At 72.9% G+C, this 57,671-nt stretch carries 10 protein-coding genes (2 of these 10 only partly in view); 4 read left to right on the top strand and 6 right to left on the bottom strand.

The annotated features are described in order from the left end of the window. The 4 genes from ccrA to AB0O76_RS26085 form a co-directional block, all read left to right on the top strand. A protein-coding gene (gene ccrA / locus AB0O76_RS26100; RefSeq protein ID WP_365495879.1) for a crotonyl-CoA carboxylase/reductase crosses the window boundary here: on the top strand, nucleotides 1–710 show its 3' portion. It extends 634 nt beyond the left edge of the window; only the last 710 of its 1,344 coding nucleotides appear in the window; the start codon falls outside the window, past its left edge; its stop codon occupies nucleotides 708–710. An 80-nt stretch (nucleotides 711–790) separates the two neighbouring features. Beyond that, on the top strand, nucleotides 791–2,554 hold the full coding sequence (locus AB0O76_RS26095) for a 3-hydroxyacyl-CoA dehydrogenase NAD-binding domain-containing protein (RefSeq protein WP_365495877.1): 1,764 nt from the start codon (nucleotides 791–793) through the stop codon (nucleotides 2,552–2,554). A gap of 197 nt (nucleotides 2,555–2,751) precedes the next feature. Beyond that, nucleotides 2,752–3,288, top strand: coding sequence for a transcriptional regulator (locus AB0O76_RS26090; protein ID WP_365495875.1), 537 nt, complete (start codon nucleotides 2,752–2,754; stop codon nucleotides 3,286–3,288). Next, nucleotides 3,281–4,822, top strand: a complete 1,542-nt coding sequence (locus AB0O76_RS26085; RefSeq protein WP_365495873.1) for a DHA2 family efflux MFS transporter permease subunit — start codon at nucleotides 3,281–3,283, stop codon at nucleotides 4,820–4,822. The genes AB0O76_RS26090 and AB0O76_RS26085 overlap by 8 nt, the downstream gene beginning before the upstream one ends. A gap of 117 nt (nucleotides 4,823–4,939) precedes the next feature. Here the strand turns inward: AB0O76_RS26085 and AB0O76_RS26080 are convergent, their stop codons facing one another. The 6 genes from AB0O76_RS26080 to AB0O76_RS26055 all read right to left on the bottom strand — a co-directional run. Beyond that, entirely contained in the window at nucleotides 4,940–5,413 is a 474-nt protein-coding gene (locus AB0O76_RS26080; protein WP_365495871.1) for a hypothetical protein, read from the bottom strand. Nucleotides 5,414–5,504: 91 nt separating this feature from the next. Continuing rightward, nucleotides 5,505–13,070 carry a type I polyketide synthase gene (locus tag AB0O76_RS26075; protein WP_365495870.1) on the bottom strand — a complete coding sequence of 2,522 codons (7,566 nt, stop codon included), beginning with the start codon at nucleotides 13,068–13,070 and terminating at the stop codon, nucleotides 5,505–5,507. Continuing rightward, nucleotides 13,067–19,558, bottom strand: a complete 6,492-nt coding sequence (locus tag AB0O76_RS26070) for a type I polyketide synthase (RefSeq protein WP_365495868.1) — start codon at nucleotides 19,556–19,558, stop codon at nucleotides 13,067–13,069. The genes AB0O76_RS26075 and AB0O76_RS26070 overlap by 4 nt, the downstream gene beginning before the upstream one ends. Before the next feature lie 117 nt (nucleotides 19,559–19,675). Continuing rightward, complete coding sequence (locus tag AB0O76_RS26065) at nucleotides 19,676–35,041, bottom strand: type I polyketide synthase (protein WP_365495866.1); 15,366 nt, start codon at nucleotides 35,039–35,041, stop codon at nucleotides 19,676–19,678. Beyond that, nucleotides 35,041–45,663: an SDR family NAD(P)-dependent oxidoreductase gene (locus tag AB0O76_RS26060; protein ID WP_365495864.1), complete on the bottom strand. Its 10,623-nt coding sequence runs from the start codon at nucleotides 45,661–45,663 to the stop codon at nucleotides 35,041–35,043. Before AB0O76_RS26060 ends, AB0O76_RS26065 begins: the two co-directional genes overlap by 1 nt. Further along, nucleotides 45,660–57,671: the 3' portion of a type I polyketide synthase gene (locus tag AB0O76_RS26055; RefSeq protein ID WP_365495862.1), read on the bottom strand. The gene runs 2,073 nt beyond the window's last position; only the last 12,012 of its 14,085 coding nucleotides appear in the window; its start codon lies off the right edge, out of view — the gene reads right to left on this strand; the stop codon is at nucleotides 45,660–45,662. The genes AB0O76_RS26060 and AB0O76_RS26055 overlap by 4 nt, the downstream gene beginning before the upstream one ends.

Raw genomic sequence — 57,671 nt, 5'->3', positions numbered from 1 at the left:
GACAGTTGGTGTCGAGGAACGGCGCCGGCATGAAGCAGGGCGACAACGTCCTCATCTGGGGTGCGAGCGGTGGACTCGGCTCGTACGCCACCCAGTTCGCGCTCGCCGGCGGCGCCAACCCCATCTGTGTCGTGTCTTCGCCCCAGAAGGCCGACATCTGCCGGGCCATGGGCGCCGAGGCGATCATCGACCGCAACGCCGAGGGCTACAAGTTCTGGAAGGACGAGCACGAGCAGGACCCGCGCGAGTGGAAGCGGTTCGGCAAGCGCATCCGTGAACTCACCGGCGGCGAGGACGTCGACATCGTCTTCGAGCACCCGGGCCGTGAGACCTTCGGCGCCTCCGTCTACGTCACGCGCAAGGGCGGCACGATCGTCACCTGCGCCTCCACGTCCGGCTACAACCACGAGTACGACAACCGCTACCTGTGGATGTCCCTGAAGAAGATCGTCGGCTCGCACTTCGCCAACTACCGCGAAGCCTGGGAGGCCAACCGCCTCATCACCAAGGGCAAGATCCACCCCACGCTCTCCAAGGTGTACTCCCTCGAAGAGACCGGCCAGGCCGCCCGCGACGTGCACCGCAACGCCCACCAGGGCAAGGTCGGCGTCCTCGCGCTCGCGCCCCAGGAGGGCCTTGGCGTGCGCGACCCGGAGATGCGGGCCAAGCACATCGATGCCATCAACCGCTTCCGGGATGCCGGGAATTGAACCCGGCGCATTCATCGACCAGCTCCCGCGGCCACCCCGGCGGGTGTCCACGAGCACACACTCAGGGTAAGGAAAACGACATGGAGCAGGAGGCGCACCCCCCGGTCGTCGGGGTGGCCGGTCTGGGCAGTGTGGGGGAACCCTTGCTGCGCATGCTGCACAGCAGCGGATACGAGGTCATCGGGATCGATTCCGATTTCGATGTGCTGACCCGAGTCAACGAGAGGCTGGAAGCGGCCAGGTCGGCCGAGCCCGCGGTCCGCCCCGCCGACGATTTCACGCTGAGCAACGATGTCGCTCTGCTGGGCAGAGCGGACGTGGTCGTGGAGGCGGCACCCGAGAACCTCGCCGTCAAGAAGCGGCTGCTGCGGGAGATCGATGCCGTCTGCAAACCGAGCACGGTGATGGTCACCACCACGTCGAGCCTGCCGCTCACCCACCTGGCGGTCGCCTCCAGCCGGTCGGCCCAGACACTTGGACTGCGCCTGCTGGCACCACCCCGGCCGGGTGGCTCCGTAGAAGTGGTCCGGACTGCGATGAGCAGTGCTGCCGCCGTGAGGGCACTCGACGAACTATTGGCGGGCCTGGGCCTTGAGCGGACGGCATTCGGCACGCGTCCAGCGGCCGGTGCCACCGAGCTCGTCCACGCGTTCCTCAATCGCGCCGTGACTCTGCTGGACTTCGGATACGCCGATCCGGACAGCATCGACACCGCCCTGCGGCTGGGCTGCGGCCTGCCCGCCGGCCCATTCGAGATGTTGGACCGCATCGGTTGGGAGACCGTCAGGTCGTCGCTGCAGGAACTGCACGCACAAACGGGCGACGAGGCGTTCCGTCCAGCCGCCCTGCTGGAGAAGTCGGCGGGCACCGCCTCCGGCGGCCGGGCCACCGGCAGGGGTTTCCACTCCTACGACGAGTTCGGTGCGCGCATCGTTCCCACACCGCGCAGCAGTGACGGTGACGGGCTGAACGGCGCCCAGCACATCAGGCGTGTGGGCGTTCTGGGTTCAGGCACCATGGCCTGCGGCATCGCCGAAGTTGCCGTGACGGCCGGCCTCCCCACGGTGCTCGTGGCACGGAGCCGGGCGAAAGCCGACCGCGCGCGGGAAGTCGTGGCGGAGTCACTCGTCAGGGCGGTGCGGAAGGGCAGGACCAGTCCGGCTCAGAAGGACGCAGCGCTCAGCCTGCTGCGGAGCGAGCAGGACCTGGCGGCATTCGGCGACTGCGATCTGGTGGTCGAGGCCGTCGCGGAGGAGGCCGGCCTCAAGCGGTCCGTTTTTGCCGAGCTCGGGCAGGTGTGCCCGCAGCGGGCGCTGCTGGCGACCACCACATCCAGCCTGTCCGTGGCGGATTGCGCCGGTTCCTCCGGCCGCGCCTCCCAGGTCCTGGGGCTCCACTTCTTCAACCCCGCGCCGATGATGAAGCTGGTGGAGCTCGTGCGAACACCGGCAACGAGTGAGCAGACCATGGCGACAGCCCGCGCGTTGTGCGCACGGCTGAACAAAACGGCCATCGTCTGCCACGACCGCACCGGCTTCATCGTCAACTATCTGCTCTTCCCGTATCTCGCCGACGCGATCCGGCTGCTGGACCGCCCGCACGCCGATATTGACGAGATCGACGAGATCGACGCGGCGATGGAGCTGGGACATGGTTTCCCGATGGGCCCGTTCCGGCTGCTCGACGCCATCGGCCTGGACGTCTCACTCGCCATCATGAAGCGCTTGCACAAGGAGTTCGTGACGCCCGACTTCGCTGCGCCGCCGCTGCTGCAGAGTCTGGTGGCAGACGGTTGTCTGGGGCGCAAGTCCGGAAAGGGCTTCCGGCCCGTTGTCCCACGCTGACTTGCAGCGGACGCCATGGCGCGGCGATCCGGTGACGCCTCGGGCGAAGTCTCGGTCCAACGTAAGCGTCGACACGGGTAGCCAAACCTGGTTTCAGTCGTTACAGTAACTACTGAAACTTACAGAACAGAGCACGCTCTACAGAAGTAGCTAGGGCTCAGCAGCAGTCTGTCCTGTGCACAGAAGGTGAGATGGCGATGGCGTCGACGCCCGAGGACAACACCGAGGACGCCCATGCCTCCGACGTCGAGACGTGGGTGGAGCAGGTCGCCACCTACTTCATGCAGCAGTCCGGCTGGCCCCCGATCATGGGCCGGGCCCTGGCCTGGCTCATGATCGGCGATCCGCCGGAGCAGAACGCGGCGCAGATCGCGGCCGGCATCCATGCCAGCCGGGCCTCGCTCACCGGCACGCTGCGCCTGCTCAGTGAGGCCCGGATGGTGCAGGCCGTGACCCGCAGCGGAGACCGTGCCACGTACTACCGCCTCGCCCCGGACGCCTGGGCCACGATGGTCCGACGACGCCTGGAGGGCATCGCGTCGTTCGTCGACATCACCGAGAACGGACTGGCCCTCTTCCCAGAGGGGGCCGAGAACGCCGACCGCCTCCGTGAGGCGAACCAGGTCTTCGCGTGGCTCAACAGCGAGGCAGAACCCATGTTGAAGCGCTGGATCGCGGACCGGGACGCTCCAACCGACAAACACCGCAACGTAAGGGGCGAAGAACGTGGCTAAGGACTCGCGCCGCTGGTGGGCACTGGCGGCTATCGGGATGAGCCTGCTGACCGTCAGCGTCGACGCCACGGTGCTCAACGTGGCACTGCCGACCCTCGGCACCGACCTGCAGGCGTCCACCCGCGACCTGCAGTGGTTCGCCGACGCCTTCACGCTTGCCATGGCCGCTCTGCTCCTGCCCGCTGGACTGCTCGGTGACCGGTTCGGCCGCAAGCGGCTACTGCTCGCTGCGCTGGCCTTATTCGGCGGCGCGTCCGTATGGTGCGCCTACTCCGACTCGTCGGGCATGCTGATCACCGCGCGCGCGGTGCTCGGCATCAGCGCGGCCTTCCTGGTGCCCATGTGCACCTCCGTCCTCCTCGACGTCTTCGAGAGCAAGGAAGAGCGCGCCAAGGCGATCGGCGTCATCGCCGTCTCCCAGTCACTCGGACTCCCGCTCGGCCCGATCATCGGCGGCGCCCTGCTCAATCACTTCTGGTGGGGCTCGGTCTTCCTGATCAACGTCCCCTTGATCGCCCTCGCCTTCATCGCGGTGGCGTTCCTGGTGCCCGACTCCCGTGGTACACAAGGCAGTTCCATCGACTTCTTCGGTGTCCTGCTCTCCACGCTCGGCCTGGTGGGCATCGTCTACGGAGCGATCGAGGCCGGCGAAACCAGCTGGGGCGACGCCGCGGCACTGGTCCCGCTGCTCGGCGGCGCAGCACTTCTCGTACTGTTCGTGCTGTGGGAAATGCGGATCACCCGGACTGGGAACCCGCTGATCGACCTGTCCCTGTTCCGACTGAGCGGCTTCGTGTGGGGCTCGATCCTCGGCACCGTCGTCAGCTTCGCGATGTTCGGCCTGCTGTTCGCATTGCCCCAGTACTTCCAGGCGCTCAACGGCACCGACGCGCTCGGCACCGGGCTGCGGCTGCTGCCGCTCATCGGCGGCGTCCTGGTGAGCGCCGCGGTGGTCAACAAGCTCGCTCCGGAGGCGGCCCCACGCGCGGTGCCGGCACTCGGCTTCCTACTCGTCGCGGGCGGCCTGTTCCTGGGCACCCGTACCGAGCTCTCCTCCGGTTACGGCTACGTGTCGGTCTGGCTGGTCCTGGTCGGCCTCGGTCTCGGCCTCGCCATGACCCGCACCATGGCGGCCTCCGTCAACGCGCTGTCCCAGGAATCGTCGGGCGTCGGTTCCGCACTGGTCTCAGCGCTGCGGCAGGTCGGCGGTACCGTCGGCGTGGCCGTGCTGGGTACGGTCGCCAACTCGACGTACCGCTCGAACCTGAAGCTGCCCGACGTACCGCCGGAGGCGGACGAACTGGCCCGGCGCAGCGTCTCGGGCGGCCTGCGCGTGGGCGAGACGATGCAGAGCCCGCAGATCGTGCACGCAGTGCAGGACTCCTTCATGACCGCGATGCACGCCCTGCTAGGGGTGTGCGGCGCGATTGCGGTGGTGGCCGCCCTGCTCGCCCTGCTCTTCATGCCCAAGCGGTCCCAGGCCAAGGCCGAGACCCCGGAAAGCGATGCCGCCGTCCCGCTCTCCGCCCCCTGAACCGAACCGGATCCGCCACCCCCGCCGGATCCGGTTCGCCCTGGCCCCGGTGGTGCGTCTTTCACCAAAGACGCACCACCGGGGCCTCTCGCGTCCGGGCGCAGGGTGGCACGACGGTCACGGCGAGGGCGATGAAGCCTCCTTGGAGCGGATCCTGGGCCCCGCGCATCCAACACCCGAACGTGACGTGATGCGCAGGATGTACACGCCGGAGAAGGACCGGTCCGAGCCGGGAATCACGGCGGTCCGTCCCGCCCGCGAGGGCGAGACGGACCCGGGGGCTCTTTCCGCAATGGCTGCGCCAGCGCATCGAGTCGGTGGAGCCGGCCCCTCAAGGACCGGCTTGGCGTGAAGGTCCACGGCGGCCTTGTCCTCGATCAGGTGGACCTGCAGGTGCGCGGGCACCTCCTTGTCCATGCGGATCAGGAACTTCTTGAACTCCGCCGCCCGGTGCCGGCGGTGCAGGGCACTGATGACCTCGCCGGTGGCGACGTCGAACGCGGCGGACAGGCCGCTGTGGTCCGCCATCGACTTCCGCGACCAGTGGGTGGCTTTCTTCGGGATCTCCTCCAAACCTCCGGCCCCGCGCACGCCAGCACGGTTCGCGCTGGTGGGAGCGGGGCCGGAGGTCAGTGGCCGGCGGTGCGGGGCGGCCCCCAGGGGGCCCGTGCCGCGGGTCGCCTCACACCGTGATGTCCGTCATGCCCCAGAACACCAGAATCTCGCGGATCTTGCCGTCGCCGCCCATACGGATGACGTCGACGCACGGGATCTCCATGCGGGCGCCCTCACCCGTGTCGAGCTGGTTGAGGCGGCCCACCAGCGGCACCGCGACTCGGGATCCGTCCTGGGCGGCCACGATGGTGCCGACCTCGATCTCGGACTTGGCCCTGATGACCGAGGCGATGTACTCCCTGACCTCCTCGATGCCGACCCGCGGCGCGCTGCCGACCGGGTCCTCCATCCGGATGTCCGGCGCGAACATCTCGACCGCACCCTCCAGATCTCCCGCGTTGAGCCGGCGGAAGTACTCCTCGACGACCGCCTTGCGGTCAGCCTCGTCGAGCAGTTCCTCCCCTTCGAGAGCAGCCCAGTTGCCGGCGTTGCGGCCTTCCAGGGTCTCGCCGAGCAGGGCCACCGGGTTGGCGTTGAGCCAGTAGGTATCCCGCCGGAACGCGTACGTGGGCAGGTCCACGACCCGGCCTTCGGCACCGGCGCCGACCAGCGCCTCGCGCCAGGCGACCGGCACGCCGGTCACGTGCAACCCGGCCAGCAGGCACAGGAGTTGCTCGGCCGCCGCCCGGCCGTCCTGTTCCAGCGCGACGTCCAGCCGGACGAGGGCGGTGGCACCGGCCGGCGTGGGCAGCTGCCGGGACAGCGGCTGCGCCGCCTGCCAGTGCGCCGGGTCGAGCACGGCGTCGACGGTGAGGGTCTCCCCGGTGTCCGCGCGCACCAGCGGCGCCGAACCGGGCCGCGGCGCCACGTTCTTGACCGTACGGCGGAACAGGTCCTCGGCCTCGGCCCGCAGCGAAGCCGGCTCCAGGAGCCGGGCCGCCGCGACGACCAGGCCCGCCGCGTCCGGCAGCAGCAGGGCACCGGCCACGTACGCGGCCGCGACCTCGCCGAGACCATGCCCGGCGACCGCATCGGGCGTCACACCCATGCCCTGCACCAGCCGGGCGAGGGCCACCTCATGCGCGAAGGCCACCGCCGCCGCGAGGGTCGTGTCCGCGGGGCACTCAGCCGCGAGTGCCGCCGGGTGCGCCGGGGTGTGGAGGTGGGCGTCCAGGTGGGCGCACACCTCGTCGAGAGCGTCCGCGAAGAGCGGGAACCGCTCGTACAGCTCGCGTACGCCGGGCTGAATGCCACCCGCGCACACGAACGCGGTGCCGCCCCCGGCCGCCGCTTCGGCCTGCACACCCTGTTCGAGCGGCTCACCGTTCTCCAGCGCGGCCAGTCCGGTGAGCAGTTCGTCCCGGCCGGAGGCGAACAGCGCCGCCCGGTGGGCGAACGCGGTACGCGTGGTGGCCAGCGACCAGGCGAGGTCGCGGAGTTCGGTCGCGGGCCGGCCGGCCACCGATTCCCGCAGCCGCCGCGCCTGCTCCCGCAGGTCCTCGGCGCTCCGTGAGGGCACCAGGAACGGCAGGACGGCGGGGCCTTCGCCACCCTCCTGCGCGGCGGGGCGCTCCGCGGGCGGCTCCTGTTCGAGGATGAGGTGGACCTTGGTGCCGCTGGCTCCGAACGAGGAGACTCCGGCGCGGCGCGGCCGCCCCGTCTCGGGCCACGGCGTGTCCTCGGCGAGCAGCGCGACTCCGCCCTCGGACCAGTCGACCCGCGTGCTGGGCGTGTCGGTGAACAACGTCTTCGGCAGCACCCCGTGCCGCATCGAGAGGACCGTCTTGATCACACCGACCAGGCCGGAAGCCGCCTGCGAGTGGCCGAAGTTGGACTTCACCGTGCCGAGCCACAGCGGCCGGTCCGCGGGCCGGTTCCTGCCGTACGTGGCGAGCAGGGCCTGCGCCTCGATCGGGTCGCCGAGCGGGGTACCGGTACCGTGCCCCTCGACGGCGTCGATCTCGTCGGCCGTGAGCCCGGCACCGGCCAGCGCCTGGCGGATCACCTTCTGCTGGGACGGGCCGTTGGGGGCCATGCCGTTGCTCTCACCGTTGTGGTTCACGGCCGAGCCGCGGATCACAGCCAGCACCTCGTGCCCTTGGCGGCGCGCGTCGGACAGCCGCTCCACCATCAGCACCGCGGCGCCCTCGCCCCAGCCGGTGCCGTCGGCGTCCTCGGAGAACGGCTTGCACCGGCCGTCGGGAGCCATCCCGCCGAGGTCGGGTACGGCCAGCGGGCTGGACAGCACGGTCGCGCCGCCGACCAGCGCGGCCGAGCACTCGCCACGGGCGAGCGCCTGGCAGGCCAGGTGCAGGGCGACGCCGGACGAGGAGCAGCCGGTGTCGACAGTGAACGTCGGCCCCTCAAGACCCATCAGGTACGCGACGCGGCCCGAGGCGAAGGTCGGCACCATGCCGATGCCCAGGTACGGCTTGACGTCCTCGGTGATGCGGTTCGAACCGGCCCAGTACGGCTGGAAGAACGTACCGACGTAGACGCCGGTGTCGGTGCCGCGCAGAGTCTGCGGGTCCACTCCGGCGTGTTCCACGGCCTCCCAGGACAGCTGGAGCAGCAGCCGGTGCTGCGGGTCCATGGCCACTGCCTCGGCATCGGAGATACCGAAGAACTGCGGGTCGAACTCGGTGGCACCGGCCAAGAACCCGCCCCGGGTCAGCCAGCGACCGCCCGGCATGTCGATGCCCATCTCGGTGAGCTTCTCGACGGCGTCCCAGCCGCGGTCCTCCGGCAGCGTGCCGACGACGTCGAGACCGTCGGCAACGACCCGCCACAGGTCCTCCGGCGATTCGACGCCGCCCGGCAGGCGGCAGCTCATGCCGACGATGGCGATCGGGTCGTCCTCGACGAGGGCGAGCGGTGCGACCGTGTCCTCGCCGACCTCACTGACCTCGGTGCCGACCAGGTCGACGAGCAGCCGGCGGGCCAGCGCGATCGGGGTCGGATGGTCGAAGACGAGGGAGGCGGGCAGTTTGAGCCCGGTCGCCTCGCCGAGCCGGTTGCGCAGTTCCACCGAGGTGATGGAGTTGAAGCCGAGCTCCTGGAACTTCCGTTCGTGGTCGACGGCGTCCGCGGAGTCGTACCCGACGACGGCCGCCGCCTGGGCGCGGACCAGGTCGAGCAGGACCCGCTGCTGTTCCACCGTCGACATGCCGGCCAGGCGCCCGGCCAGTTCGGAGACCGAGCCATCCTCGGTGGACCGGCCACCGGCCGCCTCGGCGGCGGACGGGCGGCGCAGCTCGGGCAGTTCGGTCAGCAGCGCGCTCGGCCGGTTCGCGGTGAAGACGGCAGCGAACCGCTGCCAGTCCATGTCGGTGACCGACAGGAAGGTCATGTCCCGCTCCAGTGCCTGCTGCAACGCCGCGACGGCGAGCACCGGCTCCATCGGCAGCAGACCGGTCCGACGCAGGGCGTCCTCCACACCCTTGTCCGAGGCCAGGCCGTCGCCGGCCCACATGCCCCACGCCACCGACAGTGCCTTTCGGCCGCGGGCGCGCCGCCGCTCGGCCAGCGCGTCCAGGTGTGCGTTGGCCGCCGCGTACGGGCCCTGGCCCGCGCCGCCCCAGACGCCGGCGTTGGAGGAGAACAGGACGAACGCGTCCAGATCCTCGTCGGCCAGCAGCTCGTCCAGCGCCTCGGCGCCGCCCGCCTTCGCGGCGAGCGTCTCGGCCAGATCGTCGGCCGATGCGTCGGCGAGCGTCACGAACGGGCCGGGCACACCGGCTGTGTGGACCACCGCGGTCAGCGGTGAACCGTCGGCCCGGAGCCCGTCCAGGAGCCCGGCGAGCGCCTCCCGGTCGGCCACGTCGCAGGCGGCGACGGTCACGCGGACGCCCGACTGCTCCAGCTCGGCGCGCAGTTCGGCCGCGCCCGGCGCGTCAGGCCCCCGGCGGCTGGTCAGCACGAGGTGCTCCGCACCCTGCCCGGCCAGCCACCGCGCCACATGCCCGCCCAGACCGCCGGTACCACCGGTGACGAGCACGGTCCCCCGCACCTGCCACTGGCCGGCCGGCGTCTCCGCCAGCGGCGCACGGACCAGCCGCCGCACGAACACGCCCGACGAGCGCAGCGCCAGCTGGTCCTCCTCGCCACCGGCGGCGAGGATGCCGCACAGGCGGCCGGCCGCCCGGGTGTCCGGGCCGGCCGGCAGGTCGACCAGACCTCCCCAGCGGGTCGGCTGCTCCAGCGCCGCGACCCGGCCGAAGCCCCAGACCTGAGCCTGCGCCGCGTTCTGCGCGCGGTCGGCACCGCTCACGCCGACCGCGCCGCGGGTCGCGCACCACAGCCTGCCCTTGACGTCGGCGTCACCGACCGCCTGCAACAGGGTGAGTACGGCTGCGGCGCCGCGGGTCAGCACCGGGTTGCCGCCGAGCGGCGCTTCGTCCAGGGCGAGCAGGGACAGCACGCCGGCCAAGGCGCCCTCGGAGGCCAGGCGCTGTGCCCAGGCCGCGCGATCGGGGGCCGCGGTGTCCAGGGCCACCGTGCGGACATCGGCGCCGGCGGCGACGAGTGCCTGGGCCGCCGCATCGACCCAGGCATCCCGCGGCCCGTCCGCGGGGTGCACGACCAGCCACGTACCGCCGGCGAGCGCGTCGGCGGAGGGTGTGGAGACGCCCAGCGGGTGCCACGCGACCCGGTACCGCCAGGCGTCGACGGTGTTCTCCTTGCGCCGCTCGCGCCGCCAGGCCGACAGGGCCGGCAGCAGCGCCCCGAGGGAGGCACGGACGTCGGCACCGGCACCGGTCTGCAGGGTGTCGGCGAGCCCGTCGAGGTCCTCGCGCTCGACCGCCTCCCAGAAGGCCGCGGTGGCCTCGTCGTGGGTGTCATCGCCAGGCCGCACGGGCGGTTCGGTCGTCAGCCACAGCCGCTTGCTCTGGAAGGCGTACGTAGGCAGATCGACCGGGCGGCCGCCGGCCAGCAGCCCGGCCCAGTCGACGTCGACGCCCTGGGTGTACACCTCCGCGGCCGAGGTCAGGAACCGGTCCCAGCCGCCTTCGCCGCGCCGCAGCGAACCGACGGCCGTGCCGGGCACGCCGCTGTCCTCGATGGTCTCCAGGAGGCCGTTGACCAGGACGGGATGCGCACTGGACTCCGCAAACACGCTGTAGCCCTGCTCGAGCAGCGACCGTGTGGCCGACTCGAACTCGACCGGCCGGCGCAGATTACGGAACCAGTACTCCGCGTCCAGGCCCGCCGTGTCCTGCCAGTCCCCCGTCACCGTCGAGAAGAACGGCACCGCGGAAGTCCGCGGGCGGATCGCGGCCAGGACCTCCGCCAACTCCTCCCGGATCCGGTCGACATGGGCGCAGTGCGAGGCGTACGACACCGGCACCTGCCGGATGCGCACCTCCAACTCCTCGGCAGCCCCGACCAGTTCGTCCAACGCATCCGCGTCGCCGGACACCACCGTCGATTCGGGACCGTTGACCGCCGCGACCGACAGCCGGTCCCCGTACGGCTCGAGAATCTCCTCGGTGCGCGCCCGCGACGCCGCCACCGAGGCCATCCCGCCCTGCTCCTGCAACGCCACCAGGGCCCGGGCACGCAGCGCCACCACGCGCGCCGCGTCCTCCAGCGAGAGACCGCCGGCTACGCACGCGGCAGCGATCTCGCCCTGGGAGTGCCCGATGACCGCGGCCGGGACCACGCCGACCGAGCGCCACGTCTCGGCCAGCGACACCATCACCGCCCACAGCACAGGCTGCACCACGTCGACCCGTTCCAGGAGCGGTGCGGTCGCCTCGCCGCCGGTCAGGACCTCGATCAACGACCAGTCCACATGCGGGGCCAGTGCCTGCTCGCACTCGGCGATCCGGCGGGCGAACGCGGGCGACGCCGCCAGCAGGCCCTCGGCCATGCCGACCCACTGCGAGCCCTGCCCTGGGAACACCAGCACAGCGCGCACTCCGCCGCGGGCCACGCCGCGCACCACACCGGTGGTGGTCTCCCCGGCGGCCAGCGCGGCGAGCCTGCCCTGCAGTGTCTGCGCCGTGCCGTCCTCGGCGACGACCACCGCGCGGTGCTCCAGCGCGGACCGGGTCGTCACCAGCGAGTGGCCCACGTCGACGGGGTCCGCCTCCGGCCGGTCGACCACGTACGCGGCAAGACGCGCCGCCTGCCCGCGCAGCGCCTCGGCGCTGCGCCCCGACAACACCCACGGCACCGCTCCGCCCTCGGGCGCCTCGGCGGTGCGCTCGGGCTCGGGCTTGGACTCGGGGGCCTGCTCCAGGATGGCGTGGGCGTTGGTGCCGCTGATCCCGAAGGACGAGACACCGATCCGGCGCGGGCGTCCCTCCTCGGGCCAGTCGCGCTGCTGCGTGAGCAGCCCGACGGCGCCCGCGGACCAGTCGATGTGCGGAGACCGCTCCTCCGCGTGCAGCGTCTTCGGCAGGATGCCGTGCCGCATCGCCATCACCGCCTTGATGACACTGGCGACGCCGGCCGCGGCCTGCGGGTGGGCGATGTTCGACTTGATGGAGCCGAGCCACAGCGGCTTGTCCGCGTCCCGCCCCTTGCCGTACGTGGCCTGCAGGGCCTGCGCCTCGATCGGGTCGCCCAGCGGGGTGCCGGTGCCGTGCGCCTCGACCGCGTCCACGTCCTGCGGCTTGAGCCGGGCGTTGGCGAGCGCGGCGCGGATGACGCGCTGCTGGGAGGGGCCGTTGGGGGCGGTGAGGCCGTTGCTGGCGCCATCCTGGTTGATCGCGGAGCCACGCAGCACGGCGAGCACCTGCCGGCCGTTGCGGCGCGCGTCGGACAGCCGTTCCAGAAGGACCAGGCCGACGCCCTCGCCCCAGCCCGTACCGTCGGCGGACGCGGAGAACGCCTTGCAGCGGCCGTCCGGGGACAAGCCGCGCTGGCGACTGAACCCGACGAAGGTGCCGGGGTTGGGCAGTACGGCGACACCGCCGGCAAAGGCGAGGTTGCACTCGCCCTGCCGCAGCGACTGGGCGGCCATGTGCAGCGCGACCAGGGACGACGAGCACGCCGTGTCCACCGTCACTGCGGGCCCCTCGAAGCCGTAGGTGAAGGCGATGCGGCCGCTGAAGACGCTGGAGGCGCTGCCGGTCATGGCGTGGCTCTCGACGCCGCCCGGCACCTCGGGTGCGCCCATGGCGTAGTGCCGGGAGATGTAGTCGGTGCCGACGCCGCCGGTGAAGACGCCGACGGGCTTACCGCGCAGCGAATCGGGGGCGATGCGGGCCCGCTCCAGGAGCTCCCAGGAGGTTTCCATCAGGACGCGCTGCTGCGGGTCCATGGCCAGTGCCTCGTGCGGGGAGATGCCGAAGACCTCGGCGTCGAAGTCTCCCGCGTCGTAAAGGAAGGCCCCCTCGCGGACGTACGTCTTGCCCTGCGCGTCGGGGTCCGGGTCGTAGAGGGCCTCAAGGTCCCAGCCGCGGTCGTCGGGGAGCCGGCCGACGGCGTCTCGGCCGTCGAGCACCAACTGCCACAGGTCCTCGGGGGTTCTGACCCCGCCCGGGTAGCGGCAGGCCATGCTGACGATGGCGATGGGCTCCCGGGATGCCTCGGACATTTCCCGGTTCTGCTTGCGCAGGCGCTCGTTCTCCGTGAGTGACGCGCGCAGCGCCTCGACCACCTTGTCCGCGGATGCGCTGCTCATTCTGCGTACGTCCCTTCGGTGTCATTCGGTGTGTCGCTGTCGGTGGCGTCGCCGAGGGCTGCGCGGACGAGGTCGTCCACGTTCATCTCGGCGATGGACGCTCCCTCCGGCTCGTCCGTGTGCTCCGTCGTGCCGTCGCCGGAGCCGTCATCGGTGGCGAGGCGGAGCAGAGCGTCGAGGACGCCGGCCTCGCGGATGCGGGCCAGCGGCACGGAGGTGATGGACCGCCAGATCTCGGCGTCGGTCAGGGAGCCCGCGGCGGCCACGGCCTCGGTGACGCCGTCCGGTGCCACCTCGGCGAGGATGTGCTGCGCCAGGGCCCCGGGGGTCGGGTAGTCGAAGACCAGGGAGGCAGGCAGCCGCAGGCCGGTCGCGCCGTTGAGCCGGTTGCGCAGCTCGACGGCGGTGAGGGAGTCGATGCCCATCTCCTGGAAGGACCGGGTCGGATCGACGCCCGCGGACGAGGAGTGGCCGAGGACCGCCGCCAGGTCACCGCGGACCAGCTCCACCACCAGCCGTTCGTGCTCGGTCGCGGGCACCCCGCTCAGCCGCTGGGCCAGGGTCGGTCCCTCGCTCTGCCCAGGACCGGCCGCGGCCCTGCGGGCGGGCGCCCGCACCAGGCGGCTCAGCAGCGGTGGCAGGGTGCCGTCGGCCGCCTGCTTGCGCAGCACCGACCGTTCAAGACGGGCCGGTACGAGCAGCGGCTGATCCTCCAGGATCGCCGCGTCGAGGAGTTCGAGACCCTGCTCGTTGGTGAGCGGTACCAGGCCGCCACGGGAGATACGGGCCCGGTCCTCACCGCCGAGCTGCCCGGTCATGCCGCTCGCCTCGGCCCAGAGGCCCCAGGCCAGCGAGACCGCCGGCAGACCCTCGGCCCGGCAGCGGTGCGCGAAGGCGTCCAGGAAGGCGTTGGCGGCGGCGTAGTTGCCCTGCCCGGGGCTCCCGAGGACACCGGACGCGGAGGAGAACAGGACGAAGCCCGCCAGGTCGAGGTCGCGGGTCGCCGCCCGCAGGTTGACCGCGGCGTCGACCTTGGCGCGGAACACGGTGTCGATGCGCTCCGGGGTGAGCGACGCCAGCACGCCGTCGTCGACCACGCCCGCGGTGTGCACCACGCCGGTCAGCGGGTGCGCCTCGGGCAGGCCGGCCACCAGGGACCGCACCGCCTCGGCGTCGGCGAGGTCGCAGGCGGTGACCGTGACGTCGGCGCCCGCGGCGGTGAGTTCCTCGCGCAGTGCGGCGGCGCCCGGTGCGTCGGCGCCACGCCGACTGACCAGCACCAGGTGGCGCACCCCGCGCGCGGTCACCAGGTGACGGGCGGTCAGCGCGCCGAGGGTGCCGGTGCCGCCGGTGACGAGGACGGTGCCCTCCGGGTCCCAGACCGGGGGCATGGTGAGCACGATCTTGCCGGTGTGCCGGGCCTGGCTGATGTGCCGAAAGGCGTCCGGCCCGTGGCGTACGTCCCAGGTGCTGATCGGGAGATGGTGCAGTACTCCGTCCCGGAACAGCCCGATGACGGTGCCCAGGATCTCCTGGAACCGGTCGAGCCCGGCGTCGATCAGATCGAAGAACCGGTACCCGACGCCCCGGTGCTGCTCGGCGACGCGGTCGGCGTCCCGCAGGTCGGCCTTGCCCATCTCGATGAACCGGCCGCCGCGCGGCAGCAGCCGCAGTGAGGCGTCGACGAACTCGCCGGCCAGGCTGTTGAGGACGACGTCCACACCGCGGCCGCCGGTCGCCTCCCCGAACGCCTGCTCGAAGTCCGTGGTACGCGAGGAGGCGATGTGGTCATCTTCCAGGCCGCCGGCGCGCAGGGTGTCCCACTTGCCGGGGCTTGCGGTGCCGAACACCTCGGCGCCCAGGTGCCGGGCCAACTGCACGGCGGCCATGCCGACACCGCCTGCGGCCGAGTGCACCAGCACCGTCTCGCCCGCCTTCAGGCCGGCCAGGTCCATCAGGCCGTAGTACGCGGTGGCGAAGGCCACCGGCACCGAAGCGGCCTGCTCGAAGCTCCACTCGTCGGGGAAGCGCACGACGGAGCGGCTGTCCGCCACCACCGTCGGACCGAACGCCTCCGAGAGGATGCCCGTCACCCGGTCCCCGGCCCGCAGACCGGTCACCTCGGCGCCGACCTCGGTGACCACACCGGCGCCCTCACCGCCCATGGACGCCCGGCCCGGGTACATGCCCAACGCGATCAGTACGTCACGGAAGTTGACGCCCGCCGCCCGCACCGAGATGCGTACCTCCAGCGGACCGAGCGCGTCCTCGGCCCGGGTGGCCGGGAGCAGGGCGAGGTTGTCCAGCGTGCCGGGAGTGGTGACGTCCATCCGCCACGCGGCACCGGCGGGCGGCACCAGCGCGCCGCGGGCGTCGGAGCGCACCAGGCGCGGAGCCAGCGGTTGGTCGGCGCGGACGGCGAGCTGCATCTCGCCGGTGGCCAGGGCAGTGGGCAGGACCGCGGCGAGGTCGGCGCCGGGTTCCAGGTCGAGCAGCAGGAAACGGCCCGGATTCTCGGACTGGGCGACCCGGCCCAGGCCCCACACAGCGGCCTGGGCCGGATCGCCCACGTCGGCACCGGCGTTTCCGACCGCGGCGCGCGTGACGACGGCCAGCCGGCTGTCGGCGAACCGTTCCCCCTCCAGCCAGGTCCGCAACGCCGTCAGCACCTCACCGGTCCGCGCCCGCGCGGCGCCCGGCAGGTCGTCCCCGGCGCCGTCCGCAGCGCACTCGAGGACCACGAACTCCGGTACAGGCGCGCCCTCCAGCTCGGCGAGGCCCTGCGCACCGAGGACGGTCCACCGGTCGGCGGACACCGGTGTGCTCTGCGCCACCACCGGCACCCAATCGAGCCGGAGCGGCTTCTCCTTCTCCTCCGCGCTGACCCGCTCCAGCTGCTCCGGGGTCATCTCCGGGATCAGCAGCCGCTCCACCCGGGCCACCGGCGCGCCCGTCGAGTCGGCCAGGTCGAAGGTGACCGCGTCCGGACCTGACGATGTCACCCGCACCCGCACGGAGGCGGCGCCGGCCGCGTACACGGAGACACCGCTCCACGCGAACGGCAGCCGCATCGAGCCGCCGCTGTCGAAGAACGAGCCGACCCCGGCGGACTGCAGGCAGGCGTCGAGCAGCGCGGGGTGCAGCGTGAACTCGGCGGCCGCGGCCCGCTCCTCGTCCGGCAGTGCCACCTCGGCGAAGATCTCCTCGCCCCGCGTCCAGGCGGCCTTGAGGCCCCGGAACGAAGGGCCGTAGTTGTAGCCGAGGCGCTGGTACGCGGCGTAGAACCCGTCGACGTCCAGGTCGAGTTGTTGCGCGCCCGGCGGTGGCCAGGCCGTCAGGTCGGCCTCGGGTTGCGCCGCGTCGGCGCTCAGCGCGCCGCTCACGGCCCGGACCCACTCCTCGTGGGGCCCTGACTGCGAGTGCACCGTCAGCGGCCGCCAGCCGGCCTCGTCCTCGGCGCCCACCCGGATCTGCAGGGTCACGCTTCCCTCGCGGGGGATCATCACCGGTATTTCCAGGGTCAGTTCCTCGACCCGGTCGCAGCCGATCTCGTGCCCGGCGCGTAGCGCCATCTCGACCAGGCCGGCGCCGGGCAGCAGCACCGTCCCGCCGATCTCGTGCCCGGCCAGCCACGGGTGGGTGCGCAGGCTCAGCCGTGTGGTGAGCACCACGCCCTGCCCGTCAGCGAGCGGCACGGCGGCGCCGAGCAGCGGGTGCTCGGGGTCCCCGAGGCCGAGGGCCGCCGCATCGGCGGCCGTGGCGCCGTCCCCGTCCAGCCAGTACCGCTGCCGCTGGAAGGCGTATGTCGGCAGGTCCACCTGCCGGGCACCCGGCAGGAGGGCCGCCCAGTCGAGCGGGGAGCCGTGCGCGTAGGCACGCAGTACGCCACTGGCCAGTGCGTCGACCTCGTCGCGGTCCTTGCGGACCAGCGCGACAGCGATGCTCTCACCGGGCACCTCGTCGAGGGTGTCCTGCGCCATGGCGGTCAGCACCCCGGCAGGGCCCAGCTCCAGGTAGGCGGTGACGCCCTGCGCTGCCAGTGTCCGCACCCCGTCGGCGAACCGGACGGCCTCACGCACATGCCGCACCCAGTACTCGGGGGTACTCAACTCCCCCGTCTCGTCCAGCAGTCCGGTCGTGTCACACACCATCGGAATACGCGGCAACGCATACGTGACCGATTCAGCCACCTCACGGAACTCCGCCAGCATCGGCTCCATCAACGGCGAATGGAAAGCATGACTGACCACAAGCCTCTTCGAACGCCGACCCTCGAACCGGGCCAACACCCCATCCACCGCAGCCTGTTCACCCGACAGAACCACCGAGCCAGGGCCATTCACCGCAGCGACAGAAACCCGGTCCTCAAACCCCTCCAGGGCCTCGCGAACCTCAGCCTCCACCGCTTCGACCGCCACCATCACGCCACCCGCGGGCAACGCCTGCATCAACCGGCCACGCGCAGACACCAACCGGGCGGCATCCGCCAACGAAAACACCCCGGCCACATGCGCCGCAGCAATCTCCCCCACCGAATGCCCCAGCAAAAAGTCCGCCCGGACACCCCAGCTCTCCACCAGCCGGAACAACGCCACCTCAAACGCAAACAACGCACCCTGCGTAAAGCGCGTCTGCGCCAACAACTCCTCATCCTCAAAGACAGCCGGGTCCAGCTCCAGCTCCCCGCACACCTCGCTCAACGCCTGCGCGAACACGGGGAACGCGGCAGCCAACCCACGCCCCATCCCCACACGCTGCGCACCCTGCCCCGAAAACAAAAACGCCGTCCGGGCACTACCACGAGCCACACCGCGCTGGACCTCGGCCGCCGTGGCGCCGTCCGTCTCCCCCGCCAGGGCCCGCAGGCCCGCAAGGAGTTCGTCCCGGTCCCGCCCGGCGAGGACGGCTCGGTACGGCAGTGCGGAGCGCGTGGTGCCGAGCGAGAACCCCACGTCGAGCGGGTCGAGTTCGGGCCGGGCGTCCAGGTGGTCGGCAAGGCGGGCCGCCTGTGCTGCCATACCGGCGGCGCTGCGTGACGACAGCGTCCACGGGACCAGTCCCCCGGCCACGGGCGCGGGGGCGGTGGCCTCCTCGGCCTGCTCCGGGGCCGGTGCCTCCTCGATGATCACGTGGGCGTTGGTGCCGCTCACGCCGAAAGCGGAGATGCCGGCCCGCCGGGGGCGCTCGGTCTCCGGCCAGGGACGGGCCTCGGTCAGAAGCTGGACGGAACCCACGGACCAGTCGACGTTGGTCGACGGCTGGTCCACATGCAGCGTCGGGGGCAGCAGGTTGTGCTGGAGCGCGAGCACGACCTTGATGACGCCGGCGATGCCCGCCGTGGACTGGGTGTGCGCGATGTTCGACTTGACCGAGCCGAGCCACAGCGGGCGGCCGGCCTCGCGTCCCTGTCCGTACGTGGCGAGCAGCGCCTGCGCCTCGATCGGATCGCCGAGCGAAGTACCGGTGCCGTGCGCCTCCACCGCGTCCACGTCCTGCGCGGACACCCGCGCATCGGCGAGAGCCGCGCGGATCACCCGCTGCTGGGACGGACCGTTGGGAGCGGTCAGGCCGCTGCTGGCGCCGTCCTGGTTGACCGCGGAGCCACGCAGCACCGCGAGTACGCGGTGTCCGTTGCGGCGTGCGTCGGACAGCTTCTCCAGGACGAGCACACCGGCGCCCTCGCCCCAGCCGGTGCCGTCCGCACTGTCGGAGAACGGCTTGCAGCGCCCGTCGGGGGCCAGGCCCCGCTGCCGGCTGAAGCCGATGAACGGGTACGGACTGACCAGCACCGACACACCGCCGGCCAGGGCCAGTGAGCACTCGCCGTTGCGCAGCGACTGGGCCGCCAGGTGCAGGGCGACGAGCGACGAGGAGCACGCTGTGTCGACCGTCAAAGCCGGGCCCTCAAGGCCGAGGGTGTAGGCGATGCGCCCGGACAGCACGCTCGAGGACCCGCCGGTGATGGCGTACCCCTCGGCGCTGTCCGGGACCTGGCGGCCGGAGATGTAACCGGAGGTGGCGGCGCCCGCGAAGACCCCGACGTCACTTCCGTGCAGCGAGGTCGGGTCGATGCCGGCCCGCTCGATCGCCTCCCAGGACGTCTCGAGCAGCAGCCGCTGCTGGGGGTCCATGGTCAGCGCCTCGCGGGGCGATATCCCGAACAGGTCGGCGTCGAAGTCGGCGGCGTCGCGGACGAACGCCCCCTCCTTCGCGTACGACTTGCCGGTGGCGTCCGGGTCCGGGTCGTACATGTCCGGGTCCCAGCCGCGGTCGTCGGGGAACTCCCCGACAGCGTCCTGTCCTTGGGACAGCAGCCGCCAGAAGTCCTCCGGCGAGGCGACACCACCGGGCAGCCGGCAGCCGAGGCCGACGACGGCGACGGGCTCCCGGGACCGGGACTCTGCCGCCTTCAGGCGCTGCTTGGTGTCCGACAGGTCCGCGGTGACGCGCTTGAGGTACTCACGAAGCCGTTCCTCGACACCAGCCATATGACTTTCTCTCCAACCCGTGAGTGGTGCGTGTTCCATAGCGTGTTCCAGAGCGTGGGGTGTCCGGTGCACGGGCCGACGTGTCCGGCCCGTGCACCCACAGCAGTCAGAGGCACGTCATTCGAGCCCGAGCTGCTGGTCGATCAGGGCGAACATCTCGTCGTCCGAGGCCGCGTCCAGCGCGTCCCGGTCGATCGCGGCGTCGCCGTCCGCGGTGGCGTCCTGCCCCTCGACCTTGCGGAGCAGTTCCCGCAGTTGTCCGGCGACCAGGTCGCGCTCGCCGCCGGCCAGTGGCCGGACCAGTACGGCCGTCTCCATCTGCTGGATGCGTTCCAGGACGGAGCTGTCCTCGGCGGGGCCCGCCGGAGCCAGCTGGGTACACAGCTGACGGGCGAGGGCAGCCGCGTTGGCATGGTCGAAGATCGCCGACGGCGGCAGTCTCAGACCGGTCACCGTGTTGATCCGGTTGCGCAGTTCGACCGCGCTGAGCGAGGTGAAGCCCAGATCGGTGAACCCGCGCTGCGGGTCGATCTCGCCGAGCCCCGCGTACCCGAGGATCGCGGCCGCCTCGGCCCGCACCAGGTCCACCAGGATCCGGTGCTGTTCCGGCGGCTGCACCGCTGCGAGGCGGGCGACCAGTGCGGAGCGCGAGCTGTCCTGCTCGCCGGCCCTGGTGCCGTCATCGGCTTCCTGCGCCGGCGCGAGTTCCGCGAGCAGGGGGCTCGGCCGGGCGACGCTGAAGACGGAGGTGAAGTGCTCCCAGTCGGTGTCGGTGACCGACAGGAAGGTCTCGTCCCGGTCGATCGCCTGGTGCAGCGCCGAGATGGCGAGGGCGGGTTCCATCGGCCGCAGACCGCGCATGCTGAGCTGTTCGCCGATGTCCTCCGTACGGGCCAGGCCGTCGCCGGCCCACATCCCCCAGGCCACCGAGGTGGCCGGAAGGCCGGCCGCCCGACGCCGCTCGGCCAGCGCGTCCAGGTGCGCGTTCGCCGCGGCGTACGCGCCCTGGCCGGCGCCGCCCCAGACGCCCGCGTTGGAGGAGAACAGGACGAACGCGTCCAGTTCCTCGCCCGCGAGCAGCTCGTGCAGCGCCTCGGCGCCACCGACCTTCGCGGCCAGCGTCTCCGCCAGATCGTCGACAGACGCCTCGGCCAGGGGCAGGAAACGGCCGGGCACGCCGGCGGTGTGCACCACGGAACGGACTGCGGAGCCCTCGGCCTTGAGCCCGTCGAGCAGTGCGGCGACGGCGTCGCGGTCACCGACGTCGCAGGCGGCGATGGTGACCCGGGCGCCCAACTGCTCAAGTTCCTCCCGTAGTTCGCCGGCCCCCGGGGCATTGGGCCCGCGGCGGCTGGTCAGCACGAGGTGCTCGGCGCCCTGCCCGGCCAGCCAGCGCGCCACATGCCCGCCGAGGCCGCCCGTGCCGCCGGTGACGAGCACGGTCCCGCGCGCCCGCCACTCCCGTACCGCCGCGGACTGCGCCAGCGGCGCGGGCGCCAGCCGCCGTACGAACACGCCCGAGGACCTGAGCGCCGACTGGTCCTCCTCGCCACCGCCCGCCAGCAGGCCGGGCAGCCGCTCGGCCGTCCGGCCAGTCACCGCGGCCGGCAGGTCGACCAGGCCGCCCCACAGGTCGGGCTGTTCCAGTGCGGCCACCATGCCGAGGCCCCACACCTGTGCCTGTACCGGGCTCTGCGCGCGGTCCACCGAGCTGACGGACACGGCGCCCTGCGTGGCGCACCACACCCGGGCCCCGAGGTCCGCATCGGCCACGGCCTGCAGCATCGTCAGGGTGCCGAGCACGCCGGCCGTCACCGTGGACGACCGGCCGTGCACCCGCGCCTCGTCCAGGGCGAGCAGCGACAGCACGCCGGACGCCGCGGGCGAGGCCGACTTCAGGCGCGCGGCCCACGTCTCGCGCTCCGGGTTCGCGGTGTCCAGGAGTACCTGATGCACCTCGGCCCCGGCGGCGGTCAGCGCGTCGGCGGCGGCCTTCGCCCATGGGTGGTCCCGCAGCGTCTCGGGTACCGCGACGATCCAACTGCCCATCGCCGCAGCCGGCCTGTCCTGCGGGGCGGGCCGCCACACGATGCGGTACCGCCAGGAGTCGACGGTCTGCTCCTCGCGGCGCTGCCGCCGCCATGAGGACAGCGCGGGCATCAGCGTTTCCAGCGACCCGCGTACGTCGCCGTCGGTGCCTGGCTGCAGGGTGGCGGCGAGTTCCTCCAGGTCCTCCCGCTCGACAGCCTCCCAGAACCGGCTGTCGACGGCGTCCGGCGACCCCGTTCCGGCCGTCTGCTCCGCGACGGCACGCTCCAGCCAGTAGCGCTTGTGCTGGAAGGCGTACGTGGGGAGTTCGACCGTGCGGCCACCCGCCAGGAGGCCGGCCCAGTCGACGTCCACGCCTTGCGTGTACACCTCGGCGACCGAGGTGAGGAACCGGTCCCAGCCACCCTCGTCCCGCCGCAGCGAACCGACGGCGCCACCGGCCCGGTCGGTGTCCTCGATGGTCTCGAGCAGACCGTTCACCAGAACCGGACGCGCGCTCGACTCGACAAACACGCTGTAGCCCTGGTCGAGCAGCGACCGTGTGGCGGCCTCGAACTCGACCGGTCGGCGCAGGTTGCGGAACCAGTACTCGGCGTCGAGTTCGGTGGTGTCCTGCCAGTCGCCGGACACCGTGGAGAAGAACGGCACCGCCGACGCCACCGGCCGGATCGGGGCCAAGGAATCGAGCACCTCGTCGCGAATCCGATCGACGTGGGCGCAGTGCGAGGCGTACGACACCGGAACCTGCCGGATCCGCACCCCCAACCCGTCCGAGGCGGCGATCAGTTCGGCCAACGCGTCGGCGTCACCCGACACCACGGTCGACTCCGGCCCGTTCACCGCCGCCACCGAAAGACGCTCGCCGTACGCCGCGATCAGCTCCTCCGTACGGGTCCGCGAGGCGGACACCGACGCCATGCCGCCGCGCCCCTGCAGCCCGACCAGGGCCCGCGCCCGCAGGGCGACCACGCGCGCCGCGTCGTCCAGGGACAGCGCACCCGCCACCGCGGCGGCCGCGATCTCACCCTGCGAGTGCCCGAGGACCGCGGCCGGAACCACGCCCACCGAGCGCCATGCCTCGGCCAGCGACACCATCACCGCCCACAGCGCCGGCTGCACCACGTCCACCTGGTCGAGGAGTTCGGCGGTCTCCTCGCCGCCGGTGAGCAGCTCCGTGAGCGACCAGTCGATGAACGGGGACAGCGCGGCCTCGCACTCGGCGATCCGGGCGGCGAACGCCTCGGACGCCTCAAGCAGCCCCTTGGCCATGCCCACCCATTGCGAGCCCTGCCCGGGGAAGACCAGCACCGTGCGCACCCCGGACCGCGCCGTTCCGCGCACCAGGCCCGCGGCGGGCTCCCCTGACGCCAGCGCGGCGAGCCCGCCGCGCAGCGACTCCAGGCCGCCGTCGGCGGAGAGCACGACCGCCCGGTGCTCCAGCGCCGAACGCGAAGCCACCAGAGAGCGACCGACGTCGAGGGGGTCCGCTTCCGGGCCCTGCGCGACGAAGTCGGCGAGCCGTGCCGCCTGGCCACGCAGGGCCTCGGCGCTGCGCCCGGACAGCACCCACGGCACCACGCCGCCCGCGGGCGTACCGCCGGTGCGCTCCGGCTCCGGGGTCCGGGCCGTGTCGTCCGGTGCCTGCTCCACGATCACGTGCGCGTTGGTACCGCTGATGCCGAACGAGGAGACCCCGGCCCGGCGCGGACGCCCGGTCTCGGGCCACTCACGCGAATCCGTGAGCAACTCCACCGCCCCCGAGGACCAGTCCACGTGCGGAGAACGCTCCTCGGCGTGCAGCGTCTTGGGCAGCACCCCGTGGCGCAGCGCCATCACCATCTTGATCACACCGGCCACGCCGGCCGCCGCCTGCGTATGCGCGATGTTCGACTTCACCGAACCCAGCCACAACGGCCGGTCCTTCTCGCGGCCCTGCCCGTACGTGGCCAGCAGCGCCTGCGCCTCGATCGGATCACCGAGCGAAGTACCCGTACCGTGCGCCTCCACCACGTCCACGTCCAGCGGAGTCAGCCGGGCAGCGGCCAGGGCCGCCTCGATGACCCGCTCCTGGGACGGGCCGTTGGGCGCCGTCAGGCCGCTGCTCGCGCCGTCCTGGTTGACGGCCGAACCCCGTATCACCGCAAGGATGTTGTGGCCGTTGCGGCGCGCGTCGGAGAGGCGCTCAAGGACCAGGAGGCCGGCGCCCTCGGCGAAGCCAAAGCCGTCCGCGTCGGCCGAGAATGCCTTGCATCGGCCGTCGCGGGCAAGACCGCGCTGACGGCTGAACTCGACCATCTCCTGCGGTCCGGCCATCACGGTGACACCGCCCGCGAGCGCCAGTGTGCTGTCGCCGTTGCGCAGCGACTGGGCGGCCAGGTGCAGGGCGACCAGGGACGAGGAGCACGCCGTGTCCACCGTCACCGCCGGACCCTCCAGGCCGAAGGTGTAGGCGATCCGGCCGGAGACCACGCTGCCGGTGCTGCCGGTGACCGCGTACCCCTCCAGGCCCTCGGGCAGTACACCGCCCTGAAGGTAGTCGGTGCCCATGTAGCCCGCGAACACGCCGACGCGGCTGCCGCGCAGCGACTCGGGCGCAAGCCCTGCCCGCTCGAACGCCTCCCAGGAGGACTCGAGCAGCAGCCGCTGCTGCGGGTCCATCGCCAGCGCCTCGCGCGGGGAGATGCCGAAGAGTTCGGCGTCGAAGTCGCCCGCGTCGTAGAGGAACGCTCCCTCCTTGACATAGCTGCGGCCCGCGGCCTCCGGGTCGGGGTCGTAGAGGCCCTCCAGGTCCCAGCCGCGGTCGGCCGGGAGTTCGCTGACCGCGTCCTGTCCCTCGCTGACCAGGCGCCACAGCTCCTCCGGGGAGGCAACTCCGCCGGGGAACCTGCAGGACATGCCGATGATGGCCAGCGGCTCGTCCGGCGCGGCGGCCGTGGCGGGCGCGCCGGCGGTGCTTCTGCGCGGGCCGCCGCTGATCCGGGTCGCCAGATGGGCGGCGAGGCCGGACGGCGTCGGGTAGTCGAAGAGCAGCGAGGCGGGCAGGCGCAGACCGGTTGCGCTGCTCAGCTGGTTGCGCAGCTGGACCGCGGTGAGCGAGTCGAAGCCCTGCTCCAGGAATCCGCGGCCCAGGTCGATCGCGTCGACGCTGCTGTGCCCGAGCACCGCGACCGCGGTTTCGCGCACCAGGTCGAGCAGCGCCCGTTCCCGCTGCTCGGCGGAGAGCCCGGCCAGGCGCTGCGCCAGGGCCGAGGATCCGCTGTCGGTGCCGCCCGCGGCGGCGCGCCGGGCCGGCACCCGCACCAGGCCGCGCAGCAGTACGGGCACCGCGTCGGCGCCCATGGACGTGGCGCGCGAACGCATCACGCCGAGGTCGAGCCGGATCGGGACGAGCAGCGCGCGGCCGGGCACCGAGGTCGCCGCGTCGAAGAGGGCGAGGCCCTGCTCGGTGCTGATCTCGCCGACGCCGCTGCGGCCGAACCCGGCCCGGTTCACCTCCTCGCCCATGCCGCTCTCCTCGGCCCACAGGCCCCAGGCGAGCGAGACACCGGGCAGCCCCTCGGCGCGGCGCTGCTGGGCGAGGGCGTCCAGGAAGGCGTTGGCGGCAGCGTAGTTGCCCTGGCCTGGGTTGCCGAAGACGCCGGCCGCGGAGGAGAACAGCACGAACTCGGTGAGCGGCAGCTCACGCGTCAGCTCGTGGAGGTGGACCGCGGCGTCGACCTTGGGCCGCAGCACCGTCTCGAGGTGCTCGGGGGTGAGCGCGGCGAAGGTCGCGTCGTCGAGGACGCCGGCCGCGTGCACGACGGACGTCAGCGGGTGCGCCGGGTCGATCGCGCCGAGCAGGCCCTCCAGTGCGTCCCGGTCGGCGGCGTCGCAGGCGACGACCGTCACCCGGGCACCCGACTCCTCGAGTTCCGCCCGGAGTTCGGCGGCGCCCGGGGTGTCCATGCCACGACGGCTGGTCAGCACCAGGTGCCGGGCACCGCGGACGGTGATCAGGTGCCGGGCCAGCTGACGACCGAGCAGGCCGGTGCCGCCGGTGATCAGGACGGTGCCTTCGGGGTCCGGTGCGGCCGTGTCCTTACCGGCCGCGTCCTCGGGGGAGGTACGGGTGAGGCGGGGCACCAGGACGGTGCCTGCGCGCATCGCGGCCTGCGGTTCCCCGGTGGCGAGCACCGCGGGCAGCACGCTCTCCCAGGCGGTGTCCTCGTCGACGTCGACGAGCAGCAGCCGGCCGGGGTGCTCGGACTGCGCCGAACGCACCAGGCCCCACAACGCGGCCTGGTCGAGGTTGGCCACGGGCTCGCCGTCCCCGGTGGCGACGGCGCCGCGGGTGAGGATCACCAGCTGCGGCCCGGCGCCGGAATCGGCCGCGAGCCAGCTCTGTACGGTTTCCAGGAGTTCGCACGTGACCTCGTGCACCATCTCCGTGAGGTCCGCGCACCTGACGGGCGTGCAGGGCAGTACCAGGAACTCCGGTCCGCCCTCGGCGGGTTCTTGTGAGCTCTCGCCGAGGATCTGCCAGGCGGCCGGTGCGGGCGGCTCGGTGCGGGCCGGGGCCGGCACCCAGTCGACGCCGAGCAGCAGGCCCTGGTCCGTACCGGCGGCGGCGCGCTGCAGGACCTCCTTGGCCACCGGCCGGGTGACCAGTGCCTCGACCGAGGCGACCGGCTGTCCCTCGGTGTCCGCGAGCCACAGGCTCGTGCCCTCGCCGTCGCGTGGCGCCAGCCGTACGCGGGCCGCGGCGGCGCCCTCGGCGTGCAGGGTCACTCCGTTCCAGGTGAACGGCAGATGTACTTCGTCGGTGTCCGACGCGGCGGCCAGCGCGGTGTGCAGGGCCGCGTCGAGCAGCGCCGGGTGCAGGCCGAAGCCTCCGGCGCCCTCCGCGTCCGCCTCCGGCAGGGCCACCTCGCCGAACAGTTCGTCGCCGCGCCGCCAGGCGGCGCGCAGGCCCTGGAAGGCGGGCCCGTATCCGTACCCGGACTCGGCGAGCCCGGCGTAGAAACCCTGCAGGGAGAGGGGCTCGGCGCCGGCCGGGGGCCATACCGCCAGGTCGAACCCGGCGGTCGGCGTCCCGGCGCTGAGCACACCACTGGCGTGCCGGGTCCACTCCTCGCCGTCGCCGCCCCGGGCGTGCACGCTCACCGTGCGGTGCCCGTCGACGTCGGCCGCGCCGACCCGGACCTGTACCTTGACCGCGCCGTCCTCGGGCAGCACCAGCGGGGCTTCCAACATGAGCTCGTCGAGCCGTCCGCAGCCCACTTCGTCGCCGGCCTGGACGGCCAGTTCGACGAAGCCGGTACCGGGCAGCAGGACGGTGCCCGCGACCGTGTGGTCGGCCAGCCACGGCTGCCTCCGGGCGGAGATCCGGCCGGTGAGCACGACTCCCTCGTCCTCGGCGAGGACCACCGCGGCACCGAGCAGCGGGTGCCCGGCGGCGGCCAGTCCGAGTGCGTCCGGGTCGCCGCCGGCCAGCGGGTCGGCCACCCAGTAGCGCTTGTGCTGGAAGGCGTACGTGGGCAGGTCGACGGTCCGGCCCCCGGTGAGCAGCGCGCCCCAGTCGACGTCGACGCCGCGGCTCCAGACCTCGGCGAAGGAGTTCAGCACCCGCCCGAGGCCGCCCTCGCTGCGGCGCAGGGTGCCCTGGGCGTGGACCTCGACGCCGGTTTCGTCGGCGGTCTCGCTGATGGGGTACGTGAGGACCGGGTGGGCGCTGGACTCGACGAAGACGTCGAAGCCGTCCGCGATCAGCGCCCGTACCACCGGCTCGAAGGAGACCGGGCGGCGGCAGTTCTCGTACCAGTACGCGGCGTCCAGCTCGGTGCCGGCCAGGACCTCGCCGGTGACCGTGGAGTACATCGGGATCGAGCCGGCCCGCGGCCGGACGAAGGACAGCAGCTCCAGGAGCCGGTCGTGCAGCGGCTCGACCTGGGAGCAGTGCGAGGCCACCGTCGAGCCGATGACCTTCGCGCGGGTCCCCTCCGCCTCGAGCTCGGCCACCAGCTCTTCCAGGGCGGCGACCTCACCGGCGACCGTCACCAGTCGCGGGCCGTTGTTCCCGGCGATCGACAGGACGTCGCCGAAGCGCGCGATCCGGGATTCCACCTCCGCGGCGGACAGCGGGACCGAGGCCACCGCGCCCTTGCCCATCAGCTCGTCGGCAAACAACTGCGAGCGCAGCACCACGATCTTCGCGGCGTCCGCCAGTGTCAGCGCGCCGCTGACGGCCGCGGCGGCGATCTCGCCCTGCGAATGCCCCACCACGGCCTGCGGCTTGACGCCCGCCGAGGCCCATACCTCGGCCAGCGACACCATGATCACGAACAGCACCGGCTGCAGCACCTCGATGCGGTCCAGGGACGGCGCGCCGTCCTCACCGCGTACCGCGGCCTCGACGGACCAGTCGACGTGCGCCTCGATCTCGGCGGCCACCTCGGCGAACCGGGCCGCGAACACCGGTGCGGAATCGAGGAGTTCGACCCCCATGCCGGCCCACTGCGAGCCCTGCCCCGGGAAGACGAACACCGGGCGGGCCCCGCCGCGGGCGACTCCCTGCACGGCGCCGCCCGCGCCCTCACCGTCGGCCAGCGCGCGCAGCGCCGCCAGCGAGGCGTCACGGTCGGACGGGTCGACGAGGACCACGGCCCGGTGTTTGAACTGCCCGCGAGTGGTCACCAGGGAGGCGCCGACGTCGAGCGGTTCCAGCTCCGGCCGGTCCGGCAGGAAGGCGGCGAGGCGAGCCGCCTGGCCGAGCAAAGCCTCCTGGGTACCGCCGGAGAGCGCCCACGGCACGAGTCCGCTCGCGGGTGCGTCGGCCGCGGGGACCTCTGCGGTGTCGGCGTTGTCGGCGGGGGCCTGCTCCACGATCACGTGGGCGTTGGTGCCGCTGATGCCGAACGACGACACACCGGCCCGGCGCGGCCGCCCGTGCTCGGGCCAGTCCCGGGTCTCGGTCAGCAGCTCGACCGAACCCGAGGACCAGTCGACGTGCGGGGAGCGTTCCTCGGCGTGCAGCGTCTTGGGCAGCACCCCGTGGCGCAGCGCCATCACCATCTTGATCACACCGGCCACGCCGGCCGCCGCCTGCGTATGCGCGATGTTCGACTTCACCGAACCCAGCCACAACGGCCGGTCCTTCTCGCGGCCCTGCCCGTACGTCGCCAGCAGCGCCTGCGCCTCGATCGGGTCGCCGAGCGGTGTGCCCGTACCGTGCGCCTCCACCACGTCCACGTCGAGCGGAGTCAGCCCGGCGCCGTCGAGGGCGGCGCGGATGACTCGCTGCTGGGAGGGGCCGTTGGGGGCGGTGAGCCCGTTGCTTGCACCGTCCTGGTTGACCGCCGAGCCCCGCACCACCGCGAGCACCCGGTGCCCGTTGCGCCGCGCGTCCGACAGCCGCTCGAGGGCCACGACGCCGACGCCCTCGCCCCAGCCCGTGCCGTCCGCGTCCGCGGAGAACGCCTTGGAGCGGCCGTCGGGCGCCAGCGCGCGCTGCCGGCTGAACTCGATGAACGCCTTGGGCGAGGAGACCACCATGACGCCGCCGGCGAGCGCGAGCGTGCACTCGCCCTGGCGCAGGGACTGGGCGGCCAGGTGCAGGGCGACCAGCGAGGAGGAGCAGGCCGTGTCCACCGTCACCGCCGGCCCCTCCAGGCCGAAGGTGTAGGCGATCCGGCCGGAGACAACGCTGGAGGCGCTGCCGGTGGCCGCGAAGCCCTCCAGTTCGGCGGGGACGTGCAGGGTGGCGAGGTAGTCGGAGCCCATCGCTCCCGCGAACACGCCGACGTCGGTGCCTCGCAGCGACTCCGGCGCAAGGCCGGCCCGTTCGAATGCCTCCCAGGAGGTCTCCAGGAGCAGCCGCTGCTGCGGGTCCATTGCCAGCGCCTCGCGCGGCGGGATGCCGAAGAACTCGGCGTCGAAGTCACCGGCCGCGTCGAGGAACCCGCCGGCCCTCGTGTAGTTCTTGCCGATGGCGTCCGGGTCCGCGTCGTACATGGCCCGGACGTCCCAGCCGCGGTCGTCGGGCAGCGGCGAGACGGCGTCCTTGCCGTCGCGCACCAACTCCCAGAGATCCTCGGGGGTTTCCACGCCGCCGGGGAACCGGCAGGCCATGCCGATGATCGCCAGTGGCTCGTCGGCGTCCGTGGTGCGCCGCACGGTGGCGGTCGCACCCCGGCGGGTGCCGACGAGCACGGTGCGCAGATGGCGGGCGAGCGTCGCGGGGTTCGGGTAGTCGAAGACGAGGGAGGCCGGAAGTCTCAGGCCGGTGACCGCACCGAGCCGGTTGCGCAGTTCGACGGCGGTCAGCGAGTCGAAGCCGAGATCGCGGAACGCCTGGTCCGCCTCGATGCCGGCGGACGAGCTGTGGCCGAGCACGGTCGCGGCCCGGGTGCGCACCAGGTCGAGCAGCGCGCGTTCCTGCTCGGGCTCGGACAGTGCGGCCAGCTGCTGCACCAAGGCATCGGCCTCGCCGCTGCCGGTGGCGGCGGTACGGCGCGCCTGGACCCGGACCAGGCTGCGCAGCAGCGGCGGCAGCGTACCGCCGACGGCCTGCGCGCGCAGGGCCTGCTGTGCCAGGCGGACCGGTACGAGCAGCGAGTGCCCCGCAGTGAGAGCGACGTCGAACAGTGCCAGGCCCTGCTCGCGGGAGAGCGGCGCGATGCCGCCGCGAGAGAGCCGGGCGCGGTCGCCGCCGCCGAGCCGGCCGCCCATGCCGTCCTCGGCCCACAGGCCCCAGGCGAGGGAGGTGGCGGGCAGGCCCTGGGCGCGGCGGTGCTGCGCGAAGGCGTCGAGGAAGGTGTTGGCCGCGGCGTAGTTGCCCTGCCCGGCGTTGCCGAAGACACCGGCCGCGGAGGAGAACAGCACGAACGCACGCAGCTCGAGGTCGGCCGTGGCTTCGTGGAGATTGACCGCGGCATCGACCTTGGCGCGGAGCACCGCGTCGAGGCGCTCGGGGGTCAGTGCGGTGAGCATGCCGTCGTCGAGCACGCCCGCGGTGTGCACCACCGCGGTCAGCGGATGGTCGGCCGGGATACCGGCGATCATCATGTCCACCGCGTCCTTGTCGGCCACATCGCAGGCGACCACCGACACCGAGGCGCCCGACCCCGCCAGTTCCGCGCACAGTTCGGCCGCGCCCGGGGCGTCGGCGCCGCGCCGGCCGGCGAGGACCAGGCGCCGGACGCCGTGCTCGCTCACCAGGTGCCGGGCCAGCGTCCGGCCGAGGGAGCCGGTGCCGCCGGTGATCAGGACAGTGCCCTCGGCGTCCCAGACCGGTGCCTCGGACAGTGCGGTGGCCGTGTCGGCGGCGCGGGTGAGGCGGGGTGCCAGGGTGCGCCCGCCGCGCACGGCGACCTGCGGTTCACCGGTGGCCAGCGCCAGGCGAACGGAGTCCTCCCAGTCGTCGGGGGCGTCGGTGTCCACCAGGACGAACCGGCCTGGGTTCTCGGACTGGGCGGCACGCACCAGACCCCACAACGGAGCCTGAGGCAGGTTCTCCACCAGGTCGTCACCGGCGGCCACGGCCCCGTGTGTGACGACCACCAGGCCCGTGTCGGCACACTGCTCGGCGGCAAGCCAGGTCTGGATGACGCCGAGCACCTGCGCGGCGCACTCGCGCGCTGCGGCGGCCGTGCCCGCCCCGTCCGTCACGGATACGGCGGACGGCGGCAGTACCGCCCAGTCGGCACCGAACGCGCCGTCGGGCAGCGGGAGTTCGGGATCGACGGCCGACCAGGAGGCCGCCCGGTCCTCGGTCTCGCCCGGCACCACGGTCCACTCGACTGCGAAGAGGGGCGCGCTGCGGTCGGCGGTCACCGACCGCCTCAGCTGTTCGGCCGACACCGGCCGGGAGACCAGCGCCTCGACCGAGGCCACCGGGTGCCCGGCACTGTCGGCGACCTCCAGGGAGACCGCGTCCGGGTCGGCCAGCGACAGGCGCACCCTCAGCGCGGTCGCCCCCAACGCGACGACGGTCACCCCGTGCCACGCGAACGGCAACCGGATCAGGTCACCGTCGAGACCGTCGGCGGCGGACACCGCGTGCAGCGCGGCATCGAGCAGCGCCGGGTGCAGGCCGAAACCGCCTGCTTGCTCCGCCGTCTCCTCGGGCAGCGCCACCTCGGCGTACACGTCGTGGCCGTCCCGCCATACGGCTGTCAGGCCCTGGAACGCGGGCCCGTACCCGTACCCGGCGGCCGCCAACCGCTCGTAGAAACCGTCGAGTTCGATCGCCTGCGCGCCGGTCGGCGGCCAGGCCGTCGCCCGGAACGGCTCTGTGTCACCGCGGGGTGCGACCAGGCCCTCGGCGTGCCGCACCCACGTGTCGGGGTCGTCGTCGGCACGCTGCGAGAACACCCCGACCGGACGGCGGTTCTCGGCGTCCGGCGCCCCGACGCGGACCTGCAGGGCCACCGGCTCGTCGGGCAGGGCGAGCGGCGCCTCCAGGGTCAGTTCCTCGAGGCGGGCGCAGCCGGCCTCGTCGCCCGCGCGCACGGCGAGCTCGACGAAGGCGGTGCCGGCCAGCAGCACCGTGCCCGCCACCGTGTGGTCGGCCAGCCACGGATGCGTACGGGTGGAGATGCGGCCGGTGAGCGCCACGCCCTGCCCGTCGGCGAGCCGGACGACGCCGCCCAGGAGCGGATGGTCGGCCGCACCCATGCCCAGGGCGGCCAGGTCGCCGGTGCCGCGGCCCGGGTCTTGCAGCCAGTAACTCCGTTGCTGGAAGGCATAGGTGGGCAGGGCCACTCGGGTGCCCGCCGCGAGGACGGAGTCCCAATCCACGCCGACGCCGTGTACGTACCCCTCGGCGACGCCCGCCGTGAACGACTCCGCCTCGTCGCGGTCCTTGCGGACCAGCGCGACAGCGATGCTCTCACCGGACACTTCGTCGAGGGTGTCCTGCGCCATCGCGGTCAGTACCCCGGCAGGACCCAACTCAAGGAAAACATCCACACCCTGGTCGGCCAACGTCTGCACGCCGTCGGCGAACCGGACAGCCTCACGCACATGATGCACCCAGTACTCGGCCGTACTCAACTCACCCGGCCCCGCCAGACGCCCATACACATTCGACACCACCGGAACAACCGGCTCGCCATACGTGATCGAGGCAGCCACCTCACGGAACTCCGCCAGCATCGGCTCCATCAACGGCGAATGGAAAGCATGACTGACCACAAGCCTCTTCGAACGCCGACCCTCAAACCGGGTCAACACCTCATCCACCGCAGCCTGTTCACCCGACAGCACCACCGAGCCCGGGCCGTTCACGGCAGCAACAGAAACGCGGTCCTCGAACCCCTCCAGGGCTTCGCGAACCTCAGCCTCCACCGCTTCGACCGCCACCATCACGCCACCCGACGGCAACGCCTGCATCAACCGGCCACGCGCAGACACCAACCGGGCGGCATCCGCCAACGAGAACACCCCGGCCACATGCGCCGCAGCAATCTCCCCCACCGAATGACCCAGCAGGAAGTCCGCCCGCACACCCCAGCTCTCCACCAGCCGGAACAACGCCACCTCAAACGCAAACAACGCACCCTGCGTAAAGCGCGTCTGCGCCAACAACTCCTCATCCTCAAACACAGCCGGGTCCAGCTCCAGCTCCCCGCACACCTCGCTCAACGCCTGCGCGAACACCGGAAACGCAGCAGCCAAACCACGCCCCATCCCCACACGCTGCGCACCCTGCCCCGAAAACAAAAACGCCGTCCGCGACTGCGCCCGTGCGATCCCTTGGGCAACTCCTGCGGGGGCGGTGCCCTCGGCCAGTGCGGCGAGGGCCGCGAGAAGCTCGTCGCGGTCCGGCCCCAGCACCACGGCCCGATGGTCGAGAGTGGCGCGGGTGGTGGCCAGGGAGAAGGCCACGTCGAGCGGGTCGAGGTCGCCGTCTGCCGTCACGTGGGCGTGCAAGCGCTCGGCCTGCGCGCGCAGACCGTCCGCGGTGCGCGCCGACACGAGCCAGGGCAGGACGGGCGGGGCCTCCGCGGCCTCGGCGCTACCGTCGACGTCGCCGGTGTCCCCCTCGTTCTCCAACTCGTCGTCGTAAAGCGGTGGTTCAGCCACGATGACGTGCGCGTTGGTACCGCTGATACCGAACGAGGAGACACCGGCCCGGCGCGGCCGGTCCTCCTCGGCGATCCACGGCAGCGCCTCGGTGAGCAGTTCGACGTTGCCCTCCGACCAGTCGACATGCGACGAGGGCTCGTCCACGTGCAGCGTCCTGGGCAGGATCCCGGCACGCATCGCCATCACCATCTTGATGACGCCGGCCACACCGGCCGCGGCCTGGGTGTGCGCGATGTTCGACTTCAGCGAGCCGAGCCACAGCGGCCGATCGGCCTCGCGTCCCTGCCCGTACGTGGCCAGCAGCGCCTGCGCCTCGATCGGGTCGCCGAGCGACGTACCCGTACCGTGCGCCTCCACCGCGTCCACGTCCTGCGCGGACACCCGGGCATCGGCGAGAGCCGCCCGGATCACCCGCTGCTGGGACGGACCGTTGGGAGCGGTCAGACCGTTGCTGGCACCGTCCTGGTTGACCGCGGAGCCCTCGACGACGGCCAGCACCTCGTGGCCGTTGCGGCGTGCGTCGGACAGCTTCTCCAGGACGAGGATGCCGACGCCCTCGCCCCAGCCGGTGCCGTCCGCGCTGTCGGAGAACGCCTTGCAGCGCCCGTCGGGTGCCAGGCCCCGCTGTCGGCTGAACTCGATGAACACCGAGGGGCTCGCCATCAGGGCGACGCCACCGGCCAGCGCCAGGCTGCACTCGCCGCTGCGCAGCGACTGGGCGGCCAGGTGCAGGGCGACCAGGGACGAGGAGCAGGCCGTGTCGACGCTGACCGCCGGGCCCTCCAGGCCGAAGGTGTACGAGATCCGGCCGGAGGCGACGCTGGCCGCACTGCCGTTGCCGAGCAGGCCCTCGTACTCGTCGGGCAGCGGCTGGATGCGCTGGCCGTAGTCGTCGTACATGACGCCGGTGAAGACGCCGGTGCGGCTGCCGCGCAGGGAGTCGGGCGCGATCCCGGCGCGTTCGAAGGCCTCCCAGGTGGTTTCCAGGAGCAGCCGCTGCTGCGGGTCGATGGCGGTGGCCTCGCGCGGGCTGATGCCGAAGAAGGCGGCGTCGAAGCGGTCCGCGTCGTAGAGGAAGCCGCCCTCGCGGGTGGAGATGGTGCCGCGGTGGTCCGGATCGGGGTCGTAGAGCCCGTCCAGGTCCCAGCCGCGGCCGGCCGGGAAGTCGGACACCGCGTCGGTGCCGCTCTCCACGAGCCGCCACAGGTCCTCGGGGGACTTCACCCCGCCCGGGTAGCGGCAGCTCATCGCGACGATCGCGATGGGCTCCTGGTCGCCGGACTCCAGTTCCGCGAGCCGTTCGCGGGCCTCCTGCAGATCGGCGGTCACCCAGCGGAGGTACTCAACGAGCTTCTCGTCGCTAGCCATTACCTGTCGCCCTTCTTGCGGCCCAGTCCGCGGTCGATGAAGTCGAGAATTTCGTCGGCTGACGCGGTCTGGAGGTGGTCGCGCCCCTTCGCCTGCTGCTTGTTCGTCTGCGGCGTCCGCTCGTCCCGGCGGCGCGCCTGTGTCCACTTGGAGAGCACCGTCTGGAGCCGGCTCGTGATGCGCAGCGCGACCTCCCTGTCGGGTGCCATGCCGAGCAATGCACCTTCCACGGCGTCGAGTTCGGCCAGCATTCGTTCGGCCGGGTCGACCTGTTCGGGTCGCACCAGGGACCACAGATGGGCGCCGAGCGCGGCCGTGGACGGGTGGTCGAAGACCAGCGTGGACGGCAGCCTGAGGCCGGTGGCCGCACCGAGCCGGTTGCGCAGTTCGACGGCGGCCAGCGAGTCGAAGCCGAGGTCCTTGAAGGACTGTTCGGGGTTGACCTTGGCCGCGGTGTCATGGCCGAGGACCGCCGCCACGTGCCCGTGCACCAGGTCCCGTACGTGGCGTTCCTGCTCGTGCTCCGGCAGGTCGGCCAGCTGTTCGGTGAGCGGGCGGTCGCTCACCGGCGCCGCCGGTCCGGCCGACGCCCGCCGGGCCGGTGCCCGGACGAGGCCGCGCAGCATCGACGGCAGGTTGCCGGCGCCCGCTTGGGCCTGCAGCGCCACCGAGTTGAGGCGCAGCGGGAGCAGCAGGGCCGTGTCGGCGGCCGTGGCCTCGTCGAAGAGAGCAAGGCCCTGTTGTTCGGTGAGCGCGTCGAAGCCCGTACGGGCGAGCCGTCCCCGGTCCTCACCGTCCAGGTCGCCCGTGATGCCGCCCTCCTGCGCCCACAGGCCCCACGCCTGCGCCTGGCCGGGCAGGCCCTGGGACCGGCGGTGCTGGGCGAGAGCGTCCAGGAAGGTGTTGGCGGCGGCGTAGTTGGCCTGTCCCGGTCCGCCAAGGACGCCGGCCGCCGAGGAGAACAGCACGAACGCCGCCAACTCGGTCTCGCGGGTCGCCTCGTGCAGGTGGACGGCCGCGTCGATCTTGGCTCGCAGCACGGTGGCGAGCCGGTCCCGGGTGAGCATGTCGACGAGTCCGTCGTCGAGGACGCCTGCGGTGTGCACGACCGCGGTCAGCGGGTGCTCCGGGTTGATCTTGGCGATCAGCTCGCCGACACCGACCGGGTCCGCCATGTCGCAGGCGACCACCGACACCGAGGCGCCGCCGAGCACCAGTTCGTCACGGAGTCCGGCCGCACCCGGTGCCTCGATGCCACGCCGGCTGGTCAGCACGAGGTGCCGTACGCCGTGTTCGGTCACGAGGTGCCGGGCGAGCAGTCGGCCCAGGGAGCCGGTGCCGCCGGTGATCAGGACGGTGCCCTCGGAATCCCAGGCGGCGGTGGCCAGTTCTGCCGTCGGCGCCGTGCCGCGGGTGAGCCGCGGGACGAGGGCGGTGCCGCCGCGGACAGCGACCTGTGTCTCGCCGGTGACCAGCGCGGTGCGCACCGCGTCCGCCCAGTCGTCGGGGGTGTCCACGTCGACCAGGACGAACCGTCCCGGGTGCTCGGACTGGGCGGACCGGACCAGGCCCCACACGGGGGCGTGAGCAAGGTCGCTGACGTCGTCGTCCGGGCGGGCGGCGACGGCACCCGACGTGACGATCACCAGCGTGGCGTCACCCGCGGCGGGGTCGACCAGCCACTGGCGGACCGTGTCCAGGACGGTGCCCGCGGCGTCGTGTGCGGCGGCGGTCAGGTCCTCGCAAGCCTCGGGAAGCCGTGGCAGAACAACGAACTCCTCCTCGCTGTCGGCTGATTGTGCGTCGTCGAGGACGCGCCAGGCGACCTCGGCGGCCGCGCGCGCCGGCTGCGCCTGCGTCCAGTCGACGGTGTACAGCGCAGCACCGTCGTCCGGCCGGGCGCGCCGCAGCTGCTCGGCGGGCATCGGCCGCGAGACCAGTGCCGCGACCGAGGCCACCGGCTGCCCCGCCCCGTCCGCGAGCTGTACGGCCAGCCCCTCGTCACCCGCTGGAACGAGCCGTACCCGGGCCGCCCGTGCCCCGGTGGCGCTCAGCCGCACCCCCATCCACGCGAACGGCAGCCGCACCTCGCTCCTGTCTGCGCGGGTAGCCAGTGACGCGTGCAGGGCGGCGTCGAGCAGCGCCGGGTGGACCCCGAACCGTTCGGCGTCCGTGTCGTCCTCCTCGGGCAGCGCGACCTCGGCGAACACCTCGTCGCCGCGCTGCCATACGGCCGTGAGCCCCTGGAACGCGGGTCCGTACCCGTATCCCTCGGTCGCGAGGCGCTCGTACAGCCCGTGCAGCGGGACGGACTCGGCACCCTGCGGAGGCCACTGCGTGAGGGCGAAGTCGTCGCGACCCTGGTCGGCGACGAGCACCCCGCCGGCGTGCCGGGTCCACTCGCCGTCGGCCGAGTCGGCGGCCCGCGAGTGGATACTCACCGCGCGACGGCCGCTCTCCTCCTCGGCTCCGACCCGCACCTGGACGGTGATGTGCCCCTCGTCGGGCACCACGAACGGTGCGCCGAGGGTGAGTTCCTCGATCCGCTCGCACTGGGTCCTGGCGCCCGCGCACAGTGCCAGCTCGACCAGGGCGGCGCCGGGCAGCAGTACCGCGCCGCCCACGGCATGGTCGGCCAGCCAGGGGTGGGTGCGCAGGTCGAGCCTGCCGGTCAGCACGATGCCCTGGCCGTCGGCCAGCGGGACGGCGGCGCCGAGCAGGGGGTGCTCGGCGTCGCCGAGGCCGAGGGCGTCGGGCCGGCCGAGGGCGGGATCGGTGTCCTTGAGCCAGTAGCGGCGGCGCTGGAAGGCGTACGTCGGCAGGTCCACCCGGCGGCCGCCCGGCAGCAGTGCCGACCAGTCGACCACGACGCCGTGCGCCCAGGCGCGGGCGACCGCCGCAGGCAGCGCCTCGTGCTCGGGGCGGTCCTTGCGCACCAGCGGCAGGGCGAGCAGCCCGGGGCGCACCTCGTCGAGGGTGTCCTGCGCCATGGCGGTCAGCACCCCGGCAGGGCCCAACTCAAGGAAGGCATCCACACCCTGACCGGCGAGTGTCCGTACCCCATCAGCGAACCGGACGGCCTCACGCACATGACGCACCCAGTACCCGGGCGTACTCAACTCCCCCGTCCCGGCCAGCTGTCCGGTCGTGTCACACACCACCGGTATACGCGGCTCGGCGTACGTGATCGAGGCAGCCACCTCACCGAACTCCGCGAGCATCGGCTCCATCAACGGCGAATGGAAAGCATGACTGACCACAAGCCGCTTCGAACGCCGACCCTCGAACCGGGTCAACACCTCATCCACCGCAGCCTGTTCACCCGACAACACCACCGAGCCAGGACCATTCACCGCAGCGACAGAAACCCGGTCCTCAAACCCCTCCAGGGCCTCGCGAACCTCAGCCTCCACCGCTTCGACCGCCACCATCACGCCACCCGACGGCAACGCCTGCATCAACCGGCCACGCGCAGACACCAACCGCGCCGCATCCGCCAACGAGAACACCCCGGCAACATGCGCCGCAGCAATCTCCCCCACCGAATGCCCCAGCAGGAAGTCAGCCCGCACACCCCAGCTCTCCACCAGCCGGAACAACGCCACCTCAAACGCAAACAACGCACCCTGCGTAAACCGCGTCTGCGCCAACAACTCCTCATCGTCAAACACAGCCGGGTCCAGCTCCAGCTCCCCGCACACCTCGCTCAACGCCTGCGCGAACACGGGGAACGCAGCCGCCAACCCACGCCCCATCCCCACACGCTGCGCACCCTGCCCCGAAAACAAAAACGCCGTCCGGGCACTACCACGAGCCACACCCTCGGGGCCCCTGCCCTCGGCGAGCGCGGTCAGGGAGTCCAGGAGTTCTTCGCGGTTCTGGCCCAACACGACGGCCCGGTGTTCCAGCGCGGTGCGGGTGGTCGCCAGCGAGAAGCCGACGTCCACCGCGTCCAGGCCGGGACGCTCGGCGAGGTACGCGTGCAGGGCGGATGCCTGGGCGCGCAGGGTCTCCTCGGTCCGCGCCGACAGGGCCCAGGGCACCGTGCCGGCCGACGGGCGGTCGCCGGGTGTCGCAGCGGCGGTCCTGGGTGCTTCCTCGATGATCACGTGGACGTTGGTGCCGCTGATGCCGAACGAGGAGACGCCTGCCCGGCGCGGGTGGTCCGTCTCCGGCCACGGGCGGGCCTCGGTGAGGAGCCGGACGTTGCCTGCCGACCAGTCGGCGTGCGGCGTCGGCTCGTCCACGTGCAGCGTCCTGGGAAGGGTGCCCGCCCGCATCGCCATCACCATCTTGATGACGCCGGCCACACCGGCAGCAGCCTGGGTGTGCGCGATGTTCGACTTCAGCGAACCGAGCCACAGCGGCCGATCGGCAGGCCGGTCCTTCCCGTACGTATTGATCAGCGCCTGCGCCTCGATCGGATCGCCGAGCGTGGTGCCGGTGCCATGCGCCTCCACCGCATCCACCTCGTCGGCGGACAGCCGCGCGTTGGCCAGCGCGGCGCGGATCACCCGCTGCTGGGCCGGACCGTTGGGCACGGTGAGCCCGCTACTCGCGCCATCCTGGTTGACCGCCGAACCCCGCACCACGGCCAGCACTTCGTGGCCGTTGCGGCGTGCGTCCGACAGGCGTTCGACGACCAGGACACCGACGCCCTCGCCGTGGCTGACCCCGTCGGCCGCGGCGGCGAAGGACTTGGAGCGCCCGTCGGGGGCCAGGCCCCGCTGCCGGGCGAACTCGATGTACTCCTGCGGCCCGGACATCACCGTCACGCCGCTGACCACGGCCAGCGAGCACTCACCGCTACGCAGCGACTGGCCCGCGAGGTGCAGGGCGACCAGCGAGGAGGAGCACGCGGTGTCGACGGTGAAGGTCGGCCCCTGCAGGCCGAAGGCGTACGCGATCCGGCCGGAGATGACCGCGGAGGCGTTGCCGGTCATCGTGTAGCCCTCAAGGCTGCCGGGGATCTCGTTGAGGCTCAGCAGGTAGTCGGAGGGCATCGATCCGGCGAAGACGCCGACCTGGGTGCCACGCAGCGAGTCCAGCGGAAGGCCGGCGCGTTCGAGGGCCTCCCAGTGGGTTTCGAGCAAGAGCCGCTGCTGCGGGTCCATCGACAGCGCCTCGCGCGGGGATATCCCGAACGCCTCGGCGTCGAAGTCCGCGACGTCCCGGATGAACGCCCCGTGGTTGGAGTAACTGGTCCCGGGCACCTCGGGGTCGAGGTTGAACAGTGCCTCCAGGTCCCAGCCGCGGTCCGCGGGGAACGGCGAGACGGCGTCCCGGCCCTCGCTGAGCAATGCCCACAGCTCCTCGGGTGAACGGACGTCGCCGGGAAGGCGGCAGGCCATGCCGATGATGGCCATCGGTTCGTCCGCCGTGGCCGTGCGCGTGGCGACGGCCGGTGCGGGTGCCGCGTCCTCGCCGACGAGTTCGTCGCGCAGGTGGCGGGCGAGGGCCAGCGCGGTCGGGTGGTCGAAGATCAGCGTGGAGGGGAGGCGGAGCCCGACAGCCGCATTGACCGAGTTGCGCAGCTGCACGGCCATCAGGGAGTCGAAGCCCATCTCATGGAACCCGAGCCCGGGCACCACGGCCGACATGTCGGCATGTCCGAGGGCGGCTGCCACGTGCGTGCGCACCAGGTCGAGCAGTACGCGCTCCTGCTCCTCCTCCGACAGGCCCGCAAGCCGCCGCACCAAGGCCGAGGTCTCGTCGGCGGTGCCGGCCGCGGCGACGGTACGGCGGGAGGGCGCCCTGACCAGGCCGCGCAGCACGGTCGGCAGGGTGCCCGCTGCCGCCCGGGCCCGCAGGGCGGCCGCGTCGAAGTGCACCGGCGACACCAGGCCGGCCACCGCCAGCGCCCGGTCGAAGAGCGCACTGCCCTGGGCATCCGTCAGCGCCGACACACCGTCGGCGGTGAGCCGCTGCCGACCGGCCCCGTCGATCCCGCCGGTCATGCCACCGGCCTGCTCCCACAGGCCCCAGGCCAGGGACACACCCACGAGCCCCTGGGCCCTGCGGTGCTCGGCGAGGGCGTCCAAGAAGGCGTTCGCCGCCGCGTAGTTGGCCTGGCCTGCGGCGCCGACGAGACCGGAGGTGGAGGAGAAGAGGACGAACGCGGCCAGGTCCAGGTGCCGGGTCGCCTCGTGCAGGTGCCGGGCGGCATCGGCCTTCGGGCGCAGCACTGCCGCGAGCCGGTCGGCGGTCAGCGAGGTCAGGATGCCGTCGTCGAGGACGCCCGCCGTGTGCACGACCGCGGTCAGCGGGTGCTCGGCGGGCACGCCCGCGACCAGAGCGTCCACCGCGGCGCGGTCGCTCACGTCGCAGGCGGCGACGGTCACGTGGGCACCGGCCTCCTCCAGCTCGTCCCGCAGGGCGACGGCAACGGGTGCGTCGAGGCCGCGCCGCCCCGCGAGGACCAGGTGCCGTACCCCGTGCTCGTGCACCAGGTGCCGCGCGAACAGGGCACCGAGCGAGCCGGTGCCACCCGTGATCAGCACCGTGCCCTCGGGGTCGAGGGACGGGGCCGCCGCCGGCTGTACGTGCGTACGGGCCAGGCGGGGCGCAAGCGACACCTCGCGCCGCACGGCGACCTGCGGTTCACCGGTGGCAAGGGCTGCGGGCAGCAGCGTCTGCCAGGCTTCCGGGTCGTCCACGTCGACGAGGACGACCCGGTCCGGGTGCTCGGTCTGCGCGGAGCGCAGCAGGCCCCACAACGCGGCGTGTGCGAGGTCCGGCACGTCCTCTTCACCTGCCGCGACGGCACCGGAGGTGACAACCACCAGCCGTGCTCCGTCCGGGACTTCGGCCTCCAGCCACCCGGTGACGGCGGTCAGCGCGGCGGCGGTGTCCTCGTGCAGGACGGTCACGACGTCGGCGCCGGGGACCGGCAGGTACGGCAGGACGGTCCACGGTGCGTCGTGCGCACCGTCCTGCCCGAGCACTGTCCACTCGGTGACAGGCTCGCCGCCCCGGGCTGCCGGGGTCCACTCCATGCCGTACAGGGCGGCGCCGTCGACAGCCGCCGCGGAATCCGTACGCAGCCGGTCGCTCTGCACCGCTCGCGACACCAGGGCGTCGATGTGGGCGACCGGGCGGCCCGCGCCGTCGGCCAGCTGGATGGTGACGGCCTGCGGTCCGGCCGGGGCCAGCCGTGCGCGCACCGTCCGCGCCCCTTGAGCCAGGAGCGAGATGCCGTTCCAGCCGAACGGGAGCCGTACCTCACCGCCCGCCTCGCCGACAGCGAGTTCCGCGTGCAGCACGGCGTCGAGCAGCGCCGGGTGGATTCCGAATCCTTCGGCGTCGACACCGTCGGGCAGCGCGACCTCGGCGAAGGTCTCCTTGCCGCGCCGCCATACGGCTGTCAGGCCCTGGAACGCGGGCCCGTACCCGTAGCCCTCGGCGGTCAACCGCTCGTAGAAGCCGTCCAGTTCGACCGGCTCGGCGCCTTCCGGCGGCCACACGGCAGGGGCGAAGCCGTCCGGGGCGCCGGTCCCGAGCACGCCCTCGGCGTGCCGCACCCACGGTGCCCCGTCCCGGTCGAAGTCGTCATCGGCGGCGGGCCGGGAGTGCACGCTCAGCGCATGCCGACCGGACGCGTCGGCCGGACCGACGCGCACCTGCACGGTCACACCGCCGTCGGCGGGCAGCACCAGGGGCGCCTCCAGGGTCAGTTCCTCGACGCGGTCGCAGCCGACGAAGTCACCGGCGCGGACGGCCAGTTCGACGAAGGCGGTGCCGGGCAGCAGTACCGCGCCGCCCACGGCATGGTCGGCCAGCCAGGGGTGGGTGCGCAGGTCGAGCCTGCCGGTGAGCAGCACCCCGCCGTCCTCGGCGAGCGTCACCGCGGCACCCAGCAGGGGGTGCCCGGCCGCGCCGAGTCCGACCGCGGGCAGGTCGACGGGGCCGCGGTCGTCCCCCTCAAGCCAGTACCGCTGGCGCTGGAAGGCGTACGTCGGCAGGTCGACGCGACGGCCGCCCGGCAACAACGCCGTCCAGTCGATACCGACCCCGTACGTCCACGCACGGGCCAGGCCTTCGACCAGGGCGCGCGGCTCGGGCTTCTCCTTGTGCGACGACGCCACCGCACGGGCGTCCGGGCGCACGTCGTCGAGGGTGTCCTGCGCCATCGCGGTCAGTACCCCGGCAGGACCCAACTCAAGGAAAGCATCCACCCCTTGGTCGGCCAACGTCTGCACGCCGTCGGCGAACCGGACAGCCTCACGCACATGACGCACCCAGTACTCAGGCGCACTCAACTCACCCGGCCCCGCCAAACGCCCATACACATTCGACACCACCGGAACAACCGGCTCGCCATACGTGATCGAGGCAGCCACCTCACGGAACTCCGCCAGCATCGGCTCCATCAACGGCGAATGGAAAGCATGACTGACCACAAGCCTCTTCGAACGCCGACCCTCAAACCGGGTCAACACCTCATCCACCGCAGCCTGTTCACCCGACAGCACCACCGAGCCAGGGCCATTCACCGCAGCAACAGAAACCCGGTCCTCAAACCCCTCCAGGGCCTCGCGAACCTCAGCCTCCACCGCTTCGACCGCCACCATCACGCCACCCGCGGGCAACGCCTGCATCAACCGGCCACGCGCAGACACCAACCGGGCGGCATCCGCCAACGAGAACACCCCGGCCACATGCGCCGCAGCAATCTCCCCCACCGAATGACCCAGCAAAAAGTCCGCCCGCACACCCCAGCTCTCCACCAGCCGGAACAACGCCACCTCAAACGCGAACAACGCACCCTGCGTAAAGCGCGTCTGCGCCAACAACCCCTCATCGTCAAACACAGCCGGGTCCAGCTCCAGCTCCCCGCACACCTCGCTCAACGCCTGCGCGAACACGGGGAACGCAGCAGCCAAACCACGCCCCATCCCCACACGCTGCGCACCCTGCCCCGAAAACAAGAACGCCGTCCGGGCACTACCACGAGCCACACCCTCGGGGCCCCTGCCCTCGGCGAGCGCGGTCAGGGAGTCGAGGAGTTCTTCGTGGGTGGCGCCGAGGGCCACCGCGCGGTGCTCAAGGACGCTGCGCGTGGCGGCGAGCGAGTGGCCGACGTCGACGGGGTGCGGTGCGGACCCGGCGGCCACGAAGTCTCGTATGCGCCGGGCCTGCTCGCGCAGGGCCTGCTCGGTGCGGGCCGATACCACCCACGGCACCACCGGCACGTCGGCCGGGGTCGCGTCGGGCTCGGCCTCCTCCTCGGTGGGGGCCTGTTCCACGATCACGTGGGCGTTGGTGCCGCTGATGCCGAACGACGAGACGCCGGCCCGGCGCGGGTGGCCCGTCTCGGGCCACGGGCGGGCCTCGCCGAGCAGCGCCACGGGGCTGGCGTCCCAGTCGATGTGCGGGGACGGCCGGTCGACGTGCAGGGTGCGGGGCAGCACGCCCGCCCGCATCGCCATCACCATCTTGATGACGCCGGCCACACCGGCAGCGGCCTGGGTGTGCGCGATGTTCGACTTCACCGAACCGAGCCACAGCGGCTGGTCGGCGGACCGGGCCTTCCCGTACGTGGCCTGGAGCGCCTGTACCTCGATGGGATCGCCCAGCGGGGTGCCCGTGCCGTGCGCCTCGACCGCGTCGACGTCGCCGGGGGCGATCTGGGCGGCGGCCAGCGCGGCCCGGATCACCCGCTGCTGGGACGGACCGTTGGGGGACGAGAGATTGCTGCTGGCACCGTCCTGGTTGACGGCGGAGCCGCGCAGCACGCCGAGGATCGGGTGACCGTTGGCGCGAGCGTCGGAGAGGCGTTCAAGGAGCAGCACGCCGACGCCCTCGCCCGGACCGAAGCCGTCCGCCTCGGCCGCGAAGGCCTTGCACCGGCCGTCCGGCGACAGGCCCCGCATGCGGCTGAACTCGGTGAGTACCCGCGGGCCCGCCATCAGGCTCACCCCGCCGGCGAGCGCGAGTGAGCACTCGCCGTTGCGCAGCGCCTGGGCGGCCAGGTGCAGGGCCACCAGCGAGGAGGAGCACGCGGTGTCGACGCTGACCGCGGGCCCTTCGAGGCCGAGCAGGTACGAGACGCGGCCGGCGATGACGCTCTGGGTGTTGCCGGTGACGAAGTAGCCCTCCAGTTCGGCGGGCGGATGCGTCAGGCGGGTTGCGTAGTCGGACCAGCCGGTGCCGTAGAAGACACCGACGTCGGTGCCGCGCAGCGAGCGCGGGACGAGCCCGGCGCGCTCGATCGCCTCCCAGGAGCTCTCGAGCAGCAACCGCTGCTGCGGGTCCATGGTGCGGGCCTCGCGCGGGGGAACGCCGAAGAAGTCCGCGTCGAAGTCGGTGACGTCGTCGACGAACCCGCCGCCGCGCACGTACGCCTTGCCGAGCGCGTCCGGGGACGGGTCGTACATGCCCTCGACGTCCCAGCCGCGGTCCTCGGGCAGTGGGGTGACGGCGTCGCGTCCGGCGGAGACGAGTTCCCACAGGTCTTCCGGCGAACGCACCCCGCCCGCGTAGCGGCAGGCCATGCCGACGATGGCGAGCGGCGCGTGCGCGGCGTCCTGGAGTTTCCGGTTCTGCAGGCGCAGCTTCTCGGTCTCCCGCAGTGAGGCCCGCAGCGCGCCGACGATCTGCTCGGTGGAGGCGTCAGTGGTCACGAGCCCTGCCCTTCGGATTCATCGTGTGTCTCGTTGTCGGTGGTGTCGTGTGCCAGCCGCAGCAGGCCGGCCAGGTCGAGGTCGTCCACGGCGCTGACCGCCTGTTCGGTGTCGATGTCGGCCATGAGGTCGCGGGTGGCCGGCTGGTCCGGCCCGTCGTCCGCGTCCTCGGCGTCGGGTACGAGTTCGGTGCGCAGGTACTCGGCCAGAGACACCGGAGTGGGGTAGTCGAACAGGAGGGTGGCAGGGAGCCGACGGCCGGCGGCCGCGCCGAGCCGGTTGCGCAGTTCGACCGCGGTGAGCGAGTCGAACCCGCCGTCCATGAAGCCGCGTTCGGGATCGACGGCCTCGGGGCCGCCGTGACCGAGCGTCTTCGCGGCATGGCCGCGGACCAGGTCGAGCAGCAGCCGGCTCTGTCCCTCCCGGTCGAGCCCGGCGAGCCGTTCTCGCAGCGCCTCGGCCTCGGAGGCATCGGCAGCCTCGTCGGCGGTGCTCGCCGCGCGCCGTACGGGGACCCGGACCAGACCGCGCAGCAGCGGGGACACCGTGTCGGCGTGGCGCCGCAGTCCGGCCTCGTCCAGGCGGACCGGGAGCAGCAGCGGCTCGTCGGTGAGCAGAGCCGCGTCGAACAGGGCGAGCCCCTGCTCGCCGGTGATCGGCGCAAGACCGGCCCGGGCGATCCTGGCCAGTTCACCGCGGCCCAATTCACCTGCCATGCCGCCCTGTTGTGACCACAGTCCCCAGGCAAGTGACTGGCCGGGCAGCCCCTCGGTCCGGCGGCGCTGGGCCAGCGCGTCGAGGAAGGCGTTGGCGGCCGCGTAGTTGGCCTGTCCGGCGTTGCCGAGTGCGGCGGAGGCGGACGAGAACATCACGAACGCGGCCAGGTCCAGACCTCGGGTGGCCTCGTGCAGGGTGAGCGCGGCGTCCGCCTTGGCCCGCAGCACGGTGTCGAGCCGCTGCGGGGTCAGCCCCTCGATGGTGCCGTCGTCCAGTACGCCCGCCAGGTGGATCACGGCGGTCAGCGGACGGTCGGCGGGGATCTTGGCGAGCAGGTCGGCAGCCGCGTCCGGGGCGGCGATGTCGCAGGCGACCACGGACACTTCGGCGCCTGCGGCCTCCAGTTCTTCGCTCAGCACGGCCGCACCGGGGGCGTCGAGTCCGCGCCGTCCGACGAGCATCAGGTTGCGCACGCCGTGTTCGGCCACCAGGTGCCGGGCGAGCAGTGTGCCGAGGGTGCCGGTGCCGCCGCTGATGAGGACGGTGCCCTCGGTGTTCCACACCGGCGGCAGGGTCAGCACGATCTTGCCGATGTGCTGCGCCTGACTCATGTACCGGAAGGCCTCCGGGGCCTGCCGGATGTCCCAGGCGGTGACCTGCGGGTGGCGCAGCTCACCGGCCTCGAAAAGCCGCACGATCTCGGTCAGGATCTCCTGCGTGCGGTCCAGGCCGGCTTCCGTCATGTCGTACGCGCGGTAGGTGACGCCGGGGTGGTCGACGGCCACCTGCGCCGGGTCGCGCAGGTCGGCCTTGCCCATCTCGACGAACCGGCCGCCGCCGGGCAGCAGTCTGAGCGAGGCGTCGACGAACTCCCCGGCCAGGCTGTCCAGGATCACGTCCACGCCATGTCCGCCGGTCGCCGCGAGGAACTCCCGCTCGAAGTCGAGGGTGCGCGAGGAAGCGGTGTGCGTCTCGTCGAGGCCGGCGGCGCGCAGGGCATCCCATTTGCCGGGGCTCGCGGTGCCGAAGACCTCGGCGCCCAGGTGGCGGGCGATCTGCACAGCGGCGGTGCCGACGCCGCCCGCCGCCGCGTGCACCAGCACCCGCTCGCCCGGCCGCAGCCCGGCGAGGTCCGCCAGGCCGTAGTACGCGGTGAGGTAGGCCACCGGCACGCAGGCCGCCTGCTCGAACGTCCAGGCGTCGGGGATCCGCACCATGGTGCGTGCGTCGGCCACCGCGGTGGTGCCCAGCGCGCCGGGCACCACGCCGGTCACCCGGTCCCCCGGCACCAGGTTCCCGACCTGGGCCCCGACCTCGGTGACGACGCCGGCCGCCTCGCCGCCCATCACCGTGCGCTCGGGGTACATGTCGAGGGCCAGCAGGATGTCGCGGAAGTTGAGGCCGGCGGCGCGGACCGCGACGCGGATCTCGGTCGGGCCGAGCGGCGCCGACTGCTCCGGCGCGGGCAACAGGGCCAGGCTCTCGAAGGTACCGGGCTCGGTCACATCGAGACGCCAGTGCTCTCCTGCCGGCGGGATCAGCGCCCCGCCGTCGGCGGCCCGGCCGAGGCGCGGCACCAGCAGTTCACCGCCGCGGACGGCGAGTTGGGACTCGCCTGTCGCGAGCGCCGCGGGCAGCGCGTCGGACAGCTCGGTGTCGCCCTCCAGGTCGACGAGGAGGAACCGCCCCGGGTGCTCGGTCTGCGCGGAGCGCACCAGGCCCCAGATCGCGCCGTGTATCGGATCCGGCGCCGCGTCCCCGGCGCGCACCGTGAACGCGTCCCGGGTGACGACGACCAGCCGTGCGTCGACGGCGCCCTCGTCGGAGAGCCAGGTCTGCAGGGCGCTCAGCACCCGCCCGGTCTCCGAGCGGACCGCGTCGCGCGTCTCCCCTTCCCCGGCCGGGGCCACCGTCAGCACCCCGAACTCGGCGCGGGGGGACGGTATTCGGCCTTCCGAGTCGAGTACCGTCCACTGTCCGGACGGCACCGTGCCGTCCGCGGCGACCGGGTGCCAGTCGAGCCGGAACAGTGCGTCCTGGTCGGCGGACCGCTTCAGCTGCCTGGCCGTCACCGGGCGGGTCACCAGCCGGTCCACCTCGGCAACCGGCCGTCCCGCGGTGTCGGCCAGGCGCAGGGTCAGCTCCCCGTCGCCCCGCGGTGCCAGCCGGACGCGGACCTGGGCGGCGCCCTCCGCGAACAGGCTGACCCCGCTCCACACGAACGGCAGCCGTACCTCGCCGCCTGGGCCACCGACGGCGAGTCCCGCGTGCAGCGCGGCGTCGAGCAGCGCCGGGTGCAGGCCGAACCGGCCGGCCTGCGCCTGCTCCCGCTCGGCCAGCCGCACCTCGGCGAAGACCTCATCGCCGCGCTGCCATACGGCCGTGAGCCCCTGGAACGCGGGCCCGTACCCGTAGCCTTCGGCGGTCAACCGCTCGTAGAAGCCGTCCAGTTCGACCGGTTCCGCGCCAACCGGCGGCCACGTGGCCAGGTCCGGGGCCTCGCCTGGCTCCTGCGGGGCGAGGACGCCGTCCGCGTGCCGGGTCCACTCGCGCTCGCCGTTCAGGCGCCCGTACACAGTGACCGGGCGGCGGCCGGAGTCGTCCTCCTCGCCGACGCGCACCTGCACGGCGATGCTGCCGGAGGCCGGCACCACGAGCGGTGCCTGCAGGGCGAGTTCCTCCAGGCGGGGGCAGCCCGCCTCGTCACCGGCCCGTATCGCCATCTCGACCAGGCCGGTGCCAGGGACCAGGGCGGCGCCCGCCACCACGTGGTCGGCGAGCCAGGGGTGGGTGCGCACCGAGAGGCTGCCGGTGAGCAGGGTGTCCTCGCCGCCGGCCAGTGGGACTGCGGCACCGAGCATCGGGTGCCCGGCGGTCTCCAGGCCCCAGTCGCCCGGATCCCCGCCGCCGCGCGGCAGGTCCTGCTGCCAGTAGCGGCGGCGCTGGAAGGCGTACGTCGGCAGGCCCACCGGGGAGCCGTCGGCCAGGGCGGCGAGGTCAACGTCCGCGCCGTGCGTCCACAGGGCTGCCAGCGCCTCGACGAGGGAGCGCGCCTGCCCGCGGTCCGGGCGCTGGGCGGCGAAGGCGACCGTCTGGCTCCCGGTCTCCTCCAGCGTCTCCTGGGCCATGGCGGTCAGCACCCCGGCAGGACCCAACTCAAGGAAAGCATCCACCCCTTGGTCGGCCAGCGTCCGCACGCCGTCGGCGAACCGGACGGCCTCACGCACATGCCGCACCCAGTACTCGGGCGTACTCAACTCACCCGTTTCGTCGAGCAGTCCGGTCGTGTCACACACCATCGGAATACGCGGCAACGCATACGTGACCGATTCAGCCACCTCACGGAACTCCGCCAGCATCGGCTCCATGAGCGGCGAGTGGAAAGCGTGACTGACCACAAGCCGCTTCGAACGCCGACCCTCAAACCGGGTCAACACCTCATCCACCGCAGCCTGTTCACCCGACAGCACCACCGAGCCAGGACCATTCACCGCAGCAACGGAAACCCGGTCCTCAAACCCCTCCAACGCCGTACGCGCCTCAGCCTCCGGCACGTGGACCGCCACCATCACCCCACCCGCGGGCAACGCCTGCATCAACCGGCCACGCGCAGACACCAACCGCGCCGCATCCGCCAACGAGAACACCCCGGCCACATGCGCCGCAGCAATCTCCCCCACCGAATGCCCCAGCAAAAAGTCCGCCCGCACACCCCAGCTCTCCACCAGCCGGAACAACGCCACCTCAAACGCAAACAACGCACCCTGCGTAAAGCGCGTCTGCGCCAACAACTCCCCATCGTCAAACACAGCCGGGTCCAGCTCCAGCTCCCCGCACACCTCGCTCAACGCCTGCGCGAACACGGGGAACGCGGCAGCCAACCCACGCCCCATCCCCACACGCTGCGCACCCTGCCCCGAAAACAAAAACGCCGTCCGGGCACTACCACGAGCCACACCCTGTTCGGTGACGCCGCCGGCCAGCTCGGCCAGTGCGGACATCAGTTCGGCGCGGTCGGCGCCGGTCACCACGGCCCGGTGCTCCAGGGCGCCGCGGGTACGGACCAGCGCGTGGCCGACGTCGGCGGGGCGCAGCTCCGGGTGGGCGGTGAGGTGGGCATGCAGCCGCTCGGCCTGGGCGGGCAGCGCCTCCGCGGTACGGGCGGACAGGGCCCAGGCCACGACCTGGTCCGTCGCGTGCTCGACGGGGGCGTCGGCGGTGTCGTCCGGCGCCTGTTCCAGGATCAGGTGGGCGTTGGTGCCGCTCATGCCGAACGAAGACACACCAGCCCGGCGCGGGCGGTCCGTCTCCGGCCACGGCCGGGCCTCGGTGAGCAGCGCCACGGTGCCACTGGACCAGTCGATGTGCCCGGAGGGCTCGTCGACGTGGAGGGTGCGCGGCAGGACGCCCGCGCCGAGCGCGAGCACCGTCTTGATGACGCTGGTGACTCCGGATGCAGCGGCCGTGTGGGACACGTTCGACTTGACCGAGCCGAGCCACAGAGGCCGATCGGCCTCGCGTCCCTGTCCGTACGTGGCGAGCAGCGCCTGCGCCTCGATCGGATCGCCGAGCGAAGTACCGGTGCCGTGCGCCTCCACCGCGTCCACCTCGTCGGCGGACAGCCCGGCGGAGGCGAGGGCGGCGCGGATGACGCGCTGCTGGGACGGGCCGTTCGGTGCGGTGAGTCCGTTGCTTGCACCGTCCTGGTTGACCGCCGAGCCCCGCACCACCGCGAGCACCTGGTGCCCGTTGCGTCGCGCGTCCGACAGGCGCTCCACCAGGAGCACGCCGACGCCCTCGCCCCAGCCGGTGCCGTCGGCGCTGTCGGAGAACGCCTTGCAGCGCCCGTCGGGCGCGAGCCCGCGCTGCCGGCTGAACTCGGTGAACGCCCGCGGGCTCGCCATCACCGTGACGCCGCCGGCCAGGGCGAGCGAGCACTCGCCGCTGCGCAGCGACTGGGCGGCCAGGTGCAGGGCCACCAGGGACGAGGAGCAGGCGGTGTCGACGGTGACGGCCGGGCCCTCAAGGCCGAAGGTGTAGGAGATGCGGCCGGAGATCACGCTGGCCGCGCTGCCGGTCAGGGCGAAACCCTCCAGTTCCTCGGGGATGCGGTTCTCGCCGGTCGCGTATCCGGCGGAGCCGGCGCCCATGAACACGCCGACCTCCTCGCCACGCGTCGACACCGGGTCGATGCCGGCCCGCTCGAACGCCTCCCAGGAGGACTCGAGCAGCAGCCGCTGCTGCGGGTCCATCGCCAGCGCCTCGCGCGGCGAGATGCCGAAGAACTCGGCGTCGAAGTCGCCCGCGTCGGCCAGGAATCCGCCCCGGCGCACATAGCTGCGGCCGACCGCGTCGGCATCCGCGTCGAAGAGCGAGTCGAGGTCCCAGCCGCGGTCGTCGGGGAAGTCGGAGAGTACGTCGCCGCCGTCGGCCAGCAGCTGCCACAGCTGCTCCGGCGAGTGGATGCCACCGGGGAGACGGCAGGCCATACCGACGATCGCCACCGGCTCGTCCGCCGCGGCCGCGGTCCGGTCCGGGCCAGTGCCGGGGGTGTTGTGCCGCGGCTCGTCCCCGCCGGTCAGTTCGGTGCCCAGGAAGCGGGCGAGCGCGGCCGGCGTGGGGTGGTCGAAAACCACCGACGCGGGCAACCGCAGGCCGGTGGCCTCGTTCAAGCGGTTGCGCAGCTCGACGGCGGTCAGCGAGTCGAAGCCCAGGTCTCGGAAGGCGACTTGGGTGTCAAGGCCGCTCGTGCCGGACCCGATGTGGCCGAGCACCCCGGCCGCCGCGGCGGTGACCAGGTCCTGCAGGATGCGCTGCCGGCCGGCCGGGGCGGATTCGGCGAGTCGGCGTGCCAGTTCGGTGCGGGCCGGCGCCTCGTCGGTGGCGGTGTCCGCGGTCGGCACGGCCAAGGCCCGTACCTCGGGGATCTCGTCGAGCAGCGGGCGTGGCCGGGCCACCGCGAACAGGGCGGCGAACCGTTCCCAGGTCACGGCGCTGACGACCAGGTTCGTCTCGTCGTGGTCCAGGGCCTGCCGCAGCGCCTCGAACGCCAGCCGGGGATCCAGCCGGGGCAGGCCCTGCTGGCGGGAGCGTGCGGTGAGCAGTTCCCGCATGGTGGTGTCCTCGTCGCGTTCGTTGAACGCGTCCCAGATGCCCCAGGCGATGGCGGTGGCGGTGCGCCCGGCGGCGCGCCGCCGCTCGGCCAGCGCGTCCAGGTAGGCGTTGGCAGCGCCGTACGAGCCCTCGCCGCTGCTGCCCCAGACACCAGCTATGGAGGAGAACAGCACGAAAGCGTCGAGGTCGGTGTCGCCCAGGAGTTCGTCGAGGTTGCGGGCCGAGACCACCTTGGCCCGCACGGAGGTGGCGTACCCCTGGAGGGTGGCCTCGTTCATCGGACCGACGTCGGCGACGACGGCGGCGTGGACGACGGCCCGCAACGGGGTGTCCGCGGCGCGGAGTTCGTCGAGGAGGGCGGCGAGCGCGTCGCGGTCCGCCGCGTCGCAGGCGGCCACCGTGACGCGGATCCCGTGCCGTTCCTCGAGGCTGGCGCGCAGTGTGTCGGCGCCGGGCGCCGCCGGGCCGCGGCGGCTGGTCAGCACCAGGTGTTCGGCGCCCTGTTCGGCGAGCCAGTGCGCGAGGTGCCCGCCGAGCGCGCCGGTGCCGCCGATGACGAGGACGGTGCCGCGTGGGCGCCAGCTGCGCGGGGCGGGGGTGTCGCCGTAGCGGGCGCGCACCAGGCGGCGCACGAGGGTCCGGGTGCTGCGGATCGCGAGCTGGTCCTCGTCGCCGGTGCCGGCGAGCGCGGCACACAGCCGGTCCAGGGCAGCCGGGTCGGGGTGGGCGGGCAGGTCGGCGAGGCCGCCCCAGCACTCGGGGTGCTCCAGGCCTGCTACCCGGCCGAGGCCCCAGATCTGGGCGTGCTCGGGCCGTTCGACGCCCTCGTCGTCCGCCGCGGCGACGGCACCCTGGGTCAGGCACCACAGCCGGGCGCGCAGTGCGGTGTCGCCGAGCGCCTGCACCAGGGTGAGGGTGCCCGCGACGCCGGCGGCGAGGTCGGGGTGGTCCGGGTGCGGGGTCTCGTCGAAGGCGAGCAGGGACACCACGCCGACGGCGTCCGCGGCATCGGGCAGTTCACGCAGCAGTGCGGCAAGGGCGGTCCGGTCGGTGCGCCCGGCGTCGTAGGTGACCGGCACGACCTGTGCCCCGCGCTCGGTCAGCGCCGAGGTGAGCGACTCGGTCCACTCGGTGCCGGTGGCGTCCTGCCCGGACGAATTCACCACAAGCCAGGTACCGGCGAGCGGGGCCGTCACGGCCGAGCCGGGCAGCGGGCGCCAGGTCACGCGATAGCGCCAGTCGTCCAGAACCGTCCGCTCCTGTCGGCGGCGGCGCCAGGCGGACAGGGCGGGAACCAGTTCGCCGAGCGCATCGGTCGGACCGGCCTCGGCGGCCGACTCGTCGTGGGGCAGCCCCAGCGTGCGGGCGACGGCGTTCAGGTCGCCCTCGTCGACGGCGGCCCAGAACGCGTCGTCGGCCGGATCGCCGGCGGCAGCGGACGCGGGGCGGACGGCGTCGGACTCCAGCCAGTAGCGGTTGCGCTGGAAGGCGTACGGCGGCAGCTTGACGCGTCGCCCGGCCGGTACGACCGCGGTCCAGTCGAGTTCGGTGCCGTGGACGAACGCGGTGGCCACGCCGCGCAGCAGTGCCTTGTCCTCGGACAGGTCCTTGCGCAGCAGCGGGACGGCCACGGCCTCGGAGTCCGTGCCCAGGCACTCCTCGACGAGCGCGGACAGCACGCCGGAGGGGCCGACCTCCAGGAAGCGGGTGACGCCCTCGCGGGCGAGGGTGCGCACGCCGTCGGCGAACCGCACGGCCCGGTGCACGTGCGCCACCCAGTAGTCCGGCGAGCACAGTGCGGCGGGCTCGGCGAGCTCACCGGTGACGTTGGAGACGACGTCCAGTTCGGGCTCGTGGTACGTGATCTCCTCGGCGATGCGGCGGAAGTCGGCGAGCATCGCTGCCATGCGCGGTGAGTGGAAGGCATGGCTCACCCGCAACCGCTTGGTACGCCGCCCCTGCCGTGTGAAGGCCTCGGCGAGGGCGAGCACGGCGTCCTCGTCGCCGGAAACGACCACGGACTCGGGCCCGTTGACGGCGGCGACGCCGACCCGATCGAGTTGTTCCGACGCTGCCAGCGCCGCGGCCACCTCGGCCTCCGGCGCGGCGACGGCCACCATGGCCCCGCCCTCGGGCAGCGCCCCCATCAGCCGCCCACGGGCGGCGACCAGCCGGGCCGCGTCCGGCAACGTGAACACACCCGCGACATGGGCGGCGGTGATCTCGCCGATGGAGTGACCCATCAGGTGGTCGGGCCGTATGCCCCAGGACCCGGCGAGCCGTGCCAGCGCGGTCTCCACCGCGAACAGGCTCGCCTGGGTGTACTGGGTGCGGTCGATCAGCGCCGCCGCGTCCGAGCTCTCGGGCGCGAACAGCACCTCGTACAGGGGACGTTCGAGCCACCGGTCCAATTCCGCGGCTACCTCGTCGAGCGCGCCTGCGAACACCGGGAACTTCTCGTACAACGCCCGGCCCATGCCGGGCCACTGGCTGCCCTGGCCGCTGAACAGGAAGGCGGTGCCGCCCTCGCGTACCCGGCCGCGCACCACGGCCGACGACGCCGGGCCGCCGTCCGGACCGGCCAGCGCGGTCAGGCCGGCGAGGACGCCGTCACGGTCGGCGGGCGCGGCCAGCACCACGGCCCGGTGCTCCAGGGCGGTCCGGGTGGTGACCAGCGAGTGCACCGCGTCCGCGGGCTCCAACTCCGGCCGGTCGGCGACGAATGCGGCCAGTCGGGCGGCCTGGCCCGCCAGGCCGGCGGCGCCCCGTCCGGTGACCACCCACGGCAGCAGCGAGGGCACGCGGTCCGCGGCAGGCAGTGCGGGTACGGGGGCGGCGGGCGCCTGCTCGACCAGGACATGGGCATTGCTGCCGCTGAAGCCGAACGAGGAGACGCCGGCCCGGCGCGGCCTCTCCCGCTCCGGCCAGGCCCGCAGCCGGGTAACCACCTCGACGGGCAGCGCGTCCCAGTCGATGCGGCTGGAGGGGCGGTTGAGCAAGTGCGGCGGCAGTTCGCCGTGCTGCACCGCGAGGACGGTCTTGAGCAGGCCGGTGACGCCCGCGGCGGCCTCCAGGTGGCCGATGTTCGCCTTGGACGAACTGATCAGCACGGGGTTGTCCGCGTCGCGTCCCTCGCCGAGCGCCTCGGCCAGGGCGCGCACCTCAATGGGGTCGCCCAGCGGGGTGCCGGTGCCGTGCGCCTCGACGTGGTCGACATCCACCGGGGCCCAGCCCGCACGCGCGAGGGCCTGCCGGACCAGCACCGTCTGCGCGGGGCCGCTCGGCACGGTGAAACCGCCGCTCGCCCCATCCTGGTTGATCGCGGTGCCGGGCAGCAGCGCATAGATGTGGTCGCCGTCGCGTTCCGCGGCCTCCTGCGGCTTGAGGACGAACATCACGGCGCCCTCGCCGCGACCGTACCCGTCGGCGTCCTCGTCGAACGTCTTGCAGCGGCCGTCGGGGGCCAGCGCCTCCTGCATGGCCACCGAAACGGTCGGCGTGGCGATCACATTGACGCCGCCGACCAGCGCGATCTCGCAATCACCGGACTGCAGCCCCTGGACGGCGAGGTGAACCGCGGTCAGCGACCCGGAGCAGGCGGTGTCCACAGCGAGCGACGGGCCTCGCAGGCCCAGGAAGTACGAGAGCCGTCCGGCGGAGGCCGCGAAGACGTTTCCGGTGCCGTAGTACAGGTCGATGTTGCCCATGTCGCGGGTGAGCAACTCGTGGTAGTCGGCGGTGTTGAGACCGACGTACACGCCTGCCTGCCGCTCGAGCAGTGCGGGAGCGGTGCAGCCGGCGTCCTCCAGCGCCTCCCAGGCGACCTCCAGCGCGAGCCGCTGCTGCGGGTCGAGCGAGACGGCCTCGCGCGGCGAGATGCGGAAGAACCCGGCGTCGAACGCGGCGACGTCGTCCAGGTAACCGCCCCGGGTCGGCACGCCGGGCCCGGCCTCCGCCCAGATCGGGTCCTCACGGCGCCCGGCCGGGGGTTCGCCGGTGACATTGCGTCCGTCCTTGAGCAGTGCCCAGAACTCGTCCGGCGTCGACGCCCCCGGCAAGCGGCAGGCCATGCCGACGACGGCCACGGCGCCCTTGGGTCCGGGTGCCGAATCCTCGCGCTGCGCGTCCGGGGCTTCCTGCCGGGCCTGCGGGTTCCGGGTATCACGCCCGGCGCCGAGTTCGGTCAGGTGCGCGGCGAGGGCGGCAATGGTGGGGTGTTCCAATACGAGGGTGGTCGGCAGGGACAGTCCGAACGCGGTCTCCAGGAGTCCGCGCAGCTGCACCGCGGTGAGCGAGTCGAGCCCCTGCTCGAACAGCCCGCGGCGACGCGGCAGCGACTGCTCGGACCCGATGCCGATGACCTCGCGCACGGCCGCGTCGATGCGCTGCACCACCCACGGCGCCGACTTGACCGGCCCCACCGTGGCCGTGCCCGCGGGGCGACCCTGGGCCGTGGCCCGCTCGGCGGCCGTGGTGGCGACCGGCTGAACCGAGGTGCGGCCGGTGGTCGGCGCCGTCGGGCCGTCCGCCGGGGTCCGTGTCGCCCGGTGCCCGCTCTGCAGACCCGGCAGCCAGTGCCGCTCGCCGCTCCAGGACGGCACCGGCAGGTCGACGAAGCGGCGGGGCCGCCCGGTGATCTCGGACCAGTCCAACGGCACTCCCGCGACGTGCAGTTGGGCGAGCGTACGGTGCAGGGCCACCGGGCCTGGGACCTCGCGGCGCAGGGTGCTCAGCACCTCGGCACCGCTGCCCCGGTGCGCGACGGTGTCGGCCAGCGGGCGGCGGAGCACGGGGTGCGGGCCGACCTCGAGGAGGAGCGGGGCGCCCTCCTCGGCCAATAGCCGGTCGACGGCGGGCCACAGCCGTACCGGCTCGGTGATGTTGCGCCCCCAGTAGGTGGCGTCGAGCAGGCCCGCGTCCACGTCGGGGTCGACGCTGGACAGCAGGCGCAGCCCTGGCCGGGCCGGGGCGAGATCCGCGAACTCGGCGGCCAGGCGCGGGCCGCACTCGGCGACCAGCGGGCTGTGGAAGGCGTAGTCGACGCGGGTCCGGCGGCAGCGCAGCCCGGCCTGTTCCAGGAGGGGTTCGGCGGCGGTCACCGCATCGTCGGGACCGGCGACCACCACGGAGGCGGGGCCGTTGACGGCAGCGATGGTGACCGGCAGACCGGCGGAGGC

Origin of the sequence: Streptomyces sp. NPDC086554, from assembly GCF_040686095.1 — a bacterium.
Taxonomy (GTDB): Bacteria; Actinomycetota; Actinomycetes; order Streptomycetales; family Streptomycetaceae; genus Streptomyces.
This window is presented reverse-complemented; position numbering and strand designations above follow the sequence as displayed.

Coding starts and splice junctions, on each gene's coding strand:
- AB0O76_RS26095 (WP_365495877.1), top strand. CDS start 791: ATGGAGCAGGAGGCGCACCCCCCGGTCGTCGGGGTGGCCGGTCTGGGC.
- AB0O76_RS26090 (WP_365495875.1), top strand. CDS start 2,752: ATGGCGTCGACGCCCGAGGACAACACCGAGGACGCCCATGCCTCCGAC.
- AB0O76_RS26075 (WP_365495870.1), bottom strand. CDS start 13,070: ATGAGCAGCGCATCCGCGGACAAGGTGGTCGAGGCGCTGCGCGCGTCA.
- AB0O76_RS26070 (WP_365495868.1), bottom strand. CDS start 19,558: ATGGCTGGTGTCGAGGAACGGCTTCGTGAGTACCTCAAGCGCGTCACC.
- AB0O76_RS26065 (WP_365495866.1), bottom strand. CDS start 35,041: ATGGCTAGCGACGAGAAGCTCGTTGAGTACCTCCGCTGGGTGACCGCC.